The following is a 49,072-nucleotide window of genomic DNA, read 5'->3' on the forward strand; positions in this document are numbered from 1 at the left end:
TGACTGTTGACTGTTGACTGTTGACTGTTGACTGTTGACTGTTGACTGTTGACTGTTGACTGTTGACTGTTGACTGTGAGTCGAAAAACTTAGCGGTTGCGCGGATTTTATATTAGAGATTAAAGAATTGAGAAAGATCGATCGTCCGAGTTGACAGCAGGTAGCGAAAACCAGAAAGTCGAACCACCGCCGGGAGTGCTTTCGACGCCAATCGAGCCGCCGTGAGCTTTGATAATTTGCTTGGAGAGGTACAATCCCAAACCCAGCCCTGTTAATTGTCGGCTATTAGGGTCTTGAACGTAAAGTTCAAACAGAGATTCCCGCTGTTTGGCGCTGATTCCCACTCCATTATCTGTTACAGTACAGCGAACCATTTTTACGGTGACTCCGGGCAATTTGCTCCCAATATTGCCAATTTGACCCTGATAGCGGGGCATTTTGCAACTGCCGTCGAGGTTGAATTTGGCCAGGGTTTCCTGATTTTTCTGGGTGGTTTCGCCCATCCTAGGACGATCGCCCGCAGCAGGTATCCGGTTAGCGATACAGCGGGCAAGCGGATTATTGGGCGATGTTAAAGCCTGTGAATTTTCTTCATAAATTAGCGCTGTTTCAACTTCAATTACCTCGGCTTTAAAAGTTATATTGACTCCCGGAGGATTGTGTTTAATAGCATTAGTCAACAGATTTTCTAGCACCCGCTGCAAGTGTTGGCGATCGGCATTGACTTGTGGCAAATCCGCCGGGATTTCCTGAGTCAAAGTTGCTTGATTTTTGGCTAGCATCGGTTCTAAATCGGTAACAATGGCTGAAGCTAAAGACTGCAAATCTAGCGGTACAGTATTGAGAACAATACCTTTGACCTCGCTAGCGTGAGCGTCGAGCAGGGCATTAACCATAGTCAACTGGTGTTCGCTGGCCTGAACGATGCGCTGCAAAATCGATCGAGAAACCGGAACATCTTGTAGAGAGTCAGAGGCCGATTTGTTGAGCAAGTTTTTCAGCAGTATTAACATTCCCATAACAGGAGTGCGGAGATTGTGAGAAACTGCGTGCAAAAATAGGTCTTTCAGGCGGTTGCTTTCTTGCAACTCGTGCATTTTTTGCTGTAGTTGGCGGGTGCGTTCCTCCACTTGAGATTCCAAGTTGGCATTGAGAGCTTTTACCTGCTGCAAAAGTTGGGCTTGCTGTAGAGCGATCGCCACTTGAGTAGCGAGTTTTTCCAACAAATCAATTTCAAATTCCTGCCACTGGCGGGGCCCAGAGCACTGGTTGACGGCCAAGATCCCGAACAATTCATCGCCCAGGACGATCGGCACATTTAACGTCGCGCGAATTTGATAGTCGCTGTAGAATTGGGCAATTGGAACGCTCTGTTGAACGCTAGCAGTATCGGAGATAGCTCGGACGCGGTTGTTAGCATAAAAAGTTTTCTGGCTTTCGAGGTGATTCTCGTCAGCGAGTACCCACCCCAAAAGAGAACAGCATTGGACACCCACAGACTCGGCCACAACCTTACCGTACACCGGGCTAGGAAGATTTACCCCGTCCGCGTCCACAATACCGATGAAAGCGCGGTCTGCCTTGAAAAATTGCCGGACTTCGGCAACAGTAGTGTTGAGAATTTCTTCGAGGTCGAGGGAGTTGCGAATTCGCAGGGCGATTTCTGAGAGCAAGCGATCGCGATCGGAGGACGCCCGCAAAGCGGTTTCCGCGCGGTGGCGTTCGGTAACGTCTTGGACTGTGGCGGCGATCGCCCCTGACTCAATTGCCGACTGTTCGCAGACAGTGCGTTCGGAGCCATCTGCCAGCACAATTCGGTAGTTAATGCAATAGGCTTGGCGTTCAAACATAGCTTGGCGCTGCGATCGCGCCACCAATTCTCTGTCTTCTGGATGTACGGCTTGCAAAAAAACTTCTGGTGTCGGTTTGACCGTTCCCGGAGCAAAACCCAAGAGGCGGTAAAGTTCGTTTGACCAGCGCAATTCGATATTGGATATATGATGTTCTGCGGATTCTTCGCAGTTGTCAGTTGCTGTGAGGGCGGCGCAATTTAAATCCCAATTTCCCAACTGAGCGATGCGCTGAGCGTTGGCTAAACTAGCTTCGCGATCGCGCAGCATGGCGGCCGTGCGGCGCACCTCCACCAGCGCTTGCTGGCGTTCTGCTACGGCGGCGGCCAACATCAGAGCCACAAGGGCGATCGTACCGGTAAAAGCTTGTAAAAATAAAACCGCCTGTTTGAGATTATCGCTTTTAGCCAAAAACGGGCCGCCTCCCTGCACTGCTCCCCAAATCGCGATCCAAGAGACGATCGAATAAGCAAAAATCGCTCCCGGCGGTTGAAACCGCAGGGCAGCCCAAACTATCAGAGGAAAAGGCAGATACTCCAGCGGATACAGAGCGATCGCCGCTTGTGTTTTTGAGCAAAAAAACAGCCAGCTCACGCTCAGCAAGAGAGTCAGCCAGAGCGCTATTTCTGAATAATTAATAATTAAAAATAGAAGATTATATCGGTTTTCACTTGCAGGAAATCTGCTTGAATAATTTGTAACTTGTGATTGGTAATTGTCCCAGTTAAAAAATGCTTTTAAACTTGAAATAATTCGAGATTTTCTCTCACCTGTTGCACCATTGTCAAGAACAGGCAAGATGCCTGTTCCACAATCAAATTCATCTCTTGTGGAACAGGCATCTTGCCTGTTTCTAAACAAGGAATTGAGAATAATGAAACATCTCAGTTTTAGTGGAAATTTAAAACTGTTAACCGCGTGATTCAAAGTCAGCAGCACGGGCGTCACAATCAAAATTCCCATGCCGTCTCCGAGCCATGTAGTCCACCAGTTGCGAGAGAAATTGCTCCACTGAGCCCAACCAAAAATGCACGTACCCAAGTTGCCGAGGATAGAACCCACAAGAGTAGACCCGATGACAGCGCCCGCTACTAAAGCCAGAACATCTCGCAGTCGATCGAGTTTGGTAGAAAATCCGCTCCAAGTCAGCAAAGCCTCTCCAGCCAGCGCTTGCAGGGTGACGCTAAAGGCCGATGTGGCAATGACAGCCGACGGTATACCGCCGGTAGAGTTTAACAGCACTGAACCGAGGATAATTCCCGGCCACATCCGACGCCCTTGCAGTAGCAGTGCCGCTAGAGCAATACCGGCGGGCGGCCACACGGGGGAGGGTTCGGCTTTCACCAGTCCCAGCATCGACGCTGCGAGTTTTCCGGTAACAAAGTAGGCCAGCGCCAGGATGCCGGTGTACAGAAGCGTTCGAGTGCGGCGGTTGAGCAGTTTCATGTTTAGGTGCGATCGAATCCTCCATTCCTAGTTTTTAATTTAGGCGGCTTTGGGGCGATCGAACTTCCTCCTGACGAATCACCTGACTGGGGGAGGGGGGAGTTGACTGTTGACTGTTGACTGTTGACTGTTGACTGTTGACTGTTAACTGTTGACTGTTGACTGTTGACTGTTGACTGTTGACTGTTAACTGTGGACTGTTGACTGTTGACTGTTAACTGTTGACTGTTGACTGTTGTGATTGGTAGCAGCTAACAACTCCCCATGCCCCATGCCCCATGCCCCATGCCCCATGCCCCATGCCCCATGCCCCATGCCCCATGCCCCATGCCCCATGCCCACTTATTAAAATCCAAAACTCCGCTTACCATCCGGCTTAACAGTAAGCCAATTGGTCTTTGCCATTGCCAGTTGTTCCTCAGAAACTGTAGCGTTGGTAAGATTCGCCCCGCACAAATTGGCTCCCCGCAAATTCGCCTTAGTCAAATAAGCCCCCGTCAAGTCAGCACCTCGGAAATCCGCGCCTTCAAAATTGGCCGTGCTGCAATAAGCCTCAGTCAAATTAGCATCTCGCAAATTTGCCTGAATTAACCTCGCGTGACCCAAATTCGCGCCCGACAAATCCGCTGCTTGCAAATTTGCCTTCACCAACCTAGCCTGATAAAAATTCCCCCCCGCTAACTGCAATTTTTGCAGTTGCAGGCCAGACAGTTCGCAGTCAGCAAAATCGCGCTTGCCTTTAAAATATGCCGCTCGCAAGCTGTTGGTGTCCCACTTAGGAGTAACTTTCGATAGCTTTGACGCTGGTAAATTGTCGCTAGAAGGTCCAACCGTTCCGAAAGTTCTGCCGGACTCAGCCAGAGTCCGGGAAACTCTGGGCTGCATCCCCGTGTTCCCGGATTGGCTGAAGGAAGTTCTACCAGCGCGGGTGTGGTTCGATCGTAAATCTTGATTAATTTTGCTCCTCGGCGGTGACCACGAAGAACCCTCGTCATTAAATATTGTCGGTTCTTCAACTGTACGAGAAGAGCCGTTGAATTGAGTTGCCAAGCCATCCATAAGACTTGGGTCTTCAAATTGGCCCGAGAGAGCTCTGAGGACATCTGCTGCTGATTGGAAGCGGTGGCCAACCATCGGCTTCAGCATTTTTTCGAGAATCCGCGCAAAATTTGGGCTTACCTGAACGTGGGGCTGCCAAACAATTTCGCCGGTTACTCCATCAAAATCTAAATCCTTGGGCGATTTTCCTGTCAGCAAGTACAAGCAAGTCATGCCCACCGCGTAGATGTCGCTGGCAAATATCGGCCGCAGCGCCATTTGTTCCGGGGGAGCAAAACTAAATGTGCCGACTGAAAATTTCGTGTTGGCGCTTTGGTCGGCGGGGTCTAATAATATTGTTTGGCTAACTTGGTCTTTTACCGCTCCGAAGTCAATCAGAACTAAGTGGCCGTCTTGAATTCGGCGAATAATATTTGCCGGTTTGATGTCTCGGTGAATTACTCCTTGGCTGTGGATATATTGCACTACTGGCAGAATTTCTAATAGAAAATTTTTAACATCAGATTCGTTGAAACGGCCTGAGTGCTTGACTTCTTGTTTCAAAGTCGAGCCTTTAACATACTCTTGAACTAAGTAAAATTGCTGTTCGGTTTCAAAATAGTCTAGCAGCCTCGGTACTTGCGGGTGGTCGCCCAGTTGGCCGAGGGTTTTTGCCTCTCGCTTAAATAATTCCCGCGCCATTTCTAAAACTCGCGGCGACGAACTACTGGGTCGCAGTTGCTTGACCACGCAACTCGGTTGACCGGGCAATGAGATGTCTTTTGCCAGAAATGTAGCTCCAAAACCTCCTTGTCCTAACGGTTCAGTGACTCGGTAGCGAGCCCGCAGCAATAACCGCGCGCCGCAAGTCTGACACTGAAGAATAGAGTCAGCAGGGTTTTGAGGATGGGGACAGCCCGGATTTACGCAGTAGCTCATATTGATTGAGTTTGCCTATGTTGTTCTGATCTTGTCAGCGTCGCTCGACTGCACAAATTCCCTTTTGCTGCTTCTGGTAGACATACTAATCTATCAGTTGCCGACGGGCCGTGCGTTCGATTGCGAATTGGAATTGCACCTAAGTCTTTTAAGCCGATATCTTTTCCCTATTTTGATTATCTCGCTGATTTGAGTTTTCCGTTGATTATCCTTGAAGATAGTTTGAAGACTTGCTAAACTTGTCCTTTTTTGTGTAAAGTCTTTCTAAACTTAGATGCTTTTTGGGCTGTTAGATGTCTCTAGCATACCTCATTTTCTGAATGAGAATGCTACTCATCCCCCAGTAGCCATCGACCTTTGGGCAGAGCGCTAGTTTTTGCTGATGTGTACCCTAACAGTATTGACAAAATTAAATTAGTATGCTATGAAAAGCTTTCCCGAATAAATTCTGGGACTCAAAAGTCGTAGCCCGTCGGCGCCGACTAATGACTAATAACTACAGAGCACTGACAACTAACTACTGACTAAATTATGCGTATATCTCTAAAGTGGCTCCGGGAATTGGTGGATGTGTCGATATCCCCGGAAGAATTAGCCGAAACCCTGACAATGGCAGGGTTTGAAGTTGAAGAAATTGAAGACCGCCGCCCTTGGGCAAGTGGCGTAGTTTTGGGCAAAATCATCGCCTGCGAACAGCATCCGAATGCAGACAAATTGAGAGTTTGTCAAGTGGATGTCGGCTCTTGTGAAGCTTTGAATATTGTTTGTGGCGCACCCAACGCTAGGGCCGACATCTATGTGCCTGTCGCTGTTGTTGGCACTTATTTATCGACTATTGATTTAAAGATTAAACCTGCTAAATTGCGGGGCGTTCCTTCAGAAGGAATGATTTGTTCTCTGGCGGAATTGGGACTATCTAAAGAGTCAGCCGGAATTCACATTTTCGATTTAGAAAATCCCGAATTGGGCAGCGATATTCGCCCGCTTTTGGGTTTAGATGACGTGATTTTAGACTTGACAGCAACTGCCAACCGTGCAGACGCTTTGAGCATGGTGGGCGTGGCGCGGGAAGTGGCGGCGCTGACTGGGGCAAGTTTGAGAATTCCCGAAGCGAATGGTGTTGTGATTGAGGGCAAAGAAAGTCCTGCTTTGGCAGTAGAAATATCGGAACCGCAAGGATGCCCGATTTACATCGGCACGGCAATTGAAGGTGTGAAAATTGCTGCTTCTCCAGCTTGGTTGCAGCAGCGGTTGCAGGCGGCGGGAGTGCGGCCGATTAATAATGTGGTTGACGTAACTAATTACATTTTATTGGAGTGGGGACAACCGCTGCACGCTTTCGATCGCGATCGCCTACAATCTTTCACGGGTACTCAAGATATCAGCATCGGCGTCCGCTTTGCCAAAACAGGCGAATCCTTCAAAACTTTGGACGGACAAAACCGCAATTTGCAAGCACAAAACCTGTTAATTACTGCTAGCGACAAACCAGTTGCCTTAGCTGGGGTAATGGGTGGCGAAGACACGGAAGTTCACGAAGGAACGCAAAATTTAGTCTTGGAAGCAGCGATTTTTGACCAGGCAACGATTCGCCGTTCTGCGCGCGCTCAAGGCCTGCGGAGCGAGGCATCGATCCGCTACGAGCGGGGGGTGAATCAGGCGGCTTTGACGACTGCTTGCAACCGCGCTGTAGCTCTAATTTTGGAGTTGGCTGGAGGCACTGCGACGGTGCAGAAAACGGCGAGTTCGGGCGAGGATTTGAGTTTTTCGCGATCGCTCGAATTGCGTTTAGACCGAGTAAATCTGGTTTTAGGGCAGTTGAAAAGAGGAGAAACGGGCGGTTCTAAATATCTGGAACCGGAAGAGGTAAAAAATATTCTCACAGCTTTGGGATGCGAAGTTGTTGCGACGGAAAAAGAACGGGTGTTTGGGATAACTGTTCCTCCTTACCGCTACCGGGATTTAGAAAGGGAAATTGATTTAATTGAAGAAGTTGCCAGACTCCACGGTTATGACAATTTCTGCGATACTCTGCCCAGCAAAACGGAACCTGGTTATCTGTCACCAGAATACGCGGCAATTCGGAATGTGCGATCGGCTTTTCGGGCAGCCGGTTTGACGGAGTTGATGCACTATTCTTTGGTGAAAACTGAGGGAGACAATCAAGTTGTGCTGGCTAATCCGCTGTTTGTGGAGTATTCGGCTTTGCGGACTGAGATGCTGTCGGGTTTGATTGATGCTTTCGGGTACAATTTGGAACAGGGAAATGGGGCGCTAAACGGTTTTGAAGTCGGCCGCATTTTCTGGAAAGATGGGGATGCAATGAAGGAAGCCGATGCAGTTGCGGGGATTATCGGCGGCGATCCGACTGTGTGGAAATGGCAGCAGGGAGGGCGCGATCGACCTTTGAGTTGGTTTGAGGCAAAAGGTATTTTGGAAAGCGTGTTTCAGGCGTTGGGTTTGGCGGTGGAATATCAAAGCGATTCCTCTAATACACGCTTGCATCCTGGCCGCACGGCTGCGTTATCGTTAAACGGGAAACATTTAGGGGTTTTTGGACAGTTGCACCCGCAATTGCAGCAAGAAAAGGATTTGCCTGAGCAGGTTTACGTGTTTCAATTAGATTTGGCGGTGCTGTTGGGTGAGTTAGGGCGATCGAACAACTTAACTCGCAAGTTTGCGGGTTATTCGAGTTTCCCGGCTTCTGACAGAGACATTGCATTTTTCGCATCGGTTGAAGTTCCGGTTGTTGAGATGCAGAGTGCGATGAAAAAGGCGGCGGGTAGTTTGCTGGATTCGGTGGAACTGTTCGACGAATATCGGGGCGACAACGTGCCGGCGGGACAGCGGAGTTTGGCTTTTCGGTTAATTTACCGCGCGGGCGATCGAACTTTGAGCGAAACCGATGTCGAACCGGCACAACAAAAAGTTCGCGATGTTTTAGTTGAGAAATTCGGCGTTAGTTTGAGAAGCTAAAGGGCCGGTACTCACCAATGGAAACTGCCAGGGAATGAATTCCCTGGCTGAAAGCTAAAGTCCTTTCAAGAGGACTAACAATACTTACGGATTACAAGGTAAATTTGCCATTTTGAGCAAAGCGAAGAATCTCAAATTATTGCAATAAAACCGTCTCAAGTGCATAATTGCTAACTAATGAACTCTTCAGTCCTCATAGCGAGGACTTAACCTTTGAGGCGGGGGTTTCAACCCCTGCCGGAATCAATTTTTAACGTTAATTAAATTGTCACCAACGGCCGCAACATCTCCCCAACCATTAAAGTAATAAATTTCTCCTCCTCTCCAACAAACCTCTCTCTTTCCCCTCTTCCTCTGCGCCCTCTGCGCCCTCTGCGTTTCATTAATCTTATTCTTAAAACTTTAGTTAAATCTTCTTAATCTTATTGTACAATAACTTTTAAACAAATTCATCTAAGGCTCAAAACCGTGACCAAATATGTGATGTGGGGAAGTTACTGCGAAGACGTTCTCGAAAAACGCGCTCCGTTTCGGGACGCTCATTTGGCGGGATTGGCTAAGCAGAAGGAATCGGGTGTGTTAAGTACGATCGGGCCAACCAAAGATTTAACAAAAGTTTTTGCAATTTACGAAGCAGAAGATGAGGCGGCCGTGCGAGAATTAGTGGAAGCCGATCCTTATTGGGTAAATGGGGTTTGGACTGAGTACGATGTGAAAGAGTGGATTCAAGCTTTTTGAAGGGGTTAACAGGGTGAACATCTTAAGATTGGATGACAGCGATTTAGTTCCAGTGGACTATGGCGATTTGCTGGACAAAATTTTAGAAGTTTTGCAGGGGAAAAATCCGTTTAGCGTATCAGAAGACAACCGCCGCTTGCTAATTGATATTGACACCATTGCTGCGGATGTTTCTAACAAGCAAGTGCGGCAACCCCTGGGTTCCGGGGAACGTCAAGCACATTCTGCTACTGTTAACTTACCGCCGGAAATTGAGGAGCGTTTTGGCAGTCAAGTTAGACAGATTCAACAGTGTTTGCGGCAGCAATTAGAATTTAAACTGCCACAAAATACTTCTATTGAAAGGTTTGTCGCTAGTTTGATTAGTCCATTAGACTCACCCTCTTTTCTGGGAAGCGGCCAAGAGTTAGGCTTTAAATACGATTTTGGCACCCGCCACCCTTCTTTAGAAAAAGAAAGGCTAACTTTGGAAAGCCGAGGTACTGGAAGCCATGCAGCTTTAAAATTGCATAAATTGACCGTTACCGTCCGAAATACAGATATTTTTGAACAAGAACTCAAGCAGGGTTTGCAAAACTATATCAATGAAAATGCCGAGACTAGCAGTGAGAAAGAAGACCTTAACCACCGTCTTGATGAGATGGTTAAAAATCCTGACTCGGATTTTCACAAATTAATCCGACTGGTAGACAAAGAAACTCTCGGCAAAATTCAAAAAGAAGCTAAGATTACTTACTTAGAGTATCTGCTCGAACACATCCGCGCAAGCAGCACAGATACTGTAGGCATCATCTATTTAGAAGACTTAATTCGCCGCCTTAGATTAATAGAAGAATACATCAACGAACCAGGTAAATCTGATGGTGAGTACGAAGTTAATTATGCTGGTGTTCGAGTTAATTATCGCGAGATATTTGCCCGTTCGGAATTTTTAGATACACTGCCAATTATTCCTATTGTATCAGGTTACTTGGGAGAAAGTACGGACAATTATCGTAACGAGCGTAAGTTTATCTTTGGCCTCAAAATCAAATTTGATAACTCAGTTCAAGCGCGCGGTGGAAAAGATGTATTTGAGTATTATCTGAACCTGCTAAATCCCGACAGTGAAGAACATCAAGCAGAATTTGATGAGGATTCTAATCCCGAAACCTTCGTCCGCAAACTGTTAAAAATAGCATTGCTCTACTATTTTGTGCTGGCTTCCCGCAATGACCCACTAGCACAAAATTACGACCCGGAATCTGAACTAAATCATCAGCCTAGAGCCCTATTTGAACAAAGAGTCTTGCCCATTTTGCAAGGTTCTAACGATGAGCAAAAAAAAGAGCTTTTTCGCAACTTTATTAAAGGGCTTAATCAGTTTAACATAAAACACAAAATTACGCATCTGAGAAGAATGCTAAAAGGCTTTCTGGAGCGTCAAACAATTTTACCAACCCGCACAGAAACGCGACACGTAAACCTCAAAATAGGTCTGGTAGAAGATATTGACAATATTTTGACGAATGGTAAATTTTTTAATGACATTATGGAGCGAAATTACAAGCAAACGCTTCATTATATTACCGTCAAAGAACCTAGTGTCGATGAAAAATCTATTTGTCAGCTACCCGTCAATATCAGCATCGAAGATGTCCGGTATTTCCCAACTGATGAACGCCAAAATTTTAGCATGGAATATAATATCAAAGACGTTGATATTTTACCTGTAGCTTCAGTTCCCGAAAGTCGGATGAGTGCATATAACAATTTTTTAAAACAGTATAAGTTGCTGTTATTCCGGTATAACAACCGACGACTGGACACTGGCGATACAGGTTTACAACCGGCGGCGGCTTTTGTCTATAAGTTTACCATGTTGCTGCTGTCCTATATCTGTCTGAGGATATTGCTCGAAAACACTGCGGACAACTTGTTTATTCCGATGGTGAGGCTCCACGAAGGTGACGACAAACACCCTTCGCCATCAGAAAAATTTATGGCTAACCTTTCTAAAACATTGTCTCATATTTTGAGTGAAAAACAACGCTCAACTTCTCAAGGATTTCGGATTAGAAAAACGCCCAATGGTTACACAATTCGTAACGGTTTGAGTTCCCTGTATTCAATCCTTCCTAAAAAGTTTCGATTCGATGATAATGTACAGCTAGCTCCTGAGTTGGATAAATTGGCAATAATTGTCGTTTCCAGCCGGGATAGTGATGCGAAAAGAAGCAATCAAAACCGCTTCCAAAGACAAGCCTGCTTAATCGGAGAAATTGTCGGAATCAATCGCCTAGATGACAGTACAATTCAAGTCGAAATGCTGAAAACACTTTCCGAGAATTACAGTGTCAGCCGTCTTTATTCTGAGCCGTTAATCCTTGAAGATGCAATGAGTCAGCTTTATCAGCAAGGATATCGGAATTTCGCATATATTTCGCAAGCACCTTACATGAGTACGCTGCATATTACTCAGACTGAGGAAGATGAGGAATTGTCTTTCATGTCAAAAAAATTGCTCCGAACTTTGAAGGGAGAGCGGCGGGATATCAAAATTTATCCGATATTCTTTGACAAATACTATGTCCGCAGTTTCCTAGGCGATAAGGGAAAATCCTTTTACATTCAGGATGCAATGGAGCTTGAAAGCTTGTTTGCAGATACCAGTCAGCAAGCTGTGATGTTTTTCAACTTGTTTAACGGAATTAGAGTCAGGGAGGAAAAGAACTTTTATAACGGTGTCATTTCCTACTCGACTCTGTTGAATATCTATCAAGGTATCCTAGACGATCAAGATATTCGTGAAGGTTTGATTTATGAGGGTGTAATCAAAAATACTTTGCTACATTATCTAACAATATTCCACTTTTCTCGGTATGAAGCTCGTCACAATATTAGTTTAAAACTTGACCCCTACGAGCGAATTATTGGCGATGAATCGGTGGGTGCTTTATCTGTATTTAGTCATGCTGGCGGTAGTGCGGATTTTAATTCCCTGGCATTTTTGAATAAGGTAAGAGAAGTCTTGAATGTGGATGAGGGAGGTATTAATCATGATTGGTGAAGATTTGGGACGGCTGTTTGAGGTGGGATTTAATATAGGGATTCTGGCGTATATTCAGCGTGAAAATATAGCTCACAATTTCGGAGATTCCTACCGTCTCGATTTACAGAAACTAGAATTGCCAAAGATGATGGCGGAAATAACTAGGGAAGCTAATCTCCTGGGTAGTTTGGATGCTAAAATTGTTGAGAAGTGGAGTTTATTTTTTGTCCAAAAAGGCTTTATTGGTGGGTTGAATTTCTTCCGAGAGTACCTCACATCTACGGGCTGGACTTTAAGGTTATCGCAAATCTTGTATTTTCAGTGCAGTTTGAGTTGTGCTAACAGTATTAGAACCCAGAATGACGATGAGACAGAAGTTTTTAAAGCGTTTAAGAAGGTATTATCTCAGTTTGAAACAGCGCAACCAAATTTCTCAGCCGATGAGATTAACTCCTACATCCGCCGCTACAAGAAAAAAGGCGAGTTTTTGCAAGCTGATACCCTGATTTTGTTGCAAAATGGTAAGGATTTTAGAATTCTGTGCGTTGATTTGTCTGTGTTTACTCCTCCGTTGACTTCGGAAAAAGTCGATAATCTCAACGAAATAGAGGTGATGCGGAAGTCTTTGCTCAGAGAAATTAGCTATTTGCGATCGAAAAGTGTTTTTTCTAATCTGCGAATCGATACTAGCACTTTAGGTATTGACTTTTCGGAGGGTTTAAACCGCTATTTTACTGCTTTTAAGTATAAGGATAAGGAAAGCGCTAAGTTGATTCAGGCTGGTAGCTACGCTCACAGCTTCTACGGTTTTCTGCAAACGACTGGTATGATTCCTGATGGTGCTGAGGTGTTGTTGAATGTTGTCGGTTATAGCGATCGCACAATCAGCGCAATTTCCCTCCGCAGTGATAAAATTGACATCTTGGCGAATTGTGCCAAAATCTACCAGCAGGAAGCGAAAAATAAAGAGATTAACGATGCTCGCGGCGATGTTTTAGATACGATTCAACTCAACGCAGCTCGCAGTTTTCAAAATGGCAAAAAGTTTGTCAGCGATTTGTTGACGATTGGCAAAAGTTCTACACCTGTACGTAATACAGAGCGGATCGATAATTTTGTTAATTCCATAGATATTATATCAGATAAACTGGCCGATGATTTGCAAATCGATCGCGGATTACATCTGAGAAATGCTCACGCTCAATTGATTGTCAAAGCACTGCAATCTGATGAAACTTATATCTTTTTGACGGGGAATCCGGGAATTGGGAAAACAACTGCGATCGCAGATTTCCTCAAAACCCATATAAACGACGGTTTCTTGTTCTTTTACGTCAGTCCCCGCAAGCAAGTCAACTTAGATATCATCGATAAATTTCGAGACAAAAAGACTGGTTTGCTGTGCGACAATCGCTTATTTTGCATTAACTCAAGTTCCGATACTATAGACAGCAATTTTGGACAATGTACCGTCAACTACGTCGCAAATAATCATCACGAAAATTTTCAACAAAAAAGTGTCCACTTCATCAACAACAGGGCCGAAATGCAGCGGAAGGAATATCACCAGCCGCAACTTGAAAGGAAGGGAGAAACAGTAATCAAACCTAGGATAGGCAAAAAGCATGGAGTGCTAAATAGCGTTTGTGAGGGAATATATTCGCTCATCAATCGTAAAACATCGAACAATATCGTGGCTACCGTTTCCATTCAGTCTTTAAAGGTGACAGAAACCGGAAAAAATACTCTCCAGCATTTAGAGAAAATATTTCAAGATGCTTACAACAAGGGGGAAAAAGCAGTCATTTCTCCTAAAATGCAAGAAATCTCCAGCCGCATCAAACACATTTTCATTATGATCGATGAAATTACTGGAGACGACGGCGGCGTTGAGTTTTTGCATGGAATTGGTAGGCTGCTTAACAAATATGACTTGCACAACCCAAAACACGGTTTTAATACTAAAATTATTGTAGCCGATGCTTCGATTGTTGACCCGGATGTGATTAAACAACACCTCGATGATACCTCGCCGGAACCGGATAAAATCTATTTCAAAAAGCTCCCAAAAACTTCTGAGGAAATCCCGCCTTTACAAGTTATTCCTTTTGAATTTAAACGATTAGCTGCTAAACTTATCAATACGAATTCCTATCCGGCTAGCCGTTTAGAGATAACTTACAAGGTGTTTGTAGAAGCTGTTAAATTCACTGAAGATATTTCTTTAAAACTAAATTATGATTTGGTAAAACGGGTACAGTCTCAAATAATTGAGGATATCAATCAGCGGTTAGCAATACCGGGAGTTGAACAAATTATCGTCTACATTCAGGATAAGCGAAGATTGGCGGAGTTGATTGATAAAATCCAAAATGAGCGAGAATTTAATCGCTATACCGATTATCTGGAAGTCCACGCGAATATCTCGGAAGAGGAGAAAGCAAAAATACAGGAGTGCAAAGATACAGCTAAAGTAATCTTTATGACTGCATCGGGAAGTCGTGGCTTATCTTTTCCGAAAACTAAGCATATTTTAGTAGATATTCCCCGCTTTCAGATTGAGAAAAATCTGATGGAAATCATACAGGTGATTTATCGGGGACGCGGAGAATATGACAACGGTAAAACCCTTGATGGTGAAGACAAAGAATTGGTTTTTTACTTGTCTGATACAGCAGTTTATTACGCTGATGATGCGGAACTTTCTTTACAAGAAAGCAAGTTGAGTTTGTTGAATTTATTGCTAATTCTGAAGACGGCGGTGATGACGCGAATTTCGGGATACGGTTATTTAGGTAGGGAAAAGTTTTTGATGATTCCCATCGGCGGTAAGTCGGTTTCCGCAGTAGGGGATACTTTTAGCAGCAAAATGGCTGCTCTAATTAAGACATTAAAGAGCGAAAGCATCCGAGGAAATAGCTTACTAAAGGAGGTTTATACGAGTTTAGAAGAGCTTTTGGGTCGTGGGGAGTTTGTTTTGACAAATTCTGATAACTCTCGTTACAAGGGCAATTCCTACCTGGAAATGCGGGATGATTTTAACAAGAAGTTTTTGGAGAAGTGCAATCCGTTAGATGGTTTGCTGAGTTATGATAATTTAGAGAGTGGTCATATTTGTGGTAGTTTGTTGGTAGTGCCTCTAGCTAAGCAAAATTTGCTGGAAAAATACCAGATGCGGCTACGCGAACAAATTCAGAAGTGTGTAGATAATGACTTGCTGAAAAAAATGTATCGAATTAGGGATAGCGAGTCGTACCCGGAGAATGTACGATCGGCAATTAGGGGCGGTGCGATCGAGCTTTTGCAGTTTCTCAACGGCGATGTGGAGAAAACTCAGTATTTTGAAGAACAGAGTCAGCAGTTCGATCGCTATTATGCCATACCCCTGTTTGCCTTCGTTAGCGGGGAGGAAATGCAGGAGTATTTTGCTGACAGTAAGCTGGAAGAACCGGAAGACAGGCGGTTTCGGGATATTTTGTCGGCTTATGTGCGATCAATCTACCCTGTAGATAGTGTAATGCCGATCGGGCACAAGTATCAAGATTTCCCCTTTATCGTGTTTAGAAGCTACAGTTTAGAGCAAAGTCGAGAAAAGATTTTTACAGATAAATATCTTTTAAGTTCCAACGAATTGAACGTGCTTAATTTAATTTTGTCAAAACAGATCAACTAGACCTCTTGCATTCCCAAGCTTTCAATTCCTTCAAGAATCTGCGTTTATCTGCGTTTATCTGCCTTGCATCTGCGGTTTCTGTATCAATCAAAGACTTATGCAATGCAAGCCTACTGAAACTTGTAGGCTGCGTCAGCTAGCTGTCACCCCGCAGAGAAAATAAAACTCTTCCGGGGCACCCTACTTGCTACTTGCTAACTTCAAACGGCGTGGATTTCCCCCCCAAAGCTTCGACGATGGCGCGAGTATTAGCCGACATCATTTTCACATAAGAATCGCCCTCGCTTCCGGCCGCCCCAATCGAATCCGAATAAAGTTGCTGCGCCGCCAATTTCACCCCCGCTTCCTCCGCCACTGTTCTAATCAGTTGCGGGTTAATTGTAGTCTCCGCAAAAATAGCAGGAACTCCCGCAGCTTTCACCGATTCTACTAACTTTTGCACCGTTTGAGCGCTCGGCTGTTCCTCCGTACTAATCCCGATCAAACTGCCAGCACTTCCCAATCCGTAGGCGTGGCTGTAATATTGAAAAGCATCGTGGGTTGTTACTAATTCGCGCTTATTTTCGGGAATAGTTTTAATCTCTTGTTCGATCCAAATATCCAAACGTTTTAACTCTTCAGTAAGTTGCACAGCATTCTGCCTAAACTTCTCCCGATCTTCCGGCGAGAGTTCGATTAGCGCATCCCGAATTGCTTCCACCATTTGAACTACATTTTCCACATTTCCCCAAACGTGCGGATCGGGTACGGTATTGCCTTCTTTATTGAGTAGCAAAGGCTTGACAACTTCCCCCACTGCTAATTTCCGCGCCTTAATTCCGGCGGCATTCATCATCCTAATTAATCCCGGTTCCAAATTGTAACCGTTATACAAAATTAAGTTAGCTTGTTCTAAAGCTTGAGAATCTTTTGGCACCGGTTCGTAAACGTGAGGATCGGTTCCCGGCTGCAAAATTCCTGTTAGCTGAATTTCGCCGCCCGCTACTCGATCGGTCAAATCCTCAATAATTGTGCTGGTAGCAACTACCTTGGGTTTAGCATCTGCCTCTGGAGAGAGACGATCGCCCTGAGTCGAAGCACAACTAAATAAACCCACAGTCAAAATGCCGCAAGCAATAGTTCTAATCCAAAATGCCTTGGACTTGTCCCATCCAGGGGCGGCTGTTTCAATCCCCGACTCACCGCTAAACTCCCCTTTATCGGATTGCTTCACAATTGCCCTCGCTTTTAATTCACATCTGACACCATTCTCAATAACCCTTGTCTGGGCGGGCAGGATGCCCACCCCACCAGAAAACTCACTCTTTGTGGAACAGGCATCTTGCCTGTTATTGAGAATTGTGGAAGATATGAGTTTTAACCGACTTGAGATTTTCGCCGCCAAACCTATAGTTTGAGGGGTTTCCAGCTTGGACTGTCGCATTATCTACCTCTCCTGCGTTCCAAATTATTCCTATTTACCGATGATTTCATATTCTTTTCATTTTTACAGTAAACTTAATAAAAAGGAGATAGACTCACCGCCATGAATACCGCCGCCTTGCCCAACGAGAATCCTTGGTCTAAAATGGTTTGCCACCTCAAAGACAGCGCTACCGACACTGAAATTATCGCTGTTAAGCACTTAGCAGTAAACTACCGCACGGTAGAGGCACTCAGAGATATCAATCTTTCCGTCAAACCGGGAAGGCTGACGGGTATTATTGGCCCCAACGGTGCCGGCAAAAGCACGCTGATCAAAGCAATGTTGGGCTTAATTCCCGCAGTTCGCGGCACTGTTACCTGGGGTGAAGAAGCGATCGCCGATCGACTCGAAACAGTAGCCTACGTGCCCCAGCGATCGCAAATTGACTGGAACTATCCCGCCACCGTTTGGGATGTCGTGATGATGGGAAGAGTCAGAAAAGCCGGATGGTTTCGCCGCTTCTCGGCAGCTAGCCGCCGCACCGCTGCCGATGCCTTAGAAAGAGTAGGCATGAGTGCTTACAAAGACAGACCGATCGGACAACTTTCCGGCGGACAGCAACAGCGAGTATTTCTAGCGAGAGCCTTAGCCCAAGAAGCCGCTATTTTCTGCTTTGACGAGCCCTTTGTCGGCGTTGACCAAAAAACTCAAAATATCATTTTCGAGATATTCCACCAGCTAGCAAATGCCGGAAAAATCGTCTTAGTAGTCAACCACGACTTAGGCGAATCAATCACCAATTTTGACGATTTAATTTTGCTCAATACAGAATTGATTGCCGCTGGTTCCCGCCAAGAAGTGCTAACCCAAGAAAACCTTTACCGCGCCTACGGCGGACAAGTAATGTTTTTTGCCGGACAAGCCGCTTAATTAGCCAGCAGTCATTAGTCTAGGAGTTACACTCTTGAACCAGGTTTTTTTGATAATCTTGAATTGGGCAACGATAAATCTCGGATCAAACTCACATCTTGCATCATTCTCAAGAACAGGCAAGATGCCTGTTCCACAAAGAGTGAATTTTCTTTCTTGTGGAACAGGCATCCTGCCTGTTCCTAAAAAGCTTATTGAGAATGGTGCAACATCTCAGATCAAACCGGGTTGCTTTGGTTTTTAGTCATTAATTAACTGTGATTTTATAAATTTATGATACAAACCTTAATTGAGCCGTTGCAGTACGGATTCATGCAGCGATCGCTCATAATTGCCATTCTCGTCGGCATCGTCTGCGCGATCGTCGGCAGCTACCTAATGGTACAGCGGCTGGCCTTGCTGGGAGACGCCATCAGCCACTCGGTTTTGCCCGGATTGGCGATCGCATTTATCCTCGGAGCAAACATCTTTGTCGGTGCTTTCATTGCCGGAGTTTTGAGTACAGTCATCATAGCTTGGATCAAAGCTCGATCGACAATCAAAGAAGACGCGGCAATGGGCATCGTATTTTCGGCATTCTTCGCCCTCGGCATCACCCTAATTACGATCGTCCAAAAAGACAACAAAATCGACCTCAACCACTTTCTGTTCGGCAACATCCTCGGCGTTACAGTCGAAGATGCGATCGACACAGCCGTCATTGTCGCCGTAGTCTTATTAGTTGTAGTATTCTTTTACAAAGAACTGCTATTTTACACATTCGATCCATTAGGAGCGCAAGCAACAGGTTTGCCAGTAAACCTGCTCAACTTCGGACTGATGGTACTCATCGCCCTCACCATAGTTGCCAGCCTCAAAGCCGTTGGCGTAGTGCTAGTCTTGTCCCTATTAATTACACCAGCAAGTACCGCCTATCTCCTAGTCACTCGCCTGCACCAAGTAATGATTTTAGGCGCAATAATCGGAGTTATTTCCAGCATTAGCGGAATGTATCTCAGCTACTTCTATAACTTGCCATCCGGGCCCGCAATAGTTTTAGTTGCATCGGGATTATTTGTACTATCATTGCTGTTCAGCCCCACTCAAGGAATCCTCACCCAGCCCCGCACACACTCCGGCCAAATTCCTCCAATCTGGCGGGAATTAAAAAATTTAACTAAAGGCCGATAACTATTAACTTTGTAGTAACTCACATCTTGCACCATTCTCAAGAACAGGCAAGATGCCTGTTCCACAATAAAATTCACTCTTTGTGGAACAGGCATCTTGCCTGTTCCTAAAAAGCTTATTGAGAATGGTGCAACATCTCAGTAGTAACGCTTCAGCCCCGCCCATCCCATTGTTAATCAGAATCTTCGTTAATCCCCGTGGATGTGCGGTTCAAAAAAGCCTCTCGAATTAATCCGCGTAACTGCGAATCGTGGGCTGCATCCAGATTTGGTAAAAATGGTTTTTTTTAGGATTGCGAGAAAGCAACAATGGGATGATACCGAATCGGGCGATCGCAACTACGAACTATTGGTCACAAAAAACTGTACAATAACAAAAGTTAAAATTTCCCGCAAACACATCTACTAAGTTAAAAAAACATGACAGTCAAAGTAGGAGACACCGCACCAGATTTTACCTTACCATCTCAAACTGGCACATCAGTCAGCCTCAAAGATTTTAAAGGCAAAAAAAACGTCATAGTCTACTTTTATCCCAAAGACGACACACCCGGATGCACGACTCAAGCTTGCGCTTTTCGAGATAGCTACGAAGTCTTCAAAGACGCAGGTGCAGAAGTCATAGGAATTAGCGAAGATACCCAACAATCGCACCAGCAATTTGCCACCAAATATCAGCTACCCTTTACACTGCTGAGCGATACGGGGAATAAAGTGCGGCAATTATATGGAGTTCCAGCTACCCTGTGGATTATGCCGGGTAGAGTAACTTATGTCATTGACAAAGAAGGCGTTGTCAAGCATATTTTTGACTCCATGTTAGACTTCAAAGCACACGTTGCAGAAGCACTCAAAACTTTAGAAACCATCAAAAGTTAGATGGCGCGCGGGTGGCCAGAAACCGGGTTTTTTTACGAAAATGATTTGCTATCTAGCAGATTAGCTAAAAAACCCGGTTTCTGCGATATTGGCGCGAAAATCGCAGTGCAGGCCGCGCGTTTCCATTCAATTAGTTTCGCCAGCGAGTGGGGAGTTGGGCCAACAAATTTGGTGCGACCCTTGCGCCGATGCAGGTCAGTTTCCATTCAATTAGTTTCCCCAGCCAGTGGGGAGCACCAACACAGATTATCAAACTTGACCCCAGAGTTAACAAACTTTCCATTCAATTAGTTTCCCCAGCGAGTGGGGAGTGTCACGTTGTTCAATCGATTGGGCTAATCTTAAGCCGGAGTTTACCATTCGCCTCAATTTCTATATCTACATGATGCCTTCCGCTTGATGTCGCAACAGCAACAGTTCCAGCTAAGGCTCCGATACCAGCGCCAACTGCTGCTCCAACAGGACCACCAACTATGAATCCAAGAGCACCTGCACCTGCTGCATAAGCAAAAATATAGAGGGCAGAGTAGTTAAGCGCAGTAACCCCAGCAGAATAAGGGATGAATGCGCCTGTAGCTATATTTACCCACTCTCCCGATTTGTTCTTGTGTAACTCAAAAATGGTTTTTAACTTCTCTGGAAGGTCTGAATATCGCTCGTAGTCTGTAATAACTTCAACTTGCTCACTTTGCTCCAAGGCTGTCTTTAGCTCACGATAAAACATTTCTGTATCTGAGAAAACTAACTTCCGCATACATTCCATTCAATTAGTTTCACCTCCATTCTACACCCCAGACAGCGCAAGGAGTCTAGAGGGAGATCGGCGACACCCGCGACAAAAAATTAAGGAAGGGCCGAGGGACAGTTTTGGCAAGCTGCTGTATGTTAATTATTAGATACATTTGCCCCATCCCTCCCTGAACGAATTCAGTGTGTGGGTGCAAAGATATATGGATAGCCCCCAAGTGCTTTCCCCGCCGAGTTTGGTAGAAAAACACCGACAAGCAGCGAAAGATTTAGTCGCGAGATACAGCTAGCTGGTAAAGACAGATTTTACCACTTGTTCGTAGTGAACACCTCAGTCCTGATTCTCTAAAAAACCAAGAAAGGACTAAAGTCCTTACTAAAAACTCGTGGTTCGTAGTAAGGACTTTAGTCCTTTTTTGCTAATGGCTTGCAGCCATTAACAATTAGCACTCAGCAATTATCTAGCTTTTCACAACACTCGATTTTTCAGATGTAGCGCTTTCGGCAGTTTTGCCATTTTTGCTATTACCGTTACCGTTGCTGTGGCGGGGTTGGATAACTCCATAACCACCGTGAGTCTTGCGTTCGTAGAGTACGTTTATTTCGTCTGTTTCCGCATTACGGAACATATAGAAATCGTGATCGATAATCTGCAATTGTTCCAAAGCTTGTTGCACCGTCATTGGAGGCATAGCAAAATACTTAGTCCGTACAACCTCAGCAGGAAGTTCGGGAGTTCGATCGCCAATCAGATCCGCTACTACAGGATGTTCCTCAACTACCGTAACCGTTTTGGCACTACTCTGGGTCTTGTTGTCGTGACGTTTTTCCTTAAATTTCCGCAGTTGACGAGCTATCTTGTCGGCAACCAAATCGATGCTTGCATACAGGCTTTCCGTGCTTTCCTCAGCCCGAATCACGCTGCCGTTAGCATAAATTGTCACCTCAGCAGTCTGCTTAGGATTGATCCTGGGGTTACGAGCCACCGATAGATGTATGTCCACTTCTGTCGTCAAAGTTTGAAAATGGCTAACTGCCTTTTCCACCTTTTGATTGACGTACTCGCGAATCGCATCGGTGATTTCTATATTTTTACCCTGGATAACAAGCTTCATAGAGCTCCCTCCCTTCTGTAACTTGGGTATATTTTATACAGTAGCACTATGTATTCTCGAAAACACTTATCTTCCAAATCTTTTATTATATGTTGACAATTCTTGATTTAAGCTGCGCCCATATTCCGTAAAAATACTATTGATTTTTTGCATGGTTTCTCCTCTCATCCATCAACCGCTAAATGCACAACCCTGCTTGCTGCTCGATTGGGGACAAGTTCCCTACTCCCAAGCTTGGGAAATCCAGCAAAAACTCGTGCAAGAACGCCGCGACAAACCAGATTTGCCAGATGTCCTGATTTTGCTGGAACATCCGCCGGTTTACACTTTGGGACTGGGGGCCAAGCTGGAATTTCTAAAATTTGACCCAAGTCAAACTGGGCCGGAACTGCACCGAGTTGAGCGGGGCGGCGAGGTGACTTACCACTGTCCGGGCCAATTGGTGGGCTATCCGATTTTAAATTTGCGCCGTCACCAACAAGATTTGCACTGGTATTTGCGGCAGTTGGAGGAAGTGCTGCTGGGAGTTTTGGAAGTTTGCGGGTTGAAGGGTTCGCGGGTTCCCGGTATGACAGGGGTTTGGGTGGATGGGTGCAAGGTAGGTGCGATCGGCATTAAAGTCAGCCGCTGGATTACGATGCACGGTTTTGCCTTAAATGTTTGTCCGGATCTTGCCGGTTTTGGGCAAATTGTACCTTGCGGGATTCCCGATCAACCCGTTGGCAGTTTAGAGCAGTTTATCCCCGGAATTGAGGTCGATCAAGTGCGATCGATCCTTGTCGCTGAGTTTGCTCGCGTTTTTGCAGTGGAAATTGTGCGATTCCCTACGGGATAGCTTCGCTTCACGAATGTGTAGGGTGCGTCGCTGTCAACCTTACTACGAACGATCGCAGTCGGTTCTTTAAGTGCGATCGGAATTTTCCTCCTCATACACCATTAAATCTCCCGGTTGGCAGTTTAGTGCTTTGCACAAAGCATCAAGAGTTGTTTCATCAATTCTTGTCAGCCGGCGGCGGGTTTTGATTTTAGAAACAGATGTTGGGTGCATCCCAACTCTAGCCGCCAATTCTTTATTGCTGATATTGCGATCGGCCATTACAACTGCCAATTTCCAACGGATCACTGCGGGTGCTCAACTACTAGCCAGGACTTTGCAAGGTGATGTTAGCATCCTGCAACCTTCACTAACACTTGTTTTGCCGTATCGGCAATATTTTTTGTCGTATCGCTTGAATTGCAGCAGCGAATGAACTATGCTGAAGATGTACAAACGGAAAAGCGATCGCCCCTTGGCCTCGAAAACTCAAGGGCGATCGCTATCCGACTATTGTCTAGTTAAAACTTATGATATCACAGCCAAAGTCAGTTCCCGAACTCCTGCGTGAAGAAATTCCCGACGCACCCATCGGAAAGCAACCGATCCGATTGTTGATTTGCGGGATTCCCAAAGGAGTAGAAAGCATCATCAATCTGCTGCACGTTTTAGGTTTTGCTGAAGTTGGGGAATGGAGCCCGCCTTTACCGTCCCCTCTAGCAGGTGAAGTAATGCGGATTTTGACCCGTTACTGGAAAGAATAATCTTTCAGGGCGATCGTTCTTTCTCGATTGAAGTGCGATCGCATCAAATTACTCTCTACAGATTCCTCAAAAAATCTTCCTTAGTTTTTACTCTAATTTTTATTAGATCACATCTGCCGATCGCACTTTTCAACTTCCTGCAAGCTTTCTTTCCATACTTTACTAGATATCTTGCGATCGCGCGTCCTATGTTCTGTGGCGATCGCCCTTACCATCACCAAAAAATATTAAATTGCTGTTTCACTATTCTTTGTCGCGATCGATATTTGCTGGGAATTATACCCTCAGATTAAGCTCGATCGACTGCTTCTTGAATTAATGCCAAACCATATTGGAGACTGACCGATCGTGCGATTTTGCAAACCGTTCTAGGTCTGATTTAACTTCTTCTGGAAGATATACAATTATTCTGGGAAGTTTTGCTGGCAAGACTGTTGTTTGTGCTATTACCGCCCAATTGTACCTTTTTTTGACCAAGAATTTCAAAGGTGGTACCCGCCACGCGATCGGATCGATCGGTGGGATCGATCCCAAATCGAAAATCGAAAATCCTTGCGTCCCCCGAATTTATCTCGCGCAAGTCAATCCAAAATCCAAAATCTAAAATCTAAAATCGAATGACCAAAAGAATGGGATACAAGCCCCGTCCTTCTAGGACGGCTTTAATTTTTCTGGTTCTTGTTAGCAAGGCATAGTATAATGGAGTAAGTAAAAAACAGAAAGTAATGAAAGCAAGGTATCAGTACAGAATTTATCCAACCAACCAGCAGCAACAGAAATTGGCGCATTTGTTTGGTTGCGTTCGGGTTGTCTGGAATGATGCTCTAGCTCTCTGTAAGCAGTCCCCCAAAAAGCCAAGTTCGGTCGAGCTGCAAAAAATCGCGATAACCCAAGCAAAAAAGACCGAAGAAAGAGCTTGGTTGAGCGATGTTTCTAATATTCCCTTACAGCAGTCTGTAGCCGACTTAGAAACAGCTTTCAAGAACTTCTTCAACTCCTGTAAAGGAAAACGAAAAGGTCGTAACGTTGGTTATCCTAAATTCAAAAAAAGATCGAATAGCCAGTCGGCACGATTTAGAATTGGAGGTTTTTCACTCAAAGGTGATGGTGTTTATCTGGCGAAGATTGGGACAGTCAAGCCTGTATGGTCAAGGGAGTTGCCATCAGCACCTACTTCTGTCACAGTAATCAAAGATTGTGCGAATCGCTATTTTCTGAGTTTTGTTGTAGAGATTGAACCTGTTAAAGTCGAAGCCAAACACATGAGCATCGGCATCGATCTGGGCGTCAAAACCTTTGCAGTAATGAGTAACGGAGAGAAAGTCGAAAGTCCTAGCTATCAAAAGTTATATATAAAAGTTCGCCAACTCCAAAAGAAGCTAGCACGTCAACAGAAAGACTCAAAACGTCGCAACAAAACCAGGATTCAAATAGCCAAAACACACAATCAAATTGCCGACTTGCGTAAAGACTTTCTGCACAAACTGTCAACCAAGGTAGTAAGTGAAAATCAAACTATTATTTTGGAAGACCTCAATGTGTCAGGAATGGTCAAAAATCGCAGATTATCTAGAGCAATTAGCCAGCAAGGATGGTATGAATTCCGTTCTTTGTGTGAAGCTAAATCTGATAAATTTGGTCGCGAGTTTAGAGTAATTAGTCGGTGGGAACCTACCAGCCAAGTCTGTTCGGACTGTGGCTTTAAGTGGGGGAAATTAGACCTTTCTATTCGTTCAGTGCTTTGTCTAAACTGCGGCATCGAACAAGATAGGGATGAGAACGCAGCGAGAAATATAAATAAAGTCGGCACCGGGCATGGGCACGACTCTAAACGGACACAGAGGAAGAGTAAGACAACTTCGGTTGCATCATCCGATGAAGTGTCAAGAATCACCGCGCGTTCACGCCGGTGAGTATGTCAACTGCTACACCATTTATTTTAACCTCGCGGGTTGACTCGGAGTGCATACCGCGATAATTTGATAAAGGTCTACTCGCAGATGATGCACATTGCACAAGTAGTAGGACTATTAAATAGTCATTAACAAACATATCTAGCGGATGTACATCAAATATCATTTTCGTTGTCATACTCAAGGGCTTTGTATTGATGAAACTTGCCAATTCGCTTTTAGCAGTAACAGTGGCGATCGCTTCTCTGGGTTTGACCGTATCTGTCAAAGCTGATACGGTGAATGCCCGTTGCGATGTGTATCCCAAAGGAGAAGATCGCGCCGTGTCTTCCAGTCCCTGTACCTTTTCTCAACGGCAGGGCGCAGTAGAGATTCAATTGGAAAATGGTAAGCGCTATGACTTGACCCCTGTGGGCAATCAGCCGGGGAACTATCGCGATCGAAATGGGCAACCAGCCTATCGGCAAGCCGGATTGGGCGATCGCGGACAGATTTATCGCCTCGCCGCTGAATCAATTTTTGTCTATTGGGATACGGCTCCCGACGGACAAAACTCAGGTAATACAACTAATGGAGGTTCTGCTGCCAGTTCTGCGCCTGATGCGGGTACTACCGTCCCTCAGTTGCGCGATTTAGTGGGGGCAAGGGCAGGACAGGCAGAAAACGCTATCAGACAACGGGGTTATCGCTTTGTTAAGGCTGATGAAGGGGGTTACACCTATTGGCTAGAAGGCAAAACCAACTATTGCGTAACAATCCGAACGGATGAAGGGCGCTACCAGTCGATCGTTTACACCGGTGGTTCAGGGGATAGTCAGAAGTAGTTGCTATCTGACAAAAGGAGCAGTTAACTGCTAACTGACACCGACAAAATTCTCTGCGGTTCCCCCCTCTCGGGTTAGTGTGTTTGCATGAACGATCGCCGTTCTTTAATGGAAGCCACTGCTCAAATTATTGCAGACCTCTCGGGTTAGTGTGTTTGCATGAACGATCGCCAGTCAGCGTCGCTTAGTCCACCAACGTTACCCCTGCCTTCGATGCCCTTTCTTTCGATAATCATGAGATGCCTATGTCGTTAGCTAACACAGCCAGACTTTTTTATGGTTCGCGCTTGAGCCGCCCCCGCAATGCTGTGTTTATCCTCATTGTTTTGGCTGTATTAATTGCCATTAGCACGTCATCATTTATAAGGGAATTCTCAGGTCTTCCCCCAGTGGGTCTCCAGATATTTTTCATCGCTCTGGCAGGGACGATCTTACTGACGCTGATTACCCTGGCAATTTTGTGGTTTCTCGATCGCCGAGAACCAGAATCGAGGTGGCTTTACTCGATCGCTTTGCTGTGGGGCGCTCTGATTGCCACCGGATTAGCCCTCCCGCTTAACAACTACATCCTCACTGCTATATCTGGCTTTGTGAAAGTGCATCCTGATGTGCAGGCAGTTTTCGGCGCGGATGCCGGACTGGTTCTGGGTGCTCCCATAGCAGGTCCGCTTGTGGAGGAAACCACGAAAGGGCTGGGAGTGCTGCTGTTGTTCTGGCTGCTGCAGGCTGAATTTGATGATGTTCGAGATGGCTTTATCTACGGTGCGCTGGTAGGGATTGGCTTCAACTTGGTTGAAGCGCCCTTGTATGTACTGCAAGGATATGTCCGAACAGGGGATGTACCGCTGTATTTCCAGCTAGCGGATCGTTTTGCTCTGTTTGGGCTAGCAGGACATGCAATGTTTACAGGGCTGTTTGGTATGGGATTGGGGCTGGCTCGGCAAACAACACGCCGCTGGTTGCGCTACGCGGCTCCGGTGGGGGGCTGGTTGTTGGGGTTTTCGGGGCATTTTCTCAATAATGGTATCGGTCTATTGGCGTACCTATTTGTCTTTCTAACAACTGGGAAGCCATTGCATGACGAATCAACTCCTAAAGTGGTTTCCGAGGTGATTGAACCCTTTTTCAACCAGTGGATAACCCATAGTGCCTTTAGATTAATTGGCTTTTTCCCCTTTTTTCTGCTTGTAGGAATCATGCTGTGGCAGAGTGGCATTTGGGAGCGGCAGGTGATTCGGGAAGAATTGGCAGATGAGCGGGAACCTGTAATTACGCCAGAAGAATATGAACAGGTGAAGGGCGATCGCATTTTTAGAACGCGCCGCATTCCCCATACCAATGGGCGCACCTCGGCGGCGATCGTGCGGGCGCAAGACGAACTGGCGATCCGCAAATGGCGGGTGAAGCACGCTGGGCGAGACGTGGAGACCGATGCGTTGGTTGCCTCTTGGCGAGACGAACTGGTGCGATTGCGAGGTTAGTGCTTTGTTGACTTCCCTCTTCTCACCGTTAGCAAACAATTGAGGGTATTCTGCTTAAGGGTGAGCCTAGCTTCAATATCAGGTTGCTCAATCACGTCCCGACAAATATGTTCCCCTTTAATCGATTCCTTCGTCTCACAATCCGGTTTGTGCTAATTAGCCTCATGACGATCGCGCTGGTGATAGGTTGGGGTGCGATCGCCCAGAGTCAAGTGCCTTCCCTACCATCTGGTGCTGCGAATAATTCCTTCAATCCTCCATCTGAGGTCAGCCGCCACGGAGAATATGAAACAGCTTCAATCAAATCACCGCTGGACGGTAAAGAGTTGTTTGAAGTGACCTCTCCTACAATTTTTAATCGAGACAAAATCCCAGATGGCTTTCTTCCAGTTGAAGTTCGGGCACAGGACGTGAATGAGCGGCTGTGGCGGGTTTTCTATCGAACCTACTCTGCTAAACAAACACCAATTGTGACGGTCGCTACACTCAATAATCGACCCATTATCGAAATTAGTGACGATCGATCTTCTCGCCCGATCCGATTCGTGACGCTGACAGAACCAGATGCTGACTTTAACGGTAAAACCCTGGACGAATTAACTCAGGCATGGCAAACCATTCTTCAAGATGAAGTCGCTCGGTTCAAGCAGTTAACGACACCAGAAGCCGTTCGACAACGATTGGGGCAGGCATTGCAAATCTTATTGGGATTGCTGATTGCCAGTGCTGTAATTTGGTTTCTGCGACGAATTTTGACCCGCAGACAAAAAACTCTGGAAAGCCAGTATCAAGAGCAATTAACTGCGTCTACAAATCGTGTGCCCTTGGCGAATGCAGCAGCGAAAAAAGCGCATCAGTCAGAACCCAGTATTTCATCAGAGACGATTGCAGGAGAAGAAACCGAAGCGAGAGAGATTGCAGATGTGCGATCGCAATTTCTGGCAATCCTGCAACACCAATTTAGCGTGAAGCGTCGATTAGATATTGACAAATTTCTCCAATGGGCGTTGTTCTGGATTTTCATCTTGATGTGGTACGTCGGCATTGCACGCATCATCTCAATTATCCCCTTGTTAATGCGATGGAGTGTTTACGTCTGGTCAACACCCCTGGCATTGATTGCGATCTGGTTTGGCATTAGTTTAGCAATCCGCCTCAGCAAAAGTTTAATCGATCGCTTGTTGCATTCCTGGACAGTCAATCCACTAATCCCACTCCCAGAAGCACAACGCATTGCCCTAAGAAGTAACACCATTGCTGAAGCCCTAAAAGGACTCGCTACCTTTGTTTTGGCAATCGTTGGAATTATTTGGACACTGGGTCTGTTTAATGTTCCGACCAGTTCCATTGTGGCAGGAGGTGCGATCGTTGGGTTGGCAATTTCTTTTGGTTCCCAAAGCTTGATTAAAGATCTGGTCAACGGTTGCTTGATTTTGATCGAAGATCAATTTGCCCTGGGAGATGTGATTCAGATTGATAACAAGGGTGGTTTGGTCGAAAATCTCAACCTGCGAGTGACTCAACTCCGCAATAGTGAAGGTCAACTCATTACAATTCCCAACAGTGCGATCGCAAATGTCTGCAATTTAACTCGCCTCTGGTCAAGAGTTGATTTTTCCATTGTGGTGGACTATGACAATGACCCCAAACAAGTTCTCGATGTGTTGCGCCAAGTCTCGCTGCAGATGTATCAGGAACCTGATTGGTGCGATCGTCTACCCGAACCACCCGAAGTCTTGGGCATTGATGACCTCTCTCACACTGGAATGCTAGTGCGCGTTTGGCTTAAAACAGCACCGATGCAACAGTGGAGTGTTGGACGCGAGTTCCGTCTACGGGTGCGTCAAGCATTTGAAGCAAACAACATTCGGATCGGTAAACCACAATCTATTACTTATAACATGGGCTTGAACTCCCATATTCAGCAGGATACTTGATGAGATCACCGCCAAAGTCCGTTCCTCAACTGCTGCGCGAAGAAATTCCCAATGTACCGACGGGTAAACAACCGATCCGCTTGCTGATTTGTGGCATTCCCAAAGGCGTAGAAAGCATCGTCAATCTGCTGCACGTTTTAGGTTTTGCTTTTATTTGGGGAATGGAGCCCGCCTCTACCGTCGCCTCTAGCGGGTGAGGTAATTCGGATTTTAACCCGTTACTGGAAAGAATAATCTTTAAGGCGATCGCCCTTTCTTGAGTGAAGTGCCATCGCTCTTAAATTATCAGAAACATCAGGCTTAATTCTCCACCCAATCGCTTAAAAACTCCATACAGAGGATGCTAAATATCGAAGCGAATTAACGCTGCGGTGTTTGCGAGACTTGGGGGTATTATAGAAATTATTTTAACGGTCTTTACTCACTGACTCAAGAATTTAGAGAATTGGTGGTATAGTGCGATCGCAGGCTTCTCTAACCTTAGAGAGAAGCAAGACCGATGCAGAAATACGTCCTAAGAGTTTTGCGATCGCCCCTAGCATCAGGTAAGCTTCTTGTTAATAATTGCGCTCAGTTCAGGAGAAAAAATTTATGCCAGATATGTCCGGTCAAGACCCCTCGGAAATTAAAATGGCGACGGTTGATGAAGAAGAAAAAGGCGCAACGTTTAGCGGCACGGTCATCCTTGCTATCGATGTCGAGGGTGCTGGGGAAGTCCTTTTCTTCAGAGACTTTTTGATTGAAGATTATAAAGGCGAACTTACCGCTTATCTGGCAACAGATGGCAATATAACGAAAAGCATTGATTTAGGCCCGCTTAAGCATAAGAGCAATAGCTTTAAGCTGCCAATTCCGCTGGGGACGGATACATCACCCTACAATACAGTCGTGCTGCGCGACGAAAAAAGCAAGAAAAAAGTTGTGACGATCGAGCTGTAAAATTTGCAATTTAGCTCGTAGTTGGGCCAAACTCGTTAGCGCAGCCCTCGAAGAGGATCGCCCTTTTTTTCCTGAAGTGCGATCGCTCTTAAATTAAGGTGCGTCACTTTCGCTCCAACAGTCCAGTTGTAAAGTGATGCACCCTAATTTTTAAAATGGAATCGGATCGTAATCGGGATTTTCCGGTTCGTTAGACGAACCCGACTGGCGATCGGACTCAGAATTTGAAGACTGATGCGAGTTCCAATCCGAACTAGACGTGCGGTTAGGGCCGCTTGGAGCGCTGTTAGAACTGCGGTTCCGCGAGCCTAAAGGTACTACATTGCTCGGCACATTAGCCGGGGCGGTGTCGCGAATTTGAGCCGGTTCGGGGGCGGTTCTAGCTGCGGGAGCCGAACTCATTGCATCGGCACCGACACTGTAAATCCTTTGAGCTGTCAGTTCGGCGCGCTTTTCTTTGATACCATCTATTTCGATCGTATTCATGCCCAGCCGACCTTCAATAATCACGCGATCGCCCTCGCGATATTTATCGTGAATTTCTTGAGCCAAATTGCCCCATCCTATCACCTTCAAACGTTCGGGCGGATCTTCAGGTTTGGGGCCGGGAAACTGCACCAACATCTCAGCGATTGGAACTTGATTGTCAGGAGTATAACGGAGTTGCGGTTGTTGAGTTATTTCCGCCATCAAAATGCAGCTATTCATCTGTTATCTGTGCGTAATTGGGAATTGGATGTTGAAGGAAGAAGGAAGAAGGAAGAAGGAAGAAGGAAGAAGGAAGAAGAAAGAAGGAAGAAGGAAGAAGAAAGAAGGAAGAAGAAAGAAATAGCTATCCGTGTACCGATGACTTGTGCGTCTTGCTTTGGGGAATTGCCAATTGCCAATTGGTAATTGGTAATTACTAATTTTTCTGCGCCCGATCGCTATTAGTTGTCACCGCTTACCGATTACCGATTACACGTTACCAAATTTATCTTGGAGAACCGCCGCCTCGGCTTGAGTGACAAAATCGTGAACGAGGGCGCGGTACTCCTTCAAAGTTTCAGATACCCAATCTCGATCCTCACTGTTGGCGAAGATATGAACCGTCGGTTCACTAGCATCGGGTAAAACTAATACCCAATTGTCGTCGCTGTAGTTAAAAATCTTCACTCCATCTAATAATTCTAAACGATCGGGCGAATGAGTTTCTACTAAATGTCGCATCAGCGAACCCTTGATAGTCCAAGGACAGCGGACGCTGTAACTGCGGTGGGTGATGCGGGGAAGTTCCGCCTTGATCTGTCCGAGCGATCGCTCCTGAATCGTCATCATTTCTATCACTTTAGCAATGCAGAACATTCCGTCAAATCCGGGATGCAACTGCGGGAAAATAAAACCCATAAGGCCGCTGCCGCCCAAAACCACATTCGGGTTCCTGTTAGCGGCTTCCATCAAAGCAGTTGGGTTCGCCTTCGTGCGGATTACCTTGCTTTGATAGCGTCGGGCGATCGCCTCCACCGCAGAAGACGCATGCACCGGCACTACTACTGTACCTTTGGGATGAGAAGTCAGCATCAAATTTACCATCAACGCCGTCAGCATTTCCCCACGAATCGCGATCCCAGACTCATCTACCAAAATGAGCTGTTCGCCGTTAGCCGATACCTGCACTCCAAAATTAGCGCTGAGTGCTTTCACCACCCGGCCGAGTTGGTCAAGCAAATATTCCCGTTCCCCGTTGCTTAGAGAAGTCTGCTTGAGACTGGCATTGAGGACCACCGCATCGCAACCGAACTTGGCAAGCATTTGGGGCAAAATTGCTCCAGAAACCGCGTAAACGTAATCGATTACCACCTTAGTATTGCTGTAGCGTATTGCCTCAACATTCATCTGCCGCTCAAAAATGCGGTTGTAAACATCGAGAGCTTGGTTAAAGTACGTCATCTCTCCAATTTCTGGAATTAGAGCTCGCCGCAAATCTTCCTTAAAATAAGCCCCCTCGATTTTTTTCTCAGCTCCTTTAGTAATATTGATGCCTTTGATATCGAAGAATTCAATTAAAATGTGGTCGGAGCGATCGGGCGAAATGCGAACGTGAATGCCGCCAGCAATCGACAGCGTAGACGAAACCGTGCGCGCGATCGGAATTGCCGTCGATTCCAAATTGATCACATTAATTCCCACCGACATCAAACCCGCAATCAAAGACCTCGAAACCATCCGCGAAATGCTCCGCTGGTCACGAGAAACCGATACCGAAGTCCCAGGTTTCAAAGTCGAGCCATAAGCCGCGCCCAATTTCACTGCAAATTCCGGGGTAACATCCACATTTGCCAGTCCTTGAACGCCACGCTGACCGAACAAATTCCGCTTAGCTTGTTCTCCCCAAATTAAATTTTGATTTAACAGAGCGCCGGATTCAATATTTTTGCTCGGCCAGACGCGCACGCTTGGCCCCACTTGTGCTTCTTCTCCCACGATGGACATTGAACCGACGACAGCACCTTCGAGGACGTGAGCGCGCCTGTCTACGCGCGTGCTCCGGCAAATCACGCACGCCCTAAGATGAGCGTCTTCGCCGACAATTGCTCCGTTCCAGACGATGGGACGTTTGAGGTTTGCGTCCGCCCCGACAGTCACGTTATCTCCGATGACTGTACCCGCATCGATTTTAACTCGGGCTCCAATCCGGCAATTGTTGCCGATCATCGCCGGTACTTCGACGATCGCGCTATCGTCAATAAAAGTATTTTGACCTACCCAAAGTCCCGATCGAACTTCGTTGTAGTAGGTCAAATCCAGTTTGACCTTTCCCCGCAGCGCGTCGTACTGAGATTCCCGGTAAACATCTAGCTGGCCGACATCGCACCAGTAACCCTCGGCGATGTAGCCGTACATCGGCTCGTTTTTTTCCAGTAGCAGGGGAAACAAGTCTTTCGAGAAGTCGCACTCCTGATTTACCGGCAGGTAATTCAAGACTTCGGGTTCTAAAATATAAATGCCGGTATTGATAGTATCGGAGAAAATTTCGCTGCTAGAAGGCTTTTCCAGAAAGCGACTGATGCGGTAATTTTCCTCGGTAATCACGACCCCGAATTCCATCGGGTTGGGAACGCGAGTTAAAATTAACGTGGCTTTGGATTGCTGGCTGCGGTGAAATTTGATCGCTGCCGTTAAGTCGAAGTCTGTGATGCTGTCGCCACTGATGACCAGAAAAGTGCGATCGAGCAGTTCAGCAATATTTTTGACGCAACCAGCCGTACCCAGCGGTTGGTCTTCCTCCACAGCGTAAGTCATTTGAACGCCAAACTCTGCCCCGTCAGTAAAATATTCGCGCATGACATCGGGAAGGTAGTGCAGCGTCGCAATAATTTCCGTGATCTGATGTCTTTTTAACAAATTAATAATGTGTTCTGCGATCGGGCGATTCAGAATCGGCACCATCGGTTTGGGCAAATCGCACGTCAGGGGTCTGAGCCTCGTTCCCGATCCCCCAGCCATCAGCACTGCACGCATAAAATCCTCCTTGCTTAAAAAGCTCTCTACCGCTATTGTCCGCTAGAAAAAGTTTGCCTGCTGTAATTCGTCGGCCACCAGCAATCAGTTCTTGCTTAAATATCTTCGAGTAGTGACACGTCTGGTAAATCCCGTTCGGCCAGGCCGTCCCCCAACAGCAACCGATTTCAACCGAATTAGAACTTGCGGCATCGCACCAATTCCCCGGTCGAGCTCAGATTTGTAGGGGATGTTAGGTGATACCAGTTAAAAAACAGAATGCAACTGTAGGCCCGTGCTCGAAACCCTTCTCTCATCAGTCCTTCCCAATTCTTTAATTCTTCACTTATTCAATCTTATAAGTCCTCAGAACCATCGACTTTTGACAGAAGTCCCTTCTTGCTTGCTCGGGGAAAGCTATTTCGGGGGTGTTATTTTTAAGTTTGTGGCCAGCGGGGATTTTGAAGTCTCTTTGTGAAGGTGGAATTACTACAGCTATCGGTGTGCCTTGGCGTCTGATAAATGATAGATTAAGGATAGCGCTTTGACCGAGAAAATGGGATGCAAGCCCCGTCCTTTTAGGACGGCTTTATGCTATAGTTTAATTGGTTGAAATCCCCACCTAAGATTGCAGCGATATATACTCATCTTGAGTTGAAACCGGGACTGATCCAGTAATAGGGAAAGACTGAAGGGCAATGGTTAAAATCCAACCTGGAAGCAAAACAAAGTATTGTTAATGTTTTTTAAACAAAACGATACATATAGTCGGGATAGGGCATTGCCACGACTTAAAATGAACATGGAGGCTCAGTAAGACTACTTCGGTAGCATTGGTCGATGAAGTGTTAAGAATCCTCTCGCCTTTAGGCAGGGGAGTATGTCAATAGCTGACCCAAAATCCTATCCATTGCTTAGGGGTTTTTTAAATGAGTACGTTAATTAGCTTGGCATTGCTGATCGCTTACGGCGGCGGTATTTGGAAATTTTGGAATGGTTTCGATCGCACTAACTTCGATCGAAGTTTTGCAAATCGCCTGAAGCTCTCGCTGCTCTGGCCCGCGTTAATTTTTAATAAGCCTTACCGCCAAAACTTTACAAAAGCTCTCAAAGCTTCTAAAAGGTAATTCAAGAATGTCTAAAAAGTCCGAACGCCCAGCAAGTACAAGCGAGCAAACTTGGTTTGCCAAAGGTAAATCAGATAGCTGGCAAGTTTTACTATCGCAGGTTGCTGCCCGGTTCGATCGCGAATACCGAGGAGAAGCTTTCGCTTTACCCGAAGAAGTCGAAGCAATGCCGATTTTCCTGGAATCAGTTGCAGGAACTCTCCAAGCAAAAACAGTTTCTCCCTTCTGGAAAATTGCCAAACCTCAAAAAAATCAGCGCTGTTTAGACATTGGCTGCGGAGTCAGCTTTCTCATCTACCCTTGGCGGGATTGGGAAGCCTATTTTTACGGTCAAGAAATCAGCAGCGCCGCGCGAGACGCCTTAAACGCTCGCGGCCCTCAGCTCAATTCTAAGCTGTTCAAAGGCGTAGAATGGGCCCCCGCTCACCAGTTAAATTACGAGGAGGCTCAGTTCGATTTATGCCTCGCTACAGGCTTTAGCTGTTACTATCCCATAGAGTATTGGAGTAATGTCATGGGAGAAGTAAAGCGGGTACTAAAACCGGGCGGTCATTTTGTTTTTGATGTCCTCAACCCCAATGCTCCTTTAGCAGAAGATTGGGCAATTTTGGAAACTTATCGAGCCGGCGAAGTATTTTTAGAGACACTAGAAGATTGGGAAAAAATGATTAAAGCTGCGGGCGCTAAGGTAGTAAAAAAGCAAAGTGGTGACTTATTTCAAATGTATAAAGTTGAATACATTTGAGAGGTTAAGGGGAATAGGTAATTAGTTTTGTAGTCAAAAGTTCAATCGTCCAAAGCCTGGTCTGGCGGACGAAAAACAACTTCATTCTTAGTCGAGAAAGTAGGGTGCGTCAGCAAGTTGAAATTAGTTTGAGAAGCAACACATATTCAAGCTGACGCACCCTACTAACTACTAACTCACAATAGTGAAGCAACCAGATTGGATATTACCCATTCCCATACCGGATTGCCCATTACCTATGCCCAATTATATCATTTCCGGTTACACCGGAATGATGTTGACTGTTGACGGTTGACTGTTGACGCCGTGAACACTGAACTCGAATTTACTATTCCGATGCTAACGGATTTGATATTACCGATGCCCAATTAATTTTCGGTAGCCGCAGGAGATGGCGCAGCTTCCGGCGAGGGCGACACTTCCGGGGCAGGAGATGGCGACACTTCGGCGGCAGGAGATGGCGCAGCTTCCGGCGAGGGCGACACTTCCGGTGCAGGAGATGGTGCAGCTTCCGGCGAGGGCGACACTTCGGCGGCAGGAGATGGCGCAGCTTCAGGCGAGGGCGACTCTTCGGCGGCAGGAGATGGCGCAGCTTCGGGCTGCGGGGACTCTTCGGCGGGTTGCGGTTGAGGAGAAGGCGACTGTTCCGCGGCTGGTTTCGGTTCAGGCGAGGGCGACGGTTGAGCCGCGGGCTTGGGTGCGGGCGGCGACGGTTTGGCCCCTGGCTGCGGTTTGGTGGAGGGGGCCGGTGGCTTCTCAAACTGCGGTTTCACTTCAGTAGGCGCTGGGGAGGGTGGCTGGCCTGTTGGTCTGCTGGGCGCTGTGGGGGCGGGCGCTGGCTGCTGCTGGCCTGGTGGGTTGGGCCTGGTTGGGGTGACAGGAATGCCGCTACAAAGTTTTTCGTCGTACTTAAACTCGACAGCCACTTGGTAAAGCTTGTGCGTGCTGGCTGCAGAAAATGTTAGAGAAGGGCTAATAATCGCAATTTTAGCAGCATTATCGAGAATACCGTAACCCGTCGGGACGATCGGCTGTGGCTCGGCCTTGAGCAAGCCTTGAGGGCTGACAACTGCTCCAAAAACTGCTGTTCCTTCCAGTTTTTGCGAGCAAGCTGCTGCGGGATAAGGGACATTTACAGGAGTCGGCCCGGTCATTTCTAAGTCAGGATAAGCCTTTTTGAATTTGTCAAACAAAGCAACATAGGTCTGTGCAGCCGCAAGCTGTGTCTCTCTGTCGCTGGGTAAGTTTGAACCCGGTTGTCCGGACTGTCCTAGCTGTCGCTGTCCCTCTTCAAATTGTTGCCTCTTGATTTTTTCTTCGGGAGTTTCTGCGATGAGATTCCTTTTATTCGGATCTTTTTGAGTCAATTTTGGTACTCCATCGGGTCCCACATTCCTGCCGGCAATTGGGAATTCCGGGGTAAAGACTGGAGCTCCGTCTGGAAATAGTGGGAGTCCGCCTCTACTGGCTATGATCTTTTTGAGCGCCTCTGCTTCATCTTCCGAGCCGCCGCCGGGAAGCTGGGGCACTTCATTCAGCGATGGCGGTGGCGGGATATTGCGATCAAAATTACCAGGTAAGGGTGGGAAAAGGAAACCGCTGGGAGGTACGGGTGGGACGAAAGTGGGTATTGGCTGGGAGGGAGCTCTGACTGTTGGGGATGGAGTTTTGGGAGGTGGCGGGGCTGTTGGGGCCGTGAAGGGCGGGAGAGGGGAAGGAGGGAGAGGGGAAAAGAATCCAGGAGGCGGCATTCCCGGCGGCATGGCGGGCAAGTTGATGGTATCGGGTGCGGGGGGCAAGGGCGGGGCTAACTTTTGCGCTGGTGGAAGGGGAACTGGTGCGATCGAAAATGGCGTAAATCGCGTATTAGACGGTTTCGGTGGTATGGTTTGTGGCAGGCGGCCGGCTTCTGCGGGAGTTAGTTCTACTAAGCCGACAGAACCGGGGATATTTTTGGAGGAATTTCCACCATAAAGTATGTTTGAGAGCGTCGGGGCGGTTGCTCCGAGGACTCCGTGAAGGCCGACAGAAGCTAGGGCTGCCCACCAAAAAGGCTGGCGCAGCGGTTCGGAAAGGGTGTTTGCTAGGGAGGAAGAGTCAGTCATTTAAATTTTAGATTTTAGATTTTAGATTTTAGATTGGGGGATTGGGAGATTGTTAGATTGTTAGATTGGGGGATTGGGGGATTGGGGGATTGGTAATTTATATTGTTGTGGTTGTGATTGAGTGTGAATTCGTTTTAATGAGGAGAGGTTGGGAATTCAAAGGTATAATTTTAGCACGATCGCCCTCGAAGTTGCCCGATCGACCTTGATGAAAATTCATGGGCCCGAAACTGAACCAAATTTATTAAACACGATCGACAAGTTCGATCGATCGGCGTTTCCAATTCGGTTACGCCATCAAAAAACTGATCGAGTGGCTGTCAGCCCAGCCTGCAGCCCCTCGGTGGCCCCGCCCCAAAATGAGTACAAGCCCGCGACACTAGCGTCAGGGTCGATTCTAAAAATTGTAAATTAAAGTTCCTGCTCCCTGATTCACTGCGCTGCAAGTAAATCTAAAATTGTAAGGGCGATCGCACTCACGCCGAAGTCTCAAATCGAAAATCCAAAATCCAAAATCGATGGATTCACCAGCGATAGCGGTAATTTTTAAAAGGAGCTCCCTCGATGGTGAGCAAGTCGATGGGATAAATTGGAGCGCCGCTTGCCATATATTGAAACATTTCCCGAACTTCCTCTCCCCGCAACGACAACTGGTCTAATTCCTTGAGAGAATACCAGCCAGCGCACAAAGTATGCTCATCCGGCTTACTCTTGGGCGGCGTCTTATCTTGTGGACGAGCCACAAAAATGACTCGGAGGCGCACATTGCCCCTAGGCATCACTGTGTGCTCTACCCGGAGAATTCCCTCAACGATGATGGAAATGCCCGCTTCCTCGACGGTATTACGCATAGCAGCTTCGAGCAAAGTCTCCCCTTTTTCCACTCGCCCTGCTGGGAGATACCACTGCTGCTCGTACTTGCGCTCTTGTACCAGTAGAAAACGGTCTTCTAAGTGAACGACAACTAGGGTAAAATACCATGTTTGAATCGGCTCGCGAGCCATAGAAGTAGATATTCCCTAAGCAAAAGGTTTAACGAGCGGCAGATGTTAGCAATCCAAAGGATGCTTCGGCAAGTGTCTTTGAACTTGAAAAACAGATCGTAGCACTCCGGCCGCAAAATCTAAAATATAAAATCTAAAATCTAAAATTGACAATGCAATTACCAACCGTGATTTTACCAGGATATTTTGCTGCTGCTTCCGACTATCGCGAATTAGAAAAGTCTCTGGTCGATCGAGGTTTCCCAACAGTAACAGTGCCTCTGGGCAAGGGAGATTGGTTGCCGACTTTTGGTGGGCGGTCGATGGTGCCAATTTTGCGACAGCTCGATCGTACGGTCAAACAAATGTTACAGCAATACGGCGTTCCCCAGATCAATCTCGTCGGTCATTCCGCCGGCGGCTGGATTTCTCGCATCTATTTGGGCGAAAAGCCTTACACCATTCACGGCGACGTGCTTGAGGACGCGGGTTTGTGGGAAGCTCACCCCTGTGTGAATACTTTAATCACTTTAGGCACGCCGCACGTCTCTCAAGAGCGCTGGACGCGCAAAAACCTAGATTTTGTCAAAATTCACTATCCGGGGGCTTTTCACCCGCAGGTGCGCTACGTGTGCGCTGCTGGGAAGGCTGTTTTTGGCAAGCGCGGTTTTGGGACTTGGCTGGCTTATAAAAGTTACGAGTTGACTGTGGGGAAAGGCGAAACTTGGGGGGATGGAATTACGCCGGTGGAAGCTGCTGTTTTGGATGGGGCCGAAAATCTGGTGTTGGAGGGGGTTTGGCATTCGCCTCGTTCTCCGGGGAAGTGGTACGGTTCGCCGGAGGTGTTGCCGACTTGGATTGGGTATTTGTGTTAGAAATGAACCGCGAAGACGCGAAGGACGCGAAGGAAGAAGCAGAAGGTTTAAGGGGTAGATTTAGTAAGAATTTGATATGAGGAGCGAGTTTAGTGCTGCAAAAGTTGCCCCTACGATGCTATGTTTACTTGAATTTTTATGGCTAACTGAAATAGATAAAAAAATATTTTATGTGGCATTATCGGTAAGATTCCGAAGTTGCTGCGAACAACACAATCAAATTAGAGGTTGGCTGGGGTGGAACTGGGCGACTATGCTACTGTGCGGGACGCAGATAACGAATTTCAGCCGGATGCTTTGTTGAGAACTGATGCGGGAGGTCGATCGCAAATTAGGGATGATGATTATGTGCGATCAGTATCCGTGCAATCAGCGCACTTTGAAATGGTGGAAATGGATAAGATAGTAAGTAGACAAAGAGGTTGGGTGACACCAACGTCAACCCAACCTACAAAAAAAGGCGATCGCAGTAATAGAGAGCAGCAATCACACTTATTCCTTTTATACTAGGCGGACATATTCACGTAGTTGGGAACGTAGACCTTGAGTAATCATTGGAAAATTATTGATTTCTTGAATGATAGAACTCTCAGATCTGCCACTCTCCTTAAGCTTCTGAATTACAGCCTTTGCTAGAGTCTCAACCCCAACCTTTGCAATCATGCTTGAAACGCCTGCAATCAGGGTGAGAGCAACTGCGCCGCCAATCATGCCAAAAGGACCACCTAAAAAAGCTAACGATGTTGTAATTGCTACGGCTCCTGCATAAGAAGAGGTTGCAACAAGCCCAACTAAGACTAAACCAGCAACTCCTAGACCAGCTAACTTATTGACTATCTCATCCATCTTAATTAAGTGCTCCGCTAAACTTCAGATTAATTAGACCTACAAATTCAAACTGAACTAACTATCTTTACCCTTTACCTCCAAAAAGTTTATATATTCCGTATCCAACAGCAGCCGCCGCAGCAACAGGTGCAGCAGCAACTATGGCAGTACCAGCAATTGCGCCTCCCCCGACAACGCCACCGATACCAGCAAGGGTGCCCATAATTGCAGCACCAGAAGCACCGCCAGCTACCGTTACAGCACCAGCACCAGCTAAACCAGCAACAGCCCCAATGTTTGTAGCTGTTCTTGCCACTGCACGAGCCTCATTCTCTTCCTGAGACAAGTTCGATTGCTCTTTGAACAAAGTTTCATTCATTATTTTTGCCCCAAGATAAGCTGGGCCTGCTGCTAATACCGCAGGAGCCGCCGCCATACCACCACCAACCACACCACCTGCTGCAGCTAAACCCGAAGTAATTCCTGCTCCTGAAGTTGCTGCAACAGTCAACCCTGTTGCAGCACTGGCAGCCGCACCTACCGCAGCACCAGTTTCTGCAACCGCTTTGACTGTTTTGACTGTATTTCCATTAATTCCCATAGTTTTTTCTACAACATTTTCTACCACTTCTTCACCTGCTTTACTGGCCAAATCTTCCCAATTCATAAATCAATTTATCCTTTTAATACTTGTTCCATTATCCTTAATAAATTCAAGGTTTGTCTAGCCCAAAAAAGTTCTATTTTGCTGCCAAGTATCCCTAGCTTTTACTTTAAATTTAATCTAAGTTTGTACAACAATGTACGAAAATGTAGGAAAATGTTGGCAGTTGTGAGCTACAATACACAAAACTCTCGCATCTCCCTGCCAGATGAATCTTAAAGAAATGTTAAATGTCGCCGATCGCATAGTTTTCGAGAAAACAGGTCAGCACCTTGACGATTTACAGGAAGCGGTACTGCGGGGAACTCTACAACGCGAGACATACAAAGAAATAGCTAAAGATTTTAACTGTTCTGAAAGTCGCATCAGGGAAATCGGATCGGAATTATGGCAGATACTTTCAGAGGAGTTTGGGGAAAAAGTCAGTAAATCGAATTTTCGCTCCACAATGGAGAGGTTGCAAAACTCTAATGCTTTAAACTTTGCAAACAACGTGAGCAGTATTTTCAACATCTGTGCAGAAGCTAGACACCCGCCAAATATCCCAAACTCACACCCACCAAATCAGGAAACAGCTAACCCAAAACAAACCAAAACTCTACATCAAGATTTAAGCGAAATGCCAGAGTTGGGTGATTTCTTCGATCGCACCCACGAACTCCAAACCCTCACAACCTGGATTTTACAACAACACTGCCGCCTCATCACCCTCACCGGCATCAGCGGTATCGGCAAAACCACCTTAGCAGTGCAACTCGTACAACAAATCAAAGACGAGTTTGAGTACGCAGTTTGGTACACACTAGACGAATTCCCCACCCTAGAAAAATTTCAATCTAACCTAATACAGCTTTTTTCCCAGTCAGAAAAAGAAGATTCATCCCCAACAAACCAAAAACGTTTACCGCTGATTAAGTATTTACAAAACCATCGCTGTTTAATAGTCTTAGATGACGTGCACAACCTTTTCTGTAGCGGGGAATTTGCAGGAAAATATAAACCTGAATGCGAAGAATATCGCTCTTTATTCAAACAAATAGAAAAATTATCCCATCAAAGCTGCTTGATGTTAATCGGTTGGGAAAAACCGAGAGAAGTGACTCAAGCTAAAAACCAAAATACTGCCATTCGTACCTTACAAATCAAAGGTTTAGACATCGCCGCCGGACGGGGAATACTCAGAGATTATGGGTTAGAAGAAAGCGACAACACTGAAGCACTCATTCATCGCTATCAAGGCAACCCCCTATGGTTAAAAAGCGTGGCGACTCTGATTCAAGACTTGGGAGGAGGCGTGACAGAGTTATTGCCAAATGATACCATATTGTTGCCCGAAGATTTGAAAGATGTTTTACAGCAGCAGTTCGATCGCCTATCCGAACTAGAAAAACAAGTAATCTCGTTGTTAGCCAAAGAAAGCCAGCCAGTCGATCGGGCAAAATTGCTAGAAAATGACCGAATTCCGGCTTCAGATTTGCTAAATGCGCTGCAATCTCTATCGCGGCGCTGCTTGATTGAACAACAAGCAAATTTTTACACGATTTCACCTGTACTGAGGCAATATGCGATCGCCCATACAGTGTAATTTATACAACCATTGCTTACATTGTCGCGCTTCACCCAAATTACTAGGAGTGGCAAGGGGCGATCGGGTAAATTGGGCGATCGGTTCGATAGAATGATCGGTAGTCGCAATTCAATTGTTTGTCATGACGCTGAAAGAATTAGAGCCTCAACTCCTGGCACTCTCTGACGACGAAAAAGCTCAAGTCGTTCAACTCCTCACTCAAGGCAAAATCACTCCTTGGCGCGGTATTGAAAAAACGCCTGATGTCTGTGGCGGGAGTGCTTGCATTGCTGGAACTCGCATCACCGTTTGGGGACTTGTAGAAGCTCGTCGTATTGGCTATAGCGAAGCAGACTTACTCACAAGCTATCGATTGCTATCTGCTACTGATATTGCTAACGCTTGGGCCTATGCTGAAGCTTTCTCCGATGAAATTGAAACAGAAATTCGGGAAAACGATGAAGTGATGGACGAGGATTTGTAGCCGATGGCACGTCTCTATGCCGATGAGCAATACCCCTATCCTGTTGTAGAATTACTGAGAGCTTTAGGACACGATGTTTTGACTGTCCAAGAAGCAGGCAGAGCGAATCAGAAAATTCCTGACCCGGATGTTTTAGCTTTTGCTACTAGCGAAAAACGTGCCGTCATTACCGAAAACCGTAAAGATTTCTTTCGGCTGCATCGGATACAGTCCCTTCATGCTGGCATTATCGCCTGTACGAACGATCGCAATTGGGAAGCCCTGGCTAACCGAATCCACACTGCGATCGTCGCCGCAGAACCTTTAGAAGGTAAACTGATTCGTGTTGTGCGCCCTACTTTGTCACCTTAATGCCTCGTTGATTCTTTAGTCTGCGGAGGCAGACTTAGTTTGTATAGTAGCGATTTCAATCGCCCAGTAACTAAATACATAAAATCGCACAAACAAAAACCGGGCAACTTCAAAGCTACCCGGCAATCCTAACTTTAGACCTCAGACAAATCTAAAATCTAAAACCTAAAATTCTTAAACAGCTACAGTCTTCTTAGCAGAAGAGCTCAATTCGCCTTTAGCATACTTAGCTGCAAAATCGTCCAAAGACACTTGCTTAATCTTTGTACCGTGACCAGCGCAACCGAAAGAGTTATAGCGATCGCTACAAACCTTCTGCATATACTTGATCGACGGCTTCAAGAAGTGGCGGGGATCAAACTCATCGGGCTTAGCAAACAAAGCTTCGCGCACCGCAGCGGTAATCGCCAAACGGTTGTCAGTATCGATATTGATCTTGCGAACACCGCACTTGATGCCTTTTTGGATTTCTTCCACAGGTACGCCGTAGGTTTCGCGGATTTTGCCACCGTTGCTGTTGATGATTTCCAGCAATTCTTGGGGCACAGAAGAAGAACCGTGCATTACCAAGTGAGTATTCGGCAAGCGGCGGTGAATTTCTTCAATGCGGCTGATTGCCAAAATTTCGCCAGTCGGCTTGCGAGTGAACTTGTAAGCGCCGTGAGAAGTGCCGATCGCAACTGCTAGAGCATCAACGCCGGTTTGCTCAACGAAATCCACAGCTTGTTCAGGATCTGTCAGCAACTGATCGTGAGAAAGTGCACCTTCAAAGCCGTGGCCGTCTTCTGCTTCGCCCATTCCTGTTTCCAGAGAACCCAAGCAACCCAGTTCGCCTTCAACGCTAACGCCGATCGAATGAGCAACATTCACCACATCGCGAGTAACTTGAACATTGTACTCGTAGCTAGCGGGAGTCTTAGCATCCGCTTCCAGAGAACCGTCCATCATGACGCTGGTGAAACCTTGGCGCATGGCAGAATAGCAAGTGCCGGGGGCATTGCCGTGGTCTTGGTGCATGGAAATGGGAATGTGAGGATAGGTTTCAACTGCTGCCAAAATCAAGTGGCGCAGGAAATTTTCGCCAGCGTAGGAGCGAGCGCCGCGAGAAGCTTGCAGAATCACAGGGCTGTTGGTTTCGTCAGCAGCGCGCATGATCGCTTGGATTTGCTCCATGTTGTTGACGTTGTAAGCCGGTAGGCCGTAACCATTTTCAGCCGCGTGGTCGAGCAGCAATCGCATAGGTACAAGCGCCATAGATATTCCTCCTAATTATTTGTGCTTTTTGGGCAGTGAATTTTTGACAAGTTCAATTCTTACAGCAATCTTAAGACAATTTGCCACCGATCGCGCAGGATGTTTTCAGATTTGAATTGAAAAGTCAACCGATTTTAGATTTTAGATTTTAGATTTTAGATTGACCCCACTTATATAGTAACCGCCAAGGTGGTTAGGACACTTCCGGTCACTGAGCGTAGTCGAAGTGGACATTTCGACCCTTCGGCTACGCTCAGGACGGCGCTCCGCTCAATGACCTAAGCGCCTTGGCGACTGCTATAAATCCGGGGGCTGGCGGGATTCGGTCAAAATACTATAAATATTGAGTTCAGAGCCTTAAACTCTGAACTCAATATTTATAGTTTTATCTTGATTTATGGGTCGCCCGGGATTTGAACCCGAGACCAATCGGTTAAAAGCCGAATGCTCTACCGCTGAGCTAGCGACCCGCGAAAACATTGTTACCGCACACAATTTCTAATAGTAGCACCCCTCATTTGAAATAGCAAGTGTTTTTTAAATAAAATTTGCAGTCATGCGAACCAGCATCTCGCAAGTCGCTCCCGGCTGCAAATAAATCAAGTGTTCGCCAGTGTTGAGGGCATTTCGAGGAGCAGTCCAAGGTTCCAAACAGTAAAAATCCTTGCCCTTCACCATCCAGAAAACCAACTTCCCATAGCTGGAGTTGTAACTGAGGGTGAGCCGCAAGCCCCTCGCCGCGTCAGTGACAGTAGCAGCAAGACCAGTGAGCTCGTCAAAGGAAACATCAATTTCATCCAGCGTCGGGTCAAAAACCCCGGTGAAGTAACCCTTTTCATGGGTGTTCTGATCTCTGTACTGCATCCCTGGAATCTCAAAGCGGAGCTTAGATTTGTCCGTCGCCAAAAAGTAGGGATGCAAACCACTAGAAAACGGCATGGGTTCGTCAGACAGATTGGTGTATCGCTGAAAAATTTCCAAAGAATTGCCTTTAATCTGATAAGTGAAGGCTAGTTGGAAATCAAAGGGATAAACAGCCAGCGTCTTGTCGCTGCTGTCGAGAATCAGCGTAATAGCGGCGCAACCCTCCGTAACTTGTTCACCTATTGTCCAAGGCAAGTCACGAGCAAAGCCGTGCTGTTTGAGCTTACGCTCCACTCCCTTGTGGGTGTAAGTATTCTCGGGGAGATTGCTGCAGATGGGAAACAGGATGGGAATCCCGCCACGTACAGTTAGATCGGGATTGGCGAACCGTTCCGCGTCCAAGTAGAAGATTTCTTTGCCTTCAACCAGCCAGCTAGTGGCAATACCGCCCCGTTCCGGCACAACTTCTAGAGTAGAGTTAGCGGTTTCGTCGGAGAGGATATAGGTTTTGTACTGCTTTTGCTTGAGCGCGATCGCAAACACATTTGTCATCGGTAGTAGGTCATTGATCATTGGTTGTCAGTAAATCGATCGTTAATAATTGGTCGCTAGTATCTTGATGTTCACCCATTACCGCCCCTATCCTCCCCCTGCATCCTCGCTCCGGCCCCCACCGGCTAACCAATGCTCCTAGCTATAGGAGGCAGGGCGATCGGGTGCTTGGAGCGGTTGCTGCGGGTAGCTGGAACGATCGCTGAGGTCGGCTGCCCTTTGAGTGCGACTTCAAAAGATACAGCCCGATTGGGGGGAAGATAGCTTTGGGGACTCGGCACTGCTCCTTGACTGGGAGAAGGAGGCGAAATAAACGGTTCTTTGATGAATGGCTCTTTTGTAAACGGCTCTGGTTCCCGGCTGGGATTTTGAGGTTGAGTGGGGTAGATGCGCGGCGGCAAATTTTGATTCGGAGGTGGGTTTGATTCAATTGCAGGCCCCGTCCCGTTCGGGAAAAATGAGGAGTTGTCCGGCTGTTGGGGCGCAGCCGGCAAAGCCGGCAAAATCAAAGTAGGTTTGGGTTGTCCGGGGCCTTGCTGATTGGTTTCACCGTCGCTGGCCCCGGAACCTCGCCCCGGCTGGTATGTACCGCTCTTTGCTGCTCCTGGCAATGGATAATTTGGAGTTTTTGATGCCCCTCCTGGCTGGACTAAGGCATCGAGAACTACAGAAGATCGCATCGGTCGATCGAAAATACTAGAAATTTGCTCGACGCGTTTGAGGATACGATCTGCTGCGGCTCCCTTCACTACCTTCGGCTGAAACTTTTTCACCTCCACAGGCAGAAACTCTACCTTCATATTCCTGTCTTTGAGCGATACTTTCAGGACTGCGGTATCGTAATCCCTGCGAGCATTCGGGCCGAATATAAAATTACCCAGCGAGTAAACTATCGGGCGGCCCTTGTAAATTTCTGCACCTTGCAGTACCTGGGGATGGTGTCCCACTACCAAATCAGCTCCTTGGTCGATCGTGAACCGAGCCAAATCAATCTGCCAGTCCCCCGGATAATCTGCCAATTCGACTCCCCAGTGGTAATTAACAATAATCCAGTCTACCTGACCCCTAAGAGCTCGAATATCCTCGGCCACGCGATTGTTGCGGCGGGGGTTAGTTCCCGCTTTCCCTTGGTCGGCGACGTTAAGCTCGGCATCGTAATAACCGAGGTAGGCAATTCGCTGACCCTTAACTTCAATAATATCTGGACGCCTCGCTTCTTTAATATCTCTGCCGACTCCCAGGTGTTGAATCCCACTATTATCTAGAGTATTCATAGTCTCCACCAGCCCCGGTTCCTCGTAATCCATAGCGCGGCTATTTGCCAGATTGACAATATCCACTCCTCCGGCTGTTAATACTTTCACCGCTTCTGGATCGGCTTTAAAATTTAATTGTTTTTTGGCAGAGCCCAATGTAGAGCGAGTCAGGGAGTTTTCTAGGTTAACCATCGCCACATCTGCTTGCCGATACTCGTCCATATTGGCGAAAGCCCATTGGTGATCGTTGGCAGCAGATGCTCCCAGCGCATCCGATAGATTCACATTTCCTCCGAACATCAGCGTTACGGTTGGGTCGTAAGGATTAGCAACTTGCTTTTGCTGAACTACTGGTACCACTTCTAAGGCCGCTTGCACCGTATCCGCACGTTTTGGAGGCGGCCCCGAAATTACAGCAGCTTGCTGGTAGCCGGATACTGGAGATCCTAACTGCAGGGTCACAGCCTCGTGGTAGCTGACCCAACACCCTAAAATAAATGAGGCAAGTGCCGATCCCACTAGCAGCAGAGAACGATACGTTTTAAATTTAACCCAATCGACGACCGGTAGGGAACGGTAACGCCGCCGCTGGCGGTTTGCCGGAGTCACAATTCGCACTGACTGTTTCCAGAGAATGTCTGCATCCCCAGCCAAGCGCGCGTGAATTCGCACTCCTTCTACTGCTGGCGAGTTGAGTCTCCAGAGTTGGTGACAAATAAACTTGACTAAGCCTTCCCGGAGAGTGCTCCCGAGTAATGTAGTATCTGGCGCAAATTCGCGCTGGAATTCTACGAGGATTTGGACGCAGCCGGCCTGAGCCTGTTCGACGCGGGCATAAATCCCTTCGGGGCGCAGCAAGCTGTCAATCCAGTAATTCAGGGCTTGAAAGTTGCCCGATCGCGCTAGCTCCAAGATAGACGGCTGCGACCAATTTTCTGCGTACACCATCAATTAGCCTCCTTAATACGCACGAGCGATGACTCCAATTTGTTTTGAACGGAACCGCAATTCTTTTAGCTTAACCGCCACAGGTTCCGCTGCCCGTTTTGAAGCTAGTTGTTGGCCGCCACCATTTTCTACATTTAGGGGCTGCCTGCTGTCAGTGATTTTTATCACACTCCGGTCTATTGATTTGAGATTTTAGATTTTAGATTTTAGACTGAGTTGACACAGGGTACTCGGAACCAGAACAAAAGTCGCAACAAAAGGTTTATGGGGGACTTGAGGCAAAAGAGAGGGAGATTTCTGAGGCAGAGTCTGTTTTTATTGTCGCTGTTTGAGTGTCGCTTTAGAGCTTTCGCTTTGAGATTTGAGATTTGAGATTGAGCC

41 protein-coding genes and 1 tRNA gene are annotated in these 49,072 nt (G+C 46.6%); 23 read left to right on the forward strand and 19 right to left on the reverse strand.

Going from position 1 to position 49,072, the window contains the following annotated elements:
• Window positions 1-119: 119 nt before the first annotated feature.
• From QUA43_RS13320 to QUA43_RS13330, 3 genes are all read right to left on the reverse strand, one after another.
• Entirely contained in the window at window positions 120-3,296 is a 3,177-nt protein-coding gene (locus tag QUA43_RS13320; RefSeq protein ID WP_333374480.1) for an MASE1 domain-containing protein, read from the reverse strand.
• A 186-nt stretch (window positions 3,297-3,482) separates the two neighbouring features.
• On the reverse strand, window positions 3,483-3,632 hold the full coding sequence (locus tag QUA43_RS13325) for a hypothetical protein (RefSeq protein ID WP_333374482.1): 150 nt from the start codon (window positions 3,630-3,632) through the stop codon (window positions 3,483-3,485).
• A 9-nt stretch (window positions 3,633-3,641) separates the two neighbouring features.
• A complete protein-coding gene (locus tag QUA43_RS13330) occupies window positions 3,642-5,273 on the reverse strand; it encodes a serine/threonine-protein kinase (RefSeq protein WP_333374484.1) in 1,632 nt (543 codons plus the stop codon).
• A 531-nt stretch (window positions 5,274-5,804) separates the two neighbouring features.
• Here QUA43_RS13330 and pheT point away from each other — a divergent pair.
• The 4 genes from pheT to QUA43_RS13350 all read left to right on the forward strand — a co-directional run bounded on the left by pheT (window position 5,805) and on the right by QUA43_RS13350 (window position 15,691).
• The gene (pheT, locus tag QUA43_RS13335) at window positions 5,805-8,249 is read left to right on the forward strand and encodes a phenylalanine--tRNA ligase subunit beta (RefSeq protein ID WP_333374486.1); all 2,445 of its coding nucleotides are present in this window, start codon (window positions 5,805-5,807) and stop codon (window positions 8,247-8,249) included.
• A 468-nt stretch (window positions 8,250-8,717) separates the two neighbouring features.
• Window positions 8,718-8,987 carry a YciI family protein gene (locus tag QUA43_RS13340; RefSeq protein ID WP_333210883.1) on the forward strand — a complete coding sequence of 90 codons (270 nt, stop codon included), beginning with the start codon at window positions 8,718-8,720 and terminating at the stop codon, window positions 8,985-8,987.
• A gap of 13 nt (window positions 8,988-9,000) precedes the next feature.
• Window positions 9,001-12,036, forward strand: a complete 3,036-nt coding sequence (locus QUA43_RS13345; protein ID WP_333374487.1) for a hypothetical protein — start codon at window positions 9,001-9,003, stop codon at window positions 12,034-12,036.
• Window positions 12,026-15,691, forward strand: a complete 3,666-nt coding sequence (locus QUA43_RS13350; protein ID WP_333374488.1) for a helicase — start codon at window positions 12,026-12,028, stop codon at window positions 15,689-15,691. The genes QUA43_RS13345 and QUA43_RS13350 overlap by 11 nt, the downstream gene beginning before the upstream one ends.
• Window positions 15,692-15,878: 187 nt before the next feature.
• On the opposite strand, the gene QUA43_RS13355 is transcribed toward QUA43_RS13350, so the two are convergent.
• Window positions 15,879-17,114 carry a metal ABC transporter substrate-binding protein gene (locus QUA43_RS13355; protein ID WP_445301967.1) on the reverse strand — a complete coding sequence of 412 codons (1,236 nt, stop codon included), beginning with the start codon at window positions 17,112-17,114 and terminating at the stop codon, window positions 15,879-15,881.
• A 102-nt stretch (window positions 17,115-17,216) separates the two neighbouring features.
• Between QUA43_RS13355 and QUA43_RS13360 the strand changes: the two genes are divergently transcribed.
• The 3 genes from QUA43_RS13360 to QUA43_RS13370 all read left to right on the forward strand — a co-directional run bounded on the left by QUA43_RS13360 (window position 17,217) and on the right by QUA43_RS13370 (window position 20,074).
• Window positions 17,217-18,026 (forward strand): metal ABC transporter ATP-binding protein, encoded by an 810-nt coding sequence (locus tag QUA43_RS13360; RefSeq protein WP_333374490.1) that lies wholly within the window; start codon window positions 17,217-17,219, stop codon window positions 18,024-18,026.
• A 273-nt stretch (window positions 18,027-18,299) separates the two neighbouring features.
• Entirely contained in the window at window positions 18,300-19,196 is an 897-nt protein-coding gene (locus QUA43_RS13365) for a metal ABC transporter permease (protein WP_333374492.1), read from the forward strand.
• A gap of 419 nt (window positions 19,197-19,615) precedes the next feature.
• Complete coding sequence (locus QUA43_RS13370) at window positions 19,616-20,074, forward strand: peroxiredoxin (RefSeq protein WP_333208814.1); 459 nt, start codon at window positions 19,616-19,618, stop codon at window positions 20,072-20,074.
• Between the two features lie 322 nt (window positions 20,075-20,396).
• Here QUA43_RS13370 and QUA43_RS13375 read toward each other — a convergent pair whose 3' ends face one another.
• Both QUA43_RS13375 and hpf read right to left on the reverse strand, forming a co-directional pair.
• Entirely contained in the window at window positions 20,397-20,828 is a 432-nt protein-coding gene (locus QUA43_RS13375; protein ID WP_333374494.1) for a hypothetical protein, read from the reverse strand.
• A 454-nt stretch (window positions 20,829-21,282) separates the two neighbouring features.
• Window positions 21,283-21,936 carry a ribosome hibernation-promoting factor, HPF/YfiA family gene (gene hpf / locus QUA43_RS13380; protein ID WP_333374495.1) on the reverse strand — a complete coding sequence of 218 codons (654 nt, stop codon included), beginning with the start codon at window positions 21,934-21,936 and terminating at the stop codon, window positions 21,283-21,285.
• Window positions 21,937-22,087: 151 nt separating this feature from the next.
• On the opposite strand from hpf, the gene lipB reads away from it, so the two are divergent.
• Window positions 22,088-22,771, forward strand: coding sequence for a lipoyl(octanoyl) transferase LipB (gene lipB / locus QUA43_RS13385; protein ID WP_333374497.1), 684 nt, complete (start codon window positions 22,088-22,090; stop codon window positions 22,769-22,771).
• Between the two features lie 66 nt (window positions 22,772-22,837).
• Here lipB and QUA43_RS13390 read toward each other — a convergent pair whose 3' ends face one another.
• Window positions 22,838-23,059 (reverse strand): helix-turn-helix domain-containing protein, encoded by a 222-nt coding sequence (locus tag QUA43_RS13390; protein ID WP_332984474.1) that lies wholly within the window; start codon window positions 23,057-23,059, stop codon window positions 22,838-22,840.
• A gap of 221 nt (window positions 23,060-23,280) precedes the next feature.
• Between QUA43_RS13390 and QUA43_RS13395 the strand changes: the two genes are divergently transcribed.
• Window positions 23,281-23,514 (forward strand): hypothetical protein, encoded by a 234-nt coding sequence (locus tag QUA43_RS13395; RefSeq protein WP_333077960.1) that lies wholly within the window; start codon window positions 23,281-23,283, stop codon window positions 23,512-23,514.
• Window positions 23,515-23,829: 315 nt separating this feature from the next.
• Here QUA43_RS13395 and QUA43_RS13400 read toward each other — a convergent pair whose 3' ends face one another.
• Window positions 23,830-24,048 (reverse strand): ribbon-helix-helix domain-containing protein, encoded by a 219-nt coding sequence (locus tag QUA43_RS13400; protein ID WP_333374500.1) that lies wholly within the window; start codon window positions 24,046-24,048, stop codon window positions 23,830-23,832.
• Between the two features lie 191 nt (window positions 24,049-24,239).
• Here QUA43_RS13400 and QUA43_RS13405 point away from each other — a divergent pair, with 191 nt between their 5' ends.
• The 6 genes from QUA43_RS13405 to QUA43_RS13430 all read left to right on the forward strand — a co-directional run bounded on the left by QUA43_RS13405 (window position 24,240) and on the right by QUA43_RS13430 (window position 30,608).
• On the forward strand, window positions 24,240-25,427 hold the full coding sequence (locus QUA43_RS13405; RefSeq protein WP_333374502.1) for an RNA-guided endonuclease TnpB family protein: 1,188 nt from the start codon (window positions 24,240-24,242) through the stop codon (window positions 25,425-25,427).
• Window positions 25,428-25,624: 197 nt separating this feature from the next.
• Complete coding sequence (locus QUA43_RS13410; RefSeq protein WP_333374504.1) at window positions 25,625-26,251, forward strand: hypothetical protein; 627 nt, start codon at window positions 25,625-25,627, stop codon at window positions 26,249-26,251.
• Between the two features lie 245 nt (window positions 26,252-26,496).
• Window positions 26,497-27,732, forward strand: a complete 1,236-nt coding sequence (locus QUA43_RS13415; RefSeq protein WP_333374506.1) for a PrsW family intramembrane metalloprotease — start codon at window positions 26,497-26,499, stop codon at window positions 27,730-27,732.
• 149 nt (window positions 27,733-27,881) lie between these two features.
• A complete protein-coding gene (locus tag QUA43_RS13420) occupies window positions 27,882-29,669 on the forward strand; it encodes a mechanosensitive ion channel family protein (protein ID WP_333374507.1) in 1,788 nt (595 codons plus the stop codon).
• Complete coding sequence (locus QUA43_RS13425) at window positions 29,669-29,866, forward strand: hypothetical protein (protein ID WP_333374509.1); 198 nt, start codon at window positions 29,669-29,671, stop codon at window positions 29,864-29,866. Before QUA43_RS13420 ends, QUA43_RS13425 begins: the two co-directional genes overlap by 1 nt.
• Window positions 29,867-30,260: 394 nt before the next feature.
• Complete coding sequence (locus tag QUA43_RS13430; protein WP_333374510.1) at window positions 30,261-30,608, forward strand: hypothetical protein; 348 nt, start codon at window positions 30,261-30,263, stop codon at window positions 30,606-30,608.
• A gap of 150 nt (window positions 30,609-30,758) precedes the next feature.
• Here the strand turns inward: QUA43_RS13430 and QUA43_RS13435 are convergent, their stop codons facing one another.
• Window positions 30,759-31,316 carry a single-stranded DNA-binding protein gene (locus QUA43_RS13435; protein ID WP_333374512.1) on the reverse strand — a complete coding sequence of 186 codons (558 nt, stop codon included), beginning with the start codon at window positions 31,314-31,316 and terminating at the stop codon, window positions 30,759-30,761.
• Between the two features lie 9 nt (window positions 31,317-31,325).
• On the opposite strand from QUA43_RS13435, the gene QUA43_RS13440 reads away from it, so the two are divergent.
• Entirely contained in the window at window positions 31,326-31,502 is a 177-nt protein-coding gene (locus tag QUA43_RS13440; RefSeq protein ID WP_333374514.1) for a hypothetical protein, read from the forward strand.
• 63 nt (window positions 31,503-31,565) lie between these two features.
• On the opposite strand, the gene QUA43_RS13445 is transcribed toward QUA43_RS13440, so the two are convergent.
• Window positions 31,566-34,109, reverse strand: coding sequence for a mannose-1-phosphate guanyltransferase (locus tag QUA43_RS13445; protein ID WP_333374516.1), 2,544 nt, complete (start codon window positions 34,107-34,109; stop codon window positions 31,566-31,568).
• 908 nt (window positions 34,110-35,017) lie between these two features.
• Between QUA43_RS13445 and QUA43_RS13450 the strand changes: the two genes are divergently transcribed.
• Both QUA43_RS13450 and QUA43_RS13455 read left to right on the forward strand, forming a co-directional pair.
• Window positions 35,018-35,215, forward strand: coding sequence for a hypothetical protein (locus QUA43_RS13450; protein ID WP_333030091.1), 198 nt, complete (start codon window positions 35,018-35,020; stop codon window positions 35,213-35,215).
• 7 nt (window positions 35,216-35,222) lie between these two features.
• Window positions 35,223-35,960 (forward strand): class I SAM-dependent methyltransferase, encoded by a 738-nt coding sequence (locus tag QUA43_RS13455; protein WP_333374518.1) that lies wholly within the window; start codon window positions 35,223-35,225, stop codon window positions 35,958-35,960.
• Between the two features lie 368 nt (window positions 35,961-36,328).
• Here the strand turns inward: QUA43_RS13455 and QUA43_RS13460 are convergent, their stop codons facing one another.
• On the reverse strand, window positions 36,329-38,065 hold the full coding sequence (locus QUA43_RS13460) for a hypothetical protein (protein ID WP_333374519.1): 1,737 nt from the start codon (window positions 38,063-38,065) through the stop codon (window positions 36,329-36,331).
• Between the two features lie 524 nt (window positions 38,066-38,589).
• On the reverse strand, window positions 38,590-39,069 hold the full coding sequence (locus QUA43_RS13465; RefSeq protein ID WP_333235968.1) for an NUDIX domain-containing protein: 480 nt from the start codon (window positions 39,067-39,069) through the stop codon (window positions 38,590-38,592).
• Window positions 39,070-39,221: 152 nt separating this feature from the next.
• Here QUA43_RS13465 and QUA43_RS13470 point away from each other — a divergent pair, with 152 nt between their 5' ends.
• Window positions 39,222-39,923, forward strand: a complete 702-nt coding sequence (locus QUA43_RS13470; RefSeq protein WP_333374521.1) for an alpha/beta fold hydrolase — start codon at window positions 39,222-39,224, stop codon at window positions 39,921-39,923.
• A gap of 237 nt (window positions 39,924-40,160) precedes the next feature.
• Complete coding sequence (locus tag QUA43_RS13475) at window positions 40,161-40,433, forward strand: hypothetical protein (RefSeq protein ID WP_333374523.1); 273 nt, start codon at window positions 40,161-40,163, stop codon at window positions 40,431-40,433.
• Here the strand turns inward: QUA43_RS13475 and QUA43_RS13480 are convergent.
• Together QUA43_RS13480 and QUA43_RS13485 are read right to left on the reverse strand one after the other, a co-directional pair.
• A complete protein-coding gene (locus QUA43_RS13480) occupies window positions 40,425-40,769 on the reverse strand; it encodes a hypothetical protein (RefSeq protein WP_333374525.1) in 345 nt (114 codons plus the stop codon). The two genes, QUA43_RS13475 and QUA43_RS13480, sit on opposite strands and share 9 nt — an antisense overlap.
• A 67-nt stretch (window positions 40,770-40,836) precedes the next feature.
• On the reverse strand, window positions 40,837-41,418 hold the full coding sequence (locus tag QUA43_RS13485; protein ID WP_333374527.1) for an RNA polymerase subunit sigma-24: 582 nt from the start codon (window positions 41,416-41,418) through the stop codon (window positions 40,837-40,839).
• 205 nt (window positions 41,419-41,623) lie between these two features.
• Here QUA43_RS13485 and QUA43_RS13490 point away from each other — a divergent pair, with 205 nt between their 5' ends.
• The 3 genes from QUA43_RS13490 to QUA43_RS13500 all read left to right on the forward strand — a co-directional run bounded on the left by QUA43_RS13490 (window position 41,624) and on the right by QUA43_RS13500 (window position 43,817).
• Window positions 41,624-43,000, forward strand: coding sequence for an NB-ARC domain-containing protein (locus tag QUA43_RS13490; RefSeq protein WP_333374528.1), 1,377 nt, complete (start codon window positions 41,624-41,626; stop codon window positions 42,998-43,000).
• A 124-nt stretch (window positions 43,001-43,124) separates the two neighbouring features.
• Window positions 43,125-43,466 (forward strand): DUF433 domain-containing protein, encoded by a 342-nt coding sequence (locus QUA43_RS13495; protein ID WP_242722218.1) that lies wholly within the window; start codon window positions 43,125-43,127, stop codon window positions 43,464-43,466.
• A 3-nt stretch (window positions 43,467-43,469) separates the two neighbouring features.
• Window positions 43,470-43,817, forward strand: coding sequence for a DUF5615 family PIN-like protein (locus QUA43_RS13500; protein ID WP_333374529.1), 348 nt, complete (start codon window positions 43,470-43,472; stop codon window positions 43,815-43,817).
• 174 nt (window positions 43,818-43,991) lie between these two features.
• Here the strand turns inward: QUA43_RS13500 and fba are convergent, their stop codons facing one another.
• The 5 genes from fba to QUA43_RS13525 form a co-directional block, all read right to left on the reverse strand.
• Window positions 43,992-45,071, reverse strand: a complete 1,080-nt coding sequence (gene fba / locus QUA43_RS13505) for a class II fructose-bisphosphate aldolase (protein WP_006633469.1) — start codon at window positions 45,069-45,071, stop codon at window positions 43,992-43,994.
• A gap of 398 nt (window positions 45,072-45,469) precedes the next feature.
• Window positions 45,470-45,541: transfer RNA gene (locus QUA43_RS13510), tRNA-Lys, on the reverse strand.
• Between the two features lie 67 nt (window positions 45,542-45,608).
• Window positions 45,609-46,478 carry an aldose epimerase family protein gene (locus tag QUA43_RS13515; protein WP_445301970.1) on the reverse strand — a complete coding sequence of 290 codons (870 nt, stop codon included), beginning with the start codon at window positions 46,476-46,478 and terminating at the stop codon, window positions 45,609-45,611.
• A gap of 134 nt (window positions 46,479-46,612) precedes the next feature.
• Window positions 46,613-48,691, reverse strand: a complete 2,079-nt coding sequence (locus tag QUA43_RS13520; protein ID WP_333374533.1) for a CapA family protein — start codon at window positions 48,689-48,691, stop codon at window positions 46,613-46,615.
• A gap of 12 nt (window positions 48,692-48,703) precedes the next feature.
• Window positions 48,704-48,859 (reverse strand): hypothetical protein, encoded by a 156-nt coding sequence (locus tag QUA43_RS13525; RefSeq protein WP_158307982.1) that lies wholly within the window; start codon window positions 48,857-48,859, stop codon window positions 48,704-48,706.
• Window positions 48,860-49,072 lie beyond the last annotated feature (213 nt).

The sequence above is a fragment of the Microcoleus sp. N9_B4 genome (assembly GCF_036701635.1).
In the GTDB taxonomy this organism is placed as follows: Bacteria; Cyanobacteriota; Cyanobacteriia; order Cyanobacteriales; family Microcoleaceae; genus Microcoleus.

Bases quoted from the DNA above. Each gene is read 5' to 3' on its own strand.
- QUA43_RS13320 (WP_333374480.1), bottom strand. From the start codon at position 3,296: ATGAAACTGCTCAACCGCCGCACTCGAACGCTTCTGTACACCGGCATC.
- QUA43_RS13325 (WP_333374482.1), bottom strand. From the start codon at position 3,632: ATGGGGCATGGGGCATGGGGCATGGGGCATGGGGCATGGGGCATGGGG.
- QUA43_RS13330 (WP_333374484.1), bottom strand. From the start codon at position 5,273: ATGAGCTACTGCGTAAATCCGGGCTGTCCCCATCCTCAAAACCCTGCT.
- pheT (WP_333374486.1), top strand. From the start codon at position 5,805: ATGCGTATATCTCTAAAGTGGCTCCGGGAATTGGTGGATGTGTCGATA.
- QUA43_RS13350 (WP_333374488.1), top strand. From the start codon at position 12,026: ATGATTGGTGAAGATTTGGGACGGCTGTTTGAGGTGGGATTTAATATA.
- QUA43_RS13355 (WP_445301967.1), bottom strand. From the start codon at position 17,114: ATGCGACAGTCCAAGCTGGAAACCCCTCAAACTATAGGTTTGGCGGCG.
- QUA43_RS13360 (WP_333374490.1), top strand. From the start codon at position 17,217: ATGAATACCGCCGCCTTGCCCAACGAGAATCCTTGGTCTAAAATGGTT.
- QUA43_RS13365 (WP_333374492.1), top strand. From the start codon at position 18,300: ATGATACAAACCTTAATTGAGCCGTTGCAGTACGGATTCATGCAGCGA.
- QUA43_RS13370 (WP_333208814.1), top strand. From the start codon at position 19,616: ATGACAGTCAAAGTAGGAGACACCGCACCAGATTTTACCTTACCATCT.
- QUA43_RS13375 (WP_333374494.1), bottom strand. From the start codon at position 20,828: ATGCGGAAGTTAGTTTTCTCAGATACAGAAATGTTTTATCGTGAGCTA.
- hpf (WP_333374495.1), bottom strand. From the start codon at position 21,936: ATGAAGCTTGTTATCCAGGGTAAAAATATAGAAATCACCGATGCGATT.
- lipB (WP_333374497.1), top strand. From the start codon at position 22,088: ATGGTTTCTCCTCTCATCCATCAACCGCTAAATGCACAACCCTGCTTG.
- QUA43_RS13395 (WP_333077960.1), top strand. From the start codon at position 23,281: ATGATATCACAGCCAAAGTCAGTTCCCGAACTCCTGCGTGAAGAAATT.
- QUA43_RS13405 (WP_333374502.1), top strand. From the start codon at position 24,240: ATGAAAGCAAGGTATCAGTACAGAATTTATCCAACCAACCAGCAGCAA.
- QUA43_RS13410 (WP_333374504.1), top strand. From the start codon at position 25,625: ATGAAACTTGCCAATTCGCTTTTAGCAGTAACAGTGGCGATCGCTTCT.
- QUA43_RS13415 (WP_333374506.1), top strand. From the start codon at position 26,497: ATGTCGTTAGCTAACACAGCCAGACTTTTTTATGGTTCGCGCTTGAGC.
- QUA43_RS13425 (WP_333374509.1), top strand. From the start codon at position 29,669: ATGAGATCACCGCCAAAGTCCGTTCCTCAACTGCTGCGCGAAGAAATT.
- QUA43_RS13430 (WP_333374510.1), top strand. From the start codon at position 30,261: ATGCCAGATATGTCCGGTCAAGACCCCTCGGAAATTAAAATGGCGACG.
- QUA43_RS13435 (WP_333374512.1), bottom strand. From the start codon at position 31,316: ATGAATAGCTGCATTTTGATGGCGGAAATAACTCAACAACCGCAACTC.
- QUA43_RS13445 (WP_333374516.1), bottom strand. From the start codon at position 34,109: ATGCGTGCAGTGCTGATGGCTGGGGGATCGGGAACGAGGCTCAGACCC.
- QUA43_RS13450 (WP_333030091.1), top strand. From the start codon at position 35,018: ATGAGTACGTTAATTAGCTTGGCATTGCTGATCGCTTACGGCGGCGGT.
- QUA43_RS13455 (WP_333374518.1), top strand. From the start codon at position 35,223: ATGTCTAAAAAGTCCGAACGCCCAGCAAGTACAAGCGAGCAAACTTGG.
- QUA43_RS13460 (WP_333374519.1), bottom strand. From the start codon at position 38,065: ATGACTGACTCTTCCTCCCTAGCAAACACCCTTTCCGAACCGCTGCGC.
- QUA43_RS13465 (WP_333235968.1), bottom strand. From the start codon at position 39,069: ATGGCTCGCGAGCCGATTCAAACATGGTATTTTACCCTAGTTGTCGTT.
- QUA43_RS13470 (WP_333374521.1), top strand. From the start codon at position 39,222: ATGCAATTACCAACCGTGATTTTACCAGGATATTTTGCTGCTGCTTCC.
- QUA43_RS13480 (WP_333374525.1), bottom strand. From the start codon at position 40,769: ATGGATGAGATAGTCAATAAGTTAGCTGGTCTAGGAGTTGCTGGTTTA.
- QUA43_RS13485 (WP_333374527.1), bottom strand. From the start codon at position 41,418: ATGAATTGGGAAGATTTGGCCAGTAAAGCAGGTGAAGAAGTGGTAGAA.
- QUA43_RS13490 (WP_333374528.1), top strand. From the start codon at position 41,624: ATGAATCTTAAAGAAATGTTAAATGTCGCCGATCGCATAGTTTTCGAG.
- QUA43_RS13495 (WP_242722218.1), top strand. From the start codon at position 43,125: ATGACGCTGAAAGAATTAGAGCCTCAACTCCTGGCACTCTCTGACGAC.
- QUA43_RS13500 (WP_333374529.1), top strand. From the start codon at position 43,470: ATGGCACGTCTCTATGCCGATGAGCAATACCCCTATCCTGTTGTAGAA.
- fba (WP_006633469.1), bottom strand. From the start codon at position 45,071: ATGGCGCTTGTACCTATGCGATTGCTGCTCGACCACGCGGCTGAAAAT.
- QUA43_RS13520 (WP_333374533.1), bottom strand. From the start codon at position 48,691: ATGGTGTACGCAGAAAATTGGTCGCAGCCGTCTATCTTGGAGCTAGCG.